Origin of the sequence: Streptomyces sp. NPDC090442, assembly GCF_044769405.1 — a bacterium.
Lineage (GTDB): Bacteria > Actinomycetota > Actinomycetes > Streptomycetales > Streptomycetaceae > Streptomyces.
The window spans coordinates 1-57,377 of sequence record NZ_JBIVXW010000043.1 but is presented as its reverse complement, the minus strand read 5'-3'; the positions used below and the strand labels follow the sequence as shown (position 1 = coordinate 57,377).

Below are 57,377 nucleotides of genomic sequence, written 5' to 3'. Positions count from 1 at the left end.
CGGGCGTCGAAGGTCCGCCGGTCGCCGTCGCTGAAGCGCACCCGCAGTCCGAAGCGGTCCAGGCCGACCGGGACGGCGCGGTCCCGCACCCCGCAGCTCTCGCCGCGCTCGCCGAGCAGCGAGCACAGCCCGCGCACCTGCTCGGCGTGGGCGGAGTGCAGGTGTTGGAGCAGCTCCGCCTCGTGCCCGACCAGCGGGTCGGGCGCCGCGGCGGCGAACTCGTCGGGCTCGAAGGGCTCCGCGCCCCACAGGTCGTCCACGGCGCCCTCGCCCACCTCCAGACGCAGCAGCATCCAGGCGGGTCGGCCGTACTGACCGGGGGTCGGGTCGGGGGCCAACGCCTCGCCGATGCCCAGGAGTTCGCCGACCGGGTGCCGCTCGGCGAGCAGCATCGCGGCCCGGGCGCGCTGCTCGTTGCGCACGGGGGTGAGCCAGCCGGCGACCCAGGCGCGGCCGCGGATCCGGTGGGGCACCGAGACCGGCGCCACATCCGTGATCTCCATCACGGCGGGGAGGTCGTCGTCCTGGGCGTGTGCGGCGGACCGGGCGGCGACGGAGTCCCCAGGAACCAGCAACAGCACGTCCCCTTCGGGTGTCACGGTCCGGCAGACGGGGGCCGAGAGGCCGCTGTCGTCGGGATCCTCGACTCCGGGGATGTCCAGCGACGCCATACCATGGGACTCGACGAGAGTTCGTACGCGCTCAGCCGCCGAGGGCCGCTGGGCGTCTTCCGCGGGACGCGGCTGACCCGCCCCGGTGCGATCCGCGCCGGTCAGGGGGATCCCAGGTCGAAACATGCGTTCTCCTCGCGCTAAGGTAAGCCTCGCCTAACTTACATGGAGGAACGTTCCACGTGAACCAGTCGCGTCCCAAGGTCAAGAAGTCCCGTGCGCTCGGCATCGCGCTGACGCCGAAGGCCGTCAAGTACTTCGAGGCCCGTCCCTACCCGCCCGGCGAGCACGGCCGTGGCCGCAAGCAGAGCAGTGACTACAAGGTCCGACTGCTGGAGAAGCAGCGTCTGCGCGCTCAGTACGACATCAGCGAGCGCCAGATGGTCCGTGCCTACGACCGCGCTCGGAAGGTCGAAGGCAAGACGGGCGAGGCCCTGATCGTCGAGCTTGAGCGCCGTCTGGACGCGCTCGTCCTGCGTTCGGGCCTGGCCCGGACCATCTACCAGGCCCGCCAGATGGTGGTCCACGGCCACATCTCGGTCAACGACCGCAAGGTGGACAAGCCGTCCTTCCGCGTCCGCCCCGGCGACGTCGTGATGGTCCGCGAGCGCAGCCGCGAGAAGCACCCCTTCCAGGTGGCCCGTGAGGGTGGCTACGCCCCCGACGGCGAGACCCCGCGCTACCTGCAGGTCAACCTCCAGGCGCTGGCGTTCCGCCTCGACCGGGACCCCAACCGCAAGGAGATCCCGGTGATCTGCGACGAGCAGCTCGTCGTCGAGTACTACGCCCGCTGATCACTCACAGCAGGCGCACCGCTCAGCCCGCCGGCTCCCCTCCGCTCGCGGACGGGGAGGCGGCGGGCCGGTGCACGGCCGGCGCGGTGAAGCGCAGCACGCTGCGCGGGCCGGGCAGTTCCCGCGCGGGCCGCAGGATGCGCGCCACCGCCGCGTCCAGGTCCAGCCGTCCGCCGGCCCGCAGGCAGCGCTCGTAGCGCTCCGCCCCCAGCCGGTCCCGGGCCTGCCGCTCGCACAGCGCGTGCGGCTGGTTGAAGTGGCGGGAGCCGAACAAGGGCAGCCCCACCGACGGCCAGATCCGTCCCGCGGCGCCCTGGAGCACCGCCGCCTCCTCCACATCGCCCTCGCCCAGCGTCACCAGGGCCAGCAGCTCGATCGCCAACACCGCGCCCAGCAGGTCGTGGAAGGAATGGTCGATCGCCAGCGCCTCCTCCAGCAGGGCCCGGGCCCGCCCGCCCTCCCCGCGCGACCACGCCGCGAACCCCAGCACGAACAGCGCGTACGCCAGCGTCCAGCGCTCCCCGTGGTCCCCGCAGATCTCCCGCACGTCCTCGCAGAGCCGCACCGCGTCGTCCAGCTCGCCGCGGAACGCCACCGCCATCGCCAGCTCCACCTGCCCCATCAGCACATTGCTGTTGAGCTCGCCGATCTCGCGGTAGCTGCGCAGCGCCCCGCGCAGCAGCGTCTCCGCACGCGGCAGGTCGTCGCAGACCAACGCCAGGCAGCCGGTGCGGTGCAGCGCGTACGCGGCGGCCGTGGGGTTGCCGGTCCGGTCGGCCTCCTCGCGGCACTCCTGGAGCATCCCCAACGCCCCCACCGTGTCGCCCTGGAGCACCGCCACGTAGCCGGCCACGCACAGCGCCTTCAGTCGGGCTTCGTCGTGGCCGCCGTCCAGTTCCAGCGCGCGGTCGAGCCAGTGCCGGCCCTCGGCCAGGTGCCCGCAGCCGACCCAGTAGAACCACAGGGTGCCGGCCAGGTACTGACCGAGGTGGGTCTCCTGGGCGCTCTCCAGGCTGTGCTCCAACGCGACGCGCAGATTGGGCAGTTCGGCGTCGATCCGGGCGGCGATCTCGGCCTGCCGGGGGCTGAACCAGTCCAGCTCGCACCAGGTCGCGAGCCCGAGGTACCAGTCGCGGTGCCGGCGCCGCAGCCGCTCACCGTCCCCGGTCGCCGCCAACCAGCCCGCCCCGTAGGCCCGTACGGTGTCCAGCATCCGGTAGCGGACCCCGGCCGCGGTCTCCTCCCGCACGAGGAGCGACTGAGTGACCAACTCCTCGACGACATCGAGGAGTTCCTCCACCGGCAGCTCCGGGCCCGAGCCGACGTACTCGGCCGCCTCCAGGTCGAACTGCCCGGCGAAGACCGACAGCCGGGTCCACAACAGCCGCTCCTGCGGGGTGCACAGCTCGTGGCTCCAACCGATCGCGGTGCGCAGCGTCCGGTGTCGCTCGGGGGCCCCGCGGACGGTGCCGGTCAGTAGCCGGAAGCGGTCGTCGAGCCGGTCCAGCACCTGCTCCAGGGAGAGCGCGCGGAGCCGGCCGGCGGCCAGTTCCAGGGCCAACGGGATGCCGTCCAGGCGGCGGCAGAGCTCGGCGACGGCCGGTTCGATGCCGGCGCCGAGGGCGAAACCGGGGAGCACGGCGGCGGCGCGGTCGGCGAACAGGGCGGCGGCGTCGGCGTCGGCCATCGGGGCCACCGGCAGCGCCTGTTCGCCGGGTAGGCCCAACGGGCGGCGGCCGGCGGCCAGTACCCGCAGTCCGGGCGCGCGTCGCAGCAACTCGGCGGCGAGCTCGGCGCAGTCGTCGATCAGATGCTCGTAGCCGTCGAGGATCAGCAGGAGTTCGCGGTCGGCGACGTGGTCGGCGAGCGCGGTGCGCACCGGGCGGCCGGAGTGGTCGGCCAGTGCCAACGCCTCGGCGACCGCGTGGTCCAGCAGGTGCGCTTCGCGCAGCGCGGACAGCTCGACCAGCCACACCCCGTCGCAGAAGCGATCCTGCAAGATCGCTCCGCCGTGGCGGGCCAGCCGGGACTTCCCCACGCCACCGAGGCCGACGAGGGTGACCAGGCGGGCGGCGGTCAGCCGCCGGTCGAGGGCGGCGAGTTCGTCCGCCCGACCGACGAAGCGATTCAGCTCGGCGGGCAGATTGCCGCGGACCCGCGCCCGCGTGGGGGAGCGGCGGGATGGAGCACCGAAGCGCGTGAGGCGTCGCATGGCCAACGGAGCGTACTCGGGGTGATACGGAACGTACAATCACCCCTTCCGGTACCCCGGTTCGGACCGGGAGCGCGGTACGGGCGGACAGTCGCGGCGCGATAAGGTCAAGGTTGCCGTTCGAGCAGACGAATCCAGACCAGTCGGAGAGTGGTGCCAGCGTGTCCGGTGGAGAGGTGGCCGGGATCCTCGTGGCCGTCTTCTGGGCGATCCTCGTGTCGTTCCTCGCCCTCGTGCTGGTGAGGCTCGCGGGGACCCTCAAGGCGACCACCAAGATGGTGACCGAGGTGTCCGAGCAGGCCGTTCCGCTGCTCGCCGACGCGTCCGCGACCGTCCGCTCCGCGCACACCCAGCTCGCCCGCGTCGACGCCATCGCCGCCGACGTCCAAGAGGTCACCGCCAACGCCTCGGCGCTCTCCTCGACCGTCTCCTCCGCCTTCGGCGGACCGCTGGTCAAGGTCGCCGCGTTCGGCTACGGCGTGCGGCGCGCGATCGGCAAGAAGGGCCAGCCCGAGCCGGACCGCACCGTCGTCGTCGGCCGCAGCCTGCCCGGCGCCCGCCGCGGCGGGCGCCGTTCCCGTCGCTCCAAGGACTGATCACCGCGATGTTCCGCCGCGCATTCTGGTTCACCACCGGCGCCGCCGCCGGGGTGTGGGCCACCAACAAGGTCCACCGAAAGCTGCGCAAGTTGCAGCCCGACAGCCTCGCCGCGCAGGCCGCGGACAAGGCCGTCGAGACCGGACACCGGCTGCGCCAATTTGCATTGGACGTGCGGGCCGGAATGGCGGACCGTGAAGAGCAACTGCACGACGCCCTCGGGCTGGCCGAGCCCGCCGAGGTGCGCGAGCTGCCCGCACCGCGCCGCGCGGTGCTGGACACGTCGTACCGAACCACGAGAACCCCCGGACTGACCGGACCGACCGGAAAAGAGGACCACTGATGGAGTCGGCTGAAATCCGCCGCCGCTGGCTGCGCTTCTTCGAGGAGCGCGGGCACACCGTCGTGCCGTCGGCGTCGCTCATCGCGGACGACCCGACGCTGTTGCTGGTCCCCGCGGGCATGGTCCCCTTCAAGCCGTACTTCCTCGGCGAGGTCAAGGCCCCCTTCAAGACCGCCACCAGCGTGCAGAAGTGCGTGCGCACGCCGGACATCGAAGAGGTCGGCAAGACCACCCGGCACGGCACGTTCTTCCAGATGTGCGGCAACTTCTCCTTCGGCGACTACTTCAAGGAAGGCGCCATCAAGTACGCCTGGGAGTTGCTGACGACTCCCGTGGCGGAGGGCGGCTACGGCCTGGAGCCGGAAAAGCTCTGGATCACCGTCTACTTGGAGGACGACGAGGCCGAGCGCATCTGGCACGAGGTCGTCGGCGTGCCCAAGGAGCGCATCCAGCGCCTGGGCAAGAAAGAGAACTACTGGTCCATGGGCGTCCCGGGCCCCTGCGGCCCGTGCTCGGAGATCAACTACGACCGCGGCCCCGAGTTCGGCGTCGAGGGCGGCCCGGCCGTCAACGACGAGCGCTACGTGGAGATCTGGAACCTGGTCTTCATGCAGTACGAGCGCGGCGCGGGCCTCGGCAAGGAGGACTTCGAGATCCTCGGCGAGCTGCCGTCGAAGAACATCGACACCGGCCTCGGCCTGGAACGCCTGGCGATGATCCTCCAGGGCGTCCGCAACATGTACGAGACCGACACCCTGCGGGTCGTGATCGACAAGGCCGGCGAGCTCACCGGCGTCCGCTACGGCACCGGCGCCGACTCCGACGTCTCGCTGCGCGTGGTCGCCGACCACATGCGCACCTCCACCCTGCTCATCGGCGACGGCGTCACCCCCGGCAACGAGGGCCGCGGCTACGTCCTGCGCCGCATCATGCGCCGCGCCATCCGCAACATGCGGCTGCTGGGCGCCACCGGCCAGGTCGTCGCCGAGCTACTCGACGTCGTCATCAGGACGATGGGCCAGCAGTACCCGGAGCTGCTGACGGACCGCAAGCGGATCGAGACGGTCGCCCTCGCCGAGGAGGCCGCCTTCCTCAAGACGCTCAAGGCCGGCACCAACATCCTCGACGGCGCCGTCACCGAGACCAAGGCCGCGGGCAGCACGGTGCTCCCCGGCGACAAGGCGTTCCTGCTCCACGACACCTGGGGCTTCCCGATCGACCTCACCCTCGAAATGGCCGCCGAGCAGGGCCTGTCGGTGGACGAGGACGGCTTCCGCCGGCTGATGAAGGAGCAGCGGGAGCGCGCCAAGGCCGACGCCCAGGCCAAGAAGCACGGCCACGCCGACATGTCGGCGTACCGCGAGATCGCCGACAAGTCCGGCTCCTCGGTCTTCACCGGCTACACCGACACCGAGGGCGAGTCCACCGTGGCCGGCCTGGTGGTCAACGGCGTCTCCGCCCCCGCCGCCCACGAGGGCGACGAGGTCGAGGTCGTGCTGGACCGCACGCCGTTCTACGCCGAGGGCGGCGGCCAACTCGCCGACACCGGCCGGATCAGGCTGGACAACGGCGCCGTCGTCGAGGTGCGCGACGTCCAGCAGCCGGTCCCCGGCGTCATCGTCCACAAGGGCGTGGTGCAGGTCGGCGAGGTGGTGCTCGGCGCCGCCGCGTACACCAGCATCGACATCAAGCGCCGCCGGGCCATCGCCCGCGCGCACAGCGCCACCCACCTCACCCACCAGGCGCTGCGCGACGCCCTGGGCCCGACCGCCGCGCAGGCCGGTTCGGAGAACTCCCCGGGCCGCTTCCGCTTCGACTTCGGCTCGCCGACCGCGGTGCCCGGCTCGGTCCTCACCGACGTCGAGCAGAAGATCAACGACGTGCTCTCCCGCGAACTCGACGTGCACGCCGAGGTCATGAGCATGGACGAGGCCAAGAAGCAGGGCGCCATCGCCGAGTTCGGCGAGAAGTACGGCGAGCGGGTCCGCGTGGTCACCATCGGCGACTTCTCCAAGGAGCTGTGCGGCGGCACGCACGTCCACAACACCGCCCAACTGGGCCTGGTGAAGCTGCTCGGCGAGTCCTCCATCGGCTCCGGCGTGCGCCGCGTCGAGGCCCTGGTCGGCGTGGACGCCTACAACTTCCTGGCCCGCGAGCACACCGTCGTCTCGCAGCTCACCGAGCTGGTCAAGGGGCGCCCGGAGGAGCTGCCGGAGAAGATCTCCGGTGTCCTGGCCAAGCTGAAGGACGCCGAGAAGGAGATCGAGAAGTTCCGCGCGGAGAAGGTGCTGCAGGCCGCGGCCGGGCTGGCCGAGGGCGCCAGGGACGTCCGCGGGGTGGCCCTGGTCGCCGCCCAGGTCCAGGACGGCACCTCCGCCGACGACCTGCGCAAGCTGGTCCTCGACGTGCGCGGCCGGATCCAGGGTGACCGCGCCGTCGTGGTGGCCCTGTTCACCGTCGCGGGCGGCCGCCCGCTGACCGTCATCGCCACCAACGAGGCCGCCCGCGAGCGCGGCATCAAGGCCGGCGACCTGGTCCGCACGGCCGCCAAGACGCTCGGCGGTGGTGGCGGCGGCAAGCCGGACGTCGCCCAGGGCGGTGGCCAGAACGCCGCCGCGGTGCCCGAGGCGATCGGTGCCGTCGAGCACCTCGTGGCCGAGGCGGCCTGACGGTCGTGAGTGAGATGCGACGCGGTCGCCGCATCGCCGTGGATGTCGGGGACGCCCGGATCGGGGTCGCCTCGTGCGACCCCGACGGGGTCCTCGCCACCCCCGTCGAGACCGTGCCGGGCCGGGACGTCCCGGCCGCGCACCGGCGGCTGAAGGCGATCGTCGAGGAGTACGAACCGCTGGAGGTCGTGGTCGGCCTGCCCCGTTCCCTCAGCGGGGGAGAGGGGCCCGCCGCGGCCAAGGTCCGGGCGTTCGCCCAGGAGTTGGCGCGGAACATCGCCCCCGTAGGGGTCCGGCTGGTGGACGAGCGGATGTCCACGGTCACCGCGACCCACGGGTTGCGGGCCTCCGGCGTCCGCAGCAAGAAGGGTCGCTCGGTGGTCGACCAGGCCGCCGCGGTGGTCATCCTCCAGAGCGCATTGGAGACCGAACGCACATCCGGGCGGGCGCCCGGGGAGCCCGTCGAAGTGGTCATCTGATCGCGGTACGGTAACGTTCCGCGGGTTGTGGCGGCGGTTCGAACGGCCGCGCGTGCAAAGCAGAGGCGGATCGGTTCCGCAGGCGCTGCCCGGACGGCACGCCCCGCCTCTCGTCTCTAGGGGATCGATGACCGAGTATGGCCGGGGCTACGGCTCCGAACCGTGGCACCCCGACGACCCGCTCTACGGAGACCGGGGCCCGTACGGAAGCCAGGAGCAGCAGCCCCAGTGGGCCGGGCAGCAGCCCGCCGGGTATCCCCAGGAGCAGTACCCCCAGCACGCCCAGCACCAGCAGTACCCGCAGCAGCAGTACCCGGCGGGGCACGGCGGTTGGGACGGCGCGCAGCCGCAGGCCGGCGGGCCGGCGTACGACCCCTACGGGCAGCACCCGCAGCCCGACCCGTACCTCCACCCCGACCAGGGCTACCCGCCCCCGCACCACACCGGTCAGCGCTACCCGGGCCAGGAGCTCTACGGCGCCCCGGACGGCTACGGGATCCAGGAGACCCAGCAACTGCCGGCCCAACAGGCCGCCCCGCAGCACGCGATGCCGGGGGCGCCCGATCCGCACCAGCAGTACGAGCAGGTGCCGCCGCAGGGGCCGGGCGGTCATCCGGAGGGGCCCGGCCCGCAACACCCGCAGGCCGGGCCCCCGTACGAGGACCCGGCGGCCGCCGGGGACGACTGGCGGGCGGTGCCGGACGCCGAGGAGCCGGAGCGCGGCCGCGCACCGGAACGCGACCATCCGTTCTTCGCCGACGCCCCGGGCGACGAGGACGCCGGCCGTGACGCCGAGGACGACCGGCGGTCCGGCCGCGAGCGCCGGGGCCGGAAGAACAAGCCGAACAAGCGCCGCAGCGGCACCGCCTGCCTGGTCGTGGTCCTGGCCCTGACCGGCGTCGTCGGTGGCGTGGGCTACTTCGGCTACGACTTCATCAAGCGCCACTTCATCTCCTCGCCCGACTACGAGGGCGAGGGCAGCGGCGACATCCAGGTGACCATCCCGGACGGCGTCCCGCTCTCCGAGATGGGCACGATCCTCGCCCGCGACGGTGTGATCAAGAGCGCCGGCGCGTTCACCGAGGCGGCCAACGACAACAACCAGTCGCGGAGCCTCCAGCCCGGCACGTACACCCTGCGCAAGCAGATGTCGGCCGCGGCCGCCATCCAGCTCATGCTGGACCCCAAGAGCCGCAACGGCCTGACGGTTCGGGAGGGGCTGCGGGCCGACGGGGTCTACGAACTGATCGACCAGAAGCTCAAGTTGAAGGCGGGCACCACCAAGGAAGTCGCCAAGACCCAGAGCAAGAACCTCGGACTGCCGTCCTGGGCCGACGACTCCCCGAAGATCAAGGACCCGCTGGAGGGCTTCCTCTACCCGTCGACCTACAGCGTCGGCGAGCACGCCAAGCCCGAGGACGTGCTCCGGGAGATGGTCTCGCGGGCCACCCAGGAATACCAGAAGTACGATCTCGAAACGAACGCCAAGAAATTCCACCTGGATTCCCCGCTCCAACTCCTCACCGTCGCGAGCCTCACCCAGGCCGAGGGCATGACGCACGACGACTTCCGGAAGATGGCCGCGGTCGTCTACAACCGACTGGCTCCGACCAACACGGCCACGAACCAGAAGCTGGAATTCGACTCGACGTTCAACTACCTCAAGAAGCAGAGCAAGATCGACATCAGCATCAAGGAGATCCGGAGCTACAACGACCCCTACAACACCTACTTCTACAAGGGGTTGCCGCCCGGACCGATCGGCAACCCCGGTGCGGAGGCGTTGCAGGCGACGATCAATCCGGACGACTCCGAGAAGTGGCTCTACTTCATCTCGTTGGACGGCAAGAAGACGGACTTCACCACGAATCTCACCGAATTCAACAAGCTCTACCGGCAATTCCAGCAGCAACAGGCACAGAAGAAGAACGGAAACTGAAGGCCAGGCCGTGTCCCACAGGTCCGACAACAAGAAGGCGGCGGTCCTCGGATCGCCCATCGCGCACTCCCTCTCGCCGGTCCTGCACCGCGCCGCCTATGACGAACTCGGGCTCACCGGCTGGGAGTACGGCCGCCACGAGGTCGACGAGGCCGCGCTCCCCGGCTTTCTGGAGCAGCTCGGCCCCGAGTGGGCCGGCCTCTCGCTGACCATGCCGCTCAAGCGCGCGGTGATCCCGTTGCTGGACGAGATCAGCCCCACCGCCGCCTCGGTCGAGGCGGTCAACACCGTCGTGTTCACCCCCGACGGGCGCCGCCGCGGCGACAACACCGACATCCCCGGCCTGCTCGCCGCGCTGCGCGAGCGCGGCGTCGAACGGGTCGAGCGCGCCGCCGTCCTGGGCGCCGGCGCCACCGCCTCCTCGGCGCTGGCCGCGCTCGCCCGGATCTGCACCGGTGAGGTCACCGCGTACGTGCGCAGCGCGGCCCGGGCCGACGAGATGCGCGGCTGGGGCGAACGGCTCGGCGTCGCGGTCCGCACCGCCCCCTGGGACGACGCCGCCGCGGCCTTCGAGGCGCCGCTGGTCATCGCCACCACCCCGGCCGGCAGCACCGATCCGCTCGCCGCCGCCGTCCCCGACCGGCCCGGCACCCTCTTCGACGTGCTCTACGAGCCCTGGCCGACCGCCCTGGCCGCCGCTTGGGCCGACCGCGGCGGTGCCGTCGTCGGCGGCCTGGACCTGCTGGTCCACCAGGCCGTCCTCCAGGTCGAGCAGATGACCGGCCGGGCGCCGGCGCCGCTGGCCGCGATGCGCCGGGCCGGCGAGGCGGCGCTGGCGGCCCGCTGACGGGTCCCGGGCGGTCCGCACCCTGGACGGGGCGCCGCCCGGCCACCGCGACGTGGGAGGATCGGAGCAGACACGCGGATGCGCGAACGATGAGCAGGACTGAGGAGCACCGTTGAGCAGGTTGCGCTGGCTGACGGCGGGGGAGTCGCACGGCCCCGCACTGGTGGCGACGCTGGAGGGCCTTCCCGCCGGCGTGCCGATCACCACGGAGATGGTGGCGGACGCCCTGGCCCGCCGCCGGCTCGGCTATGGCCGTGGTGCCCGGATGAAGTTCGAGCGCGACGAGGTCACCTTCCTCGGCGGCGTGCGGCACGGCCGGTCGCTGGGCTCCCCGGTGGCGATCATGGTCGGCAACACCGAGTGGCCCAAGTGGGAGCAGGTGATGGCGGCCGACCCGGTGGACGAGGCCGAACTCGCCGAGCTGGCCCGCAACGCCCCGCTGACCCGCCCCCGCCCCGGCCACGCCGACCTCGCCGGCATGCAGAAGTACGGCTTCGACGAGGCCCGTCCGATCCTGGAGCGCGCCTCCGCCCGCGAGACCGCCGCCCGGGTCGCCCTCGGCACCGTCGCCCGCTCCTTCCTCAAGGAGACCGCCGGCATCGAGATCGTCTCGCACGTGGTCGAACTGGCCGCCGCCAAGGCTCCCTACGGTGTCCTGCCCACCCCCGCCGACGTCGAGAAGCTGGACGCCGACCCGGTGCGCTGCCTGGACGCCGACGCGTCGAAGGCGATGGTCGCCGAGATCGACCAGGCCCACAAGGACGGCGACACCCTCGGCGGCGTCGTCGAGGTGCTGGCCTACGGCGTCCCGGTCGGCCTCGGCTCGCACGTCCACTGGGACCGCCGGTTGGACGCCCGGCTGGCCGCCGCCCTGATGGGCATCCAGGCCATCAAGGGCGTCGAGGTCGGCGACGGCTTCGACCTGGCGCGGGTGCCCGGCTCGAAGGCGCACGACGAGATCGTCGCCACGGACGAGGGCATCAGGCGCTCCTCCGGTCGCGCCGGCGGCACCGAGGGCGGCCTGAGCACCGGTGAACTCCTGCGCGTGCGGGCGGCGATGAAGCCGATCGCCACCGTGCCGCGGGCCCTGGCGACCATCGACGTCACCACCGGCGAGGCCACCAAGGCGCACCACCAGCGCTCCGACGTCTGCGCGGTCCCGGCCGCCGGCATCGTCGCCGAGGCGATGGTGGCGCTGGTGCTGGCCGACGCGGTGCTGGAGAAGTTCGGCGGCGACAGCGTCCCGGAGACCCGGCGCAACGTCCGCGGCTTCCTCGACAACCTGGCGATCAAGTGACCGCGCCCGTCGCCGTGTTGGTCGGTCCGCCCGGCGCCGGCAAGTCCACCGTGGGCGAACTGCTGGCCGACCGGCTGGGCGTTGGCTACCGCGACACCGACGCCGACATCGTCGCCACCGCCGGCAAGCCGATCTCCGAGATCTTCATCGAGGACGGTGAGCCGCACTTCCGCGCTCTGGAGCGGGAGGCGGTGCGTGCCGCCCTGGAGACCCACACGGGGGTGCTCTCGCTCGGCGGCGGCGCGATCATGGACGGGGAGACCCGGAAGCTGCTGACCGGCCTGCCGGTGGTCTTCCTGGACGTCGAACTCGCCGACGCCGTCAAGCGGGTGGGCCTGGACGCCCCCCGCCCGCTGCTCGCGGTCAACCCGCGCAAGCAGTGGCGCGAGCTGATGGAGCGGCGCCGCCCGCTCTACACCGAGGTCGCGCGCGCCGTGATCGCCACGGGGGAGCGGACCCCCGAGGACGTCGCCGCCGCGATCGTGGACGCTTTGGAGCTACGGCCGGCCGCGGACGCCGCGCGACCCGCCGGCAGGGAGGAACAGGCATGACGGAGCACGCCACCCGCATCCACGTCGGCGGGACCGCCGACACCGACCCCTACGAGGTCCTCGTCGGGCGGCAGTTGCTGGGCGAACTCCCCGGCCTGATCGGCACCCAGGCCAAGCGCGTCGCCGTGCTGCACCCGGAGGCGCTGGCCGCCACCGGCGAGGCGCTGCGCGAGGACCTGGCGGCCCAGGGCTACGAGGCGATCGCGGTCCAGCTCCCGAACGCCGAGGAGTCCAAGACCGTCGAGGTCGCCGCCTACTGCTGGAAGGCGCTGGGGCAGACCGGCTTCACCCGCACCGACGTGATCGTCGGCGTGGGCGGCGGCGCCACCACCGACCTGGCCGGCTTCGTCGCCGCCACCTGGCTGCGCGGGGTGCGCTGGGTCGCCGTCCCGACCACGGTGTTGGGCATGGTGGACGCCGCGGTCGGCGGCAAGACCGGCATCAACACCGCCGAGGGCAAGAACCTCGTCGGCGCCTTCCACCCGCCGGCCGGGGTGCTCTGCGACCTGGCCGCGCTCGACTCCCTCCCGGTCCACGACTACGTCTCCGGGCTGGCCGAGGTCATCAAGGCCGGCTTCATCGCCGACCCGGCGATCCTCGACCTGATCGAGGCGGACCCCGAGGGCGCCAAGCGCCCCGACGGGCCGCACACCGCCGAGCTGATCGAGCGGGCGATCCGGGTCAAGGCCGAGGTGGTCTCCGCCGACCTCAAGGAGTCCGGCCTGCGGGAGATCCTCAACTACGGCCACACCCTCGGGCACGCCATCGAGAAGAACGAGCGCTACAACTGGCGGCACGGCGCCGCGGTCTCCGTCGGCATGGTCTTCGCCGCCGAACTCGGCCGGATCGCCGGCCGGTTGGACGACGCCACCGCCGACCGGCACCGCGCCGTCCTGGCCTCCGTCGGACTGCCGCTGACCTACCGCGGCGACCAGTGGCCCAAGCTGCTGGAGACGATGAAGGTCGACAAGAAGTCCCGCGGCGACCGGCTCCGCTTCATCGTCCTGGACGGCCTGGCCAAGCCGACCGTCCTGGAGAGCCCGGACCCGGCGATGCTGCTCGCCGCGCACGCGGAGATCGCCCAGTGACCCGCCGGGTGCTGGTCCTCAACGGCCCCAACCTCGGCCGGCTGGGCTCCCGCGAGCCCGACGTCTACGGCGCCACCTCCTACGCCGGGCTGGTCGCCGAGTGCGCCCGGCTCGGCAAGGAGCTGGGCTTCGAGGTCGAGGTGCGGGAGACCAACGACGAGGGCGAGCTGGTCCGTTGGCTGCACGAGGCCGCCGACGGCGCGCTCCCGGTCGTCATCAACCCCGGTGCGTTCACGCACTACTCGTACGCGATGCGGGACGCGGCGGCGCAGCGCACCGCCCCGCTGATCGAGGTGCACATCTCCAACCCGTACGCCCGCGAGGAGTTCCGCCACACCTCGGTCATCGCGGCCGTGGCCAGCGGCACCGTCGCCGGTTTCGGCATCGGCTCGTACCGGCTGGCGCTGCGCGCCCTCGCCGAGGAACTGGACGGCTGACCGCCGCCCCGTTCGGACATCCGCGCCCTCGCCCGTTCATTCGACGGACCCCGGGGGTAGGAAGACCTCCCGGCAGCAGCCGGGGGAGTACGGTTCACCGCAGCACCACCGGCGGGGCGCCAACGACCCGTGCCCGCCCCGCAGTTGTCGCTGGCGCACCGGGCCACGAGCCCGGTGCGCCGCCCCGCACCACGTCGACCGCACGAGACGGAGAGCCACCGGATGCAGTACGCAGTGGGGGCTCCGCTGCCACCGCCCCGCGGCCCGCTTCACACCACCGGCGCCGGCATGACCATGAACTGGACGCCCCACCCCGGCCCACTCCACCCGCCGGGCACCCCGCACGCCCCCGCGGTCCCACCGCCCCCGCCAGCCCCACCGGCACCCGCCGCCCCCGGCCAGGGCTGGCCCGCCCCCGCACCGCACCAGGCCCCGCACAGCGGGGACGTCACCGGCCACGTCCCGTTGCCCCCCGGCGCCCCCGTCCCGCTCCCCAGCCCGCCGCCCGGCAGCGCCGCCCCCGACGCCTCGCAGACCGCCGTCGCGGTGCTGCTGATCGGCCCGGCCGGCGCCGGCAAGACCAGCGTCGCCCGCCACTGGGCCGACACCCGACGGGTGCCGACCGCGCACATCAGCCTCGACGACGTCCGCGAGTGGGTCCGCTCCGGCTTCGCCGACCCGCAGTCCGGCTGGAACGACAACTCCGAGGCCCAGTACCGCCTCGCCCGCCGCACCTGCGGATTCGCCGCCCGCAACTTCCTCGCCAACGGCATCTCCTGCATCCTCGACGACGCCGTCTTCCCGGACCGCCCGGTCGTCGGCCTCGGCGGTTGGAAGCGCCACGTGGGCCCGGGACTGCTGCCGATAGTCCTGCTCCCGGGCCTGGAGGTCGTCCTGGAGCGCAACGCCCGGCGCTCCGGCAACCGCCGCCTCTCCGACGAGGAGGTGGCCCGCATCCACGGCCGGATGGCCGGCTGGTACGGCTCCGGCCTGCCGATCATCGACAACTCCCAGCACGACGTCGCCACCACCGTGCGCGCCCTCGACGAGGTCGTCGCCGGCAGCATCGCCAGCCCGCCGAGCTGGTAACCGCGCCCTTCCCCCGGGCGGCGCTCTCGAACGGCCGCCCCGGGACAGCGGTCGTACGCTGGCGATATGTCCGAGTTGTACGCGGTCCGACGCGCGCGGCTGCGCGACCGCTGCGCAGCAACCGGAAGCACCGCCGCACTGATCTCGCGCCCCGCCAACGTCCGCTACCTCACCGGCTGCACCCCGCCCGGAGCGGCCCTGCTGCTCGGCCCCGGTGACGATGTCCTGCTCTGCGGCCGCCCGTTGACCGGTGACCCCACCGAGGGACGGCCCGCCGACGACGTCCGGACCTCGGTGCTGCCCGCCCGCGGCGGCGACCCCGTCGTGGCCGCCGCCGGCCTCGCGACCAAGGAGGGCGCCAGGACCCTCGCGGTGGAGGAGCACCACCTCACCGTCACCCGCCACCGGGCACTCGCCCACGTCGCCCCCGGCCTGCGCCTCACCGACCTGGCCTGCGCCGTCGAGGCGCAGCGGCTGGTCAAGGACGACGACGAGATCGCCTGCCTGCGGATCGCCGCCGAGATCAGCGACCAGGCGCTGGGCGAACTCCTGGAGTCGATCCTGGTCGGCCGCACCGAACGGCACCTCGCGCTGGAGCTGGAGCGCCGCCTGGTCGACCACGGCGCGGACGGCCCGGCCTTCCCGACCTCCGTCGCCACCGGCCCGAACTCCGGCCGCGCCGGGCACCTGCCCTCCGACCGCCGCGTCGAGGAGGGCGACTTCCTCACCGTCAACCTGGGCGCCAACTACCGCGGCTACCGCTGCGAGATCGGTCGGACCTTCGTCATCGGCACCACCCCGGCGGACTGGCAGATCGACCTCTACGACCTGGTCTTCGCGGCCCAGAAGGCCGGCCGGGAGGCGCTGGCACCGGGCGTGGAGTGCCACGAAGTGGACCGGGTGGCCCGTCAGATCCTGGAGACCGCGGGCCACGGCGACGGCCTCGGACCGTGGACCGGGCACGGTGTCGGACTGGAAATCGACGAGGACCCTCAGTTGTCACCCGGAGCCATGGGTAAACTGGACGCTTGCGTGCCGGTCACCGTCGAGCCAGGGGTCCACATCCCGGGCCGTGGGGGTGTCCGGATCGACGACACCCTCGTCGTCCGCCCCGAGGCGGACGGCGGACCCGAGCTACTCACGATCACGACCAAGGAGCTGCTCGCCCTCTGAGCCACCGGGCTCGTTGCGGGCGGTTCCGCGGTACCCACCACCTGTCCAGGAGATTCCGCAACCGTGGCTTCCACGAACGACCTCAAGAACGGCATGGTGCTCAAGCTCGAAGGCGGCCAGCTCTGGTCCGTCGTCGAGTTCCAGCACGTCAAGCCCGGTAAGGGCCCGGCCTTCGTCCGCACCAAGCTCAAGCACGTGCTCTCCGGCAAGGTGGTGGACAAGACCTTCAACGCCGGCACCAAGGTCGAGACGGCGACCGTCGACAAGCGCGGCATGCAGTTCTCGTACATGGACGGCGACTACTTCGTCTTCATGGACATGGACACCTACGACCAGCTCCACATCGACCGTCAGACCGTCGGTGACGCCGCCAACTTCCTGCTGGAGGGCTTCGAGGCGGTCGTCGCGCAGAACGAGGGCCAGGTCCTCTACGTCGAGCTGCCGGCCGCGGTCGAGCTCGTCATCAAGGAGACCGAGCCGGGCGTCCAGGGTGACCGCTCCACCGGCGGCACCAAGCCCGCGACCCTGGAGACCGACTACGAGATCCAGGTGCCGCTCTTCATCACCACCGGTGAGAAGATCAAGGTCGACACCCGTACCGGCGACTACCTCGGCCGGGTGAACAGCTAACCGTGGCTGCCCGCACCAAGGCCCGTAAGCGCGCCTTCCAGATCCTCTTCGAGGCCGACCAGCGCGGTGCCGACGTGCAGTCCGTGCTCGCGGACTGGATGCGCCACGCCCGGACCGACCCGCGTCAGCCGCCCGTGCACGAGTACACCCTGGAGCTGGTCGAGGGGTACGCGGAGCGCGTCGCCCGCATCGACGAGTTGATCTCCACCTACTCCGTCGACTGGGACCTGGACCGGATGCCGGCGGCCGACCGCTCGATCCTCCGGCTCGGCGCCTACGAGCTGCTGTGGGTGGACGGTACGCCGGACGCGGTGGCGATCGACGAGGCCGTGCAGTTGGCCAAGGAGTTCTCCACGGACGATTCCCCGGCCTTCGTCAACGGCCTGCTGGCCCGCTTCAAGGAGCTGAAGCCGGGGCTGCGCCGCGAGGACGCACGCTGAGCCGGTCCGGCCGGCCGGTGACCGGCTGACCGGACCCCAGGCACGACGAGGGGCCCGGGAGCGATTCTCATCGCTCCCGGGCCCCTCGTCCGTCTGTTCCCGTCGCCGGCCCTCTCGGGGGTCTCCAGGGGCCCCAACGACGACCGCCGCCCCGGGCGGCGGCCCGGAGCGGCGGTACGTTTCTGCGTAGAAAGCGCGGGCCCTGGCGCCCGTCAGATCTCCTCGTGCTGCACGGCCCGACGGGCGTCCGCGTCCAGCACGCCCCAGCTGATGAGCTGCTCGGTGAGCACCGAGGGCGACTGGTCGTAGATCACCGCGAGGGTGCGCAGGTCGTCCTGGCGGATCGAGAGGACCTTGCCGTTGTAGTCACCGCGCTGGCTCTGGATGGTGGCGGCGTAACGCTGGAGCGGGCCGGCCTTCTCCTGCGGGACATGGGCCAGGCGCTCCAGGTCCAGCACCAGCTTCGGCGGCGGCTCGGCGGCGCCGCCCGGCGTCGTGCCCGGCAGCAGTTCCTGCACCGGCACGCCGTAGAAGTCAGCCAGCTCGGCGAGGCGCTGTACGGTCACGGCACGGTCGCCGCGCTCGTAAGACCCCACCACCACGGCCTTCCAGCGGCCCTGGGACTTCTCCTCGACGCCATGGAGAGAGAGGCCCTGCTGGGTACGGATGGCGCGGAGCTTGGCCCCGAGCTGTTTAGCGTATTCGCTGGACATAAAGCTCCCCAGACGGCTGTATCGACATGCGGCTCCGCCGCGTGGCTGGTAACTCACTGTGAGGTTACGCAGCGTAATCTGACTTCGTCAAGCCGAATGGGCCAGACCCTCACCCGTCAGGGGGGTGTACGGGTTCCAAAGCGCCTCCTGATAGCCTTAGGGCCGTAATTTCGACGTCCTTTAAAGTCCGTCCCGTGAGGCGGAGAAGGAGGTCCGTTTCGTATGGACGCACGCAGTTCCGACGCGAGAACCCAATCGCCCGCGCGCCCGGTGCTCGAAGGCCCGGACATCGCGCGGATGCTCACCCGTATCGCCCACGAAATCGTCGAGCGCGCCAAGGGCGCGGACGACGTGGTGCTCCTGGGAATCCCCACCCGCGGCGTCTTCCTCGCCCGGCGGCTGGCCGCCAAGCTGGAAGAGGTCACCGGCCGCGCCATTCCGGTCGGCTCGCTCGACATCACGATGTACCGCGACGACCTGCGGCTGGGCCCCGCCCGCACGCTGGGTCGCACGGAGATCCCCGGTGACGGCATCGAGGGCCGGCTGGTCCTCCTCGTCGACGACGTGCTCTTCTCCGGGCGCACCATCCGGGCCGCCCTGGACGCCCTCGGCGACATCGGGCGCCCGCGCGCCGTGCAGCTCGCCGTCCTGGTCGACCGCGGCCACCGCGAGCTGCCCATCCGCGCCGACTACGTGGGCAAGAACCTCCCCACCTCGCTGCGGGAAGCGGTCAAGGTCCAGCTCACCGAGGAGGACGGCCGCGACGCCGTGCTGCTCGGCCTGCGCTCCACCACGCCCCGCCCCGGCGACGCCGAGTCCGCGGAAGCCGAGCGAGAAGCTCCGGCCGGCGGGCGCTGACGCCGCACGCGTACGGACCCGGTGACCCCGGGCCGACAGTCATGCCCGCTCGACGGACATTCCCGTACACCTCCCTCACCCCCGGAGAAACCGGATGAAGCGTCACCTCATCTCGGCCGCCGATCTCACGCGGGACGACGCCGTGCTGATCCTCGACACCGCCGAGGAAATGGCCCGGGTCGCCGACCGGCCGATCAAGAAACTGCCCGCCCTCCGCGGACGCACCGTCTGCAACCTCTTCTTCGAGGACTCGACCCGGACCCGGATCTCGTTCGAGGCCGCCGAGAAGCGGCTCTCCGCGGACGTCATCAACTTCGCCGCCAAGGGCTCCAGCGTCTCCAAGGGCGAGTCCCTCAAGGACACCGCCCAGACGCTGGAGGCGATGGGCGTCGACGCCGTCGTCATCCGGCACGGCGCCTCCGGCGCCCCCTACCGGCTGGCCACCTCCGGCTGGATCGACGCCCCCGTCATCAACGCCGGCGACGGCACCCACCAGCACCCCACCCAGGCCCTGCTGGACGCCTTCACCATGCGGCGCCGGCTGGTCGGCCCGGACGCCGGGCTCGGCCGGGACCTCGACGGCAGGCGCATCACCATCGTCGGCGACGTGCTGCACAGCCGGGTGGCCCGCTCCAACGTGGACCTGCTGCACACCCTCGGCGCCGAGGTCACCCTCGTCGCGCCGCCCACCCTCGTACCGGTCGGCGTCGAGACCTGGCCGTGCGAGGTCTCCTACGACCTCGACGCCGTGCTGCCCAAGTCGGACGCGGTGATGATGCTGCGGGTCCAGCGGGAGCGGATGAACGCGGCCTTCTTCCCGACCGAGCGGGAGTACTCGCGCCGCTACGGCCTGGACGGCGACCGGATGGCGCGGATGCCCGAGCACGCCCTCGTGATGCACCCCGGCCCGATGGTCCGCGGCATGGAGATCACCGCCGAGGTCGCCGACTCCGACCGCTGCACGGTCATCGAGCAGGTCGCCAACGGCGTCTCGATCCGCATGGCCGTGCTCTACCTGCTGCTCGGCGGCAACGAGCCCGCCCGCCCGTCGCCCACCACCACCCTTGGATCGAGGCGCTCCGCGCCCACCTCCGAATCCCGTACCGAGGAGAAGTAAGACCATGAGCAAGATCCTGATCCGCGGTGCGAAGGTGCTCGGCGGTGCGCCCCGGGACGTGTTGATCGACGGCGAGACCATCGAGGCCATCGGCACCGGGCTGTCCGCCGAGGGCGCCGACGTGATCGAGGCCGACGGGAAGATCCTGCTGCCCGGCCTGGTGGACCTGCACACCCACCTGCGCGAGCCGGGCCGCGAGGACTCCGAGACGGTGCTGACCGGCACCCGGGCCGCGGCCAGCGGCGGCTTCACCGCAGTGTTCGCCATGGCCAACACCTTCCCGGTCGCCGACACCGCCGGCGTCGTCGAGCAGGTCTACCGGCTCGGCAAGGACCACGGCTACTGCGACGTGCAGCCCATCGGCGCCGTCACCGTCGGCCTGGAGGGCAGGAAGCTGGCGGAACTCGGCGCGATGCACGAGTCGGCGGCCGGCGTCACGGTCTTCTCCGACGACGGCAAGTGCGTCGACGACGCGGTGATCATGCGGCGGGCCCTGGAGTACGTGAAGGCGTTCGGCGGCGTCGTCGCCCAGCACGCCCAGGAGCCGCGGCTGACCGAGGGCGCCCAGATGAACGAGGGTGTCGTCTCGGCCGAGTTGGGGCTGGGCGGCTGGCCGGCCGTCGCCGAGGAGTCGATCATCGCCCGGGACGTGCTGCTCGCCGAGCACGTCGGCTCCCGGGTGCACATCTGCCACCTGTCGACCGCCGGCAGCGTCGAGATCGTCCGGTGGGCCAAGTCCCGCGGCATCGACGTGACCGCCGAGGTCACCCCGCACCACCTGCTGCTCACCGACGAGTTGGTGCGCAGCTACAACCCGGTCTACAAGGTCAACCCGCCGCTGCGCACCGAGCGCGACGTCATGGCGCTGCGCGAGGCCCTCGCCGACGGCACGATCGACATCGTCGCCACCGACCACGCCCCGCACCCGCACGAGGACAAGGACTGCGAGTGGGCCGCGGCCGCGATGGGCATGGTGGGCCTGGAGACCGCGCTGTCGGTCGTCCAGCACACCATGGTCGAGACCGGGCTGCTGGACTGGGCCGGCGTCGCCGACCGGATGTCCGCCACCCCGGCGCGGATCGGGTCGCTGCCCGGCCAGGGACGCCCCATCGCCGCCGGTGAGCCCGCCAACCTCACCCTGCTCGATTCCGCTTACCGTGGAGAGGTGGACCCCGCGGGCTTCGCCTCCCGCAGCCGCAACACCCCCTACGAGGGCCGTGAGCTGCCGGGACGCGTCACCCACACCTTCCTGCGGGGCCGCGCAACGGTCGTCGACGGGAAGCTCGCGTGACTCCTCAACTCATCCCCCTGGCCGCGGCGCAGCACTCCGCCCCGGTCACCGACTGGTCCGGGCGCATCGCCTGGGTCGTCGGCCTCCTGGTCTTCGTCGTCTTCGTCTACTGGCTGATGCGCCAGGGCTGGAAGTGGCGCGGCACCCTCCAGGGCGACCTGCCGGAGCTGCCGTCCGCCCCCGCCGACGCGGGCGAGGCCCACCTCACCCTCAGCGGCCGCTACCACGGCTCGACCACCGCCGGGCAGTGGCTCGACCGGATCGTCGCCCACGGCCTGGGCACCCGCAGCCGCGTCGAACTGACCCTGACCGACCGGGGCCTGGTCGTCGAACGGCCCGGCGCCACGGACTTCTTCGTCCCGGCCGCCGCGCTGCGCGGCGCCCGCCTCGACAAGGGCATCGCCGGCAAGGTCCTCCCGGAGGGCGGCCTGCTGGTCGTCACCTGGGAGCACGGCGACAAGCAGATCGACTCCGGATTCCGCTCCGACCGGGCCGAGGAGCACCCGGCCTGGGTCGCGGCCCTGGACCGGCTCAGCAGCGAGCACACCACCGAGCACACCGAAACGGAAGGCGCACGATGACGACCTCCACCAAGGGGACCGCCAAGATCCCCGCCGTACTCGTCCTGGAGGACGGCCGCACCTTCCGCGGCCGCGCCTACGGGGCCGTGGGGGAGACCTTCGGCGAGGCGGTGTTCTCCACCGGCATGACCGGCTACCAGGAGACGCTGACCGACCCCTCCTACCACCGCCAGGTGGTCGTCATGACCGCCCCGCACGTCGGCAACACCGGCGTGAACGACGAGGACCCCGAGTCCCGGCGGATCTGGGTCTCCGGATACGTCGTCCGCGACCCCGCCCGGATCCCGTCCAACTGGCGCTCCCGCCGCTCCCTCGACGAGGAGCTGCGCCGCCAGGGCGTCGTCGGCATCAGCGGCATCGACACCCGGGCGCTCACCCGTCACCTGCGCGAGCGCGGGGCGATGCGGGTCGGGATCTTCTCCGGCAACGCGCTGCCCGACGAGGGCACCATGCTCGCCGAGGTCCGTCAGCAGCCCGAGATGCAGGGCGCCGACCTCTCCGCGCAGGTCGCCACCGAGGAGGCGTACGTCGTCCCGGCCCTCGGTGCCAAGAAGTTCACCGTCGCCGCGATCGACCTCGGCATCAAGGGCATGACCCCGCACCGGATGGCCGAGCGCGGCATCGAGGTGCACGTCCTGCCGGCCACCGCCACCGCCGAGGACGTCTACGCGGTCAACCCCGACGGCGTGTTCTTCTCCAACGGGCCGGGCGACCCGGCCACCGCCGACCACGCGGTCTCGGTGATGCGCGAGGTGCTCTCCCGGAAGACCCCGCTGTTCGGCATCTGCTTCGGCAACCAGATCCTGGGCCGGGCGCTGGGCTTCGGCACGTACAAGCTCAAGTACGGGCACCGCGGCATCAACCAGCCGGTGCAGGACCGTACGACCGGCAAGGTCGAGATCACCGCGCACAACCACGGGTTCGCCGTGGATGCGCCGCTCGACAAGGTCTCCGACACCCCCTTCGGCCGCGCCGAGGTCACCCACGTCTGCCTCAACGACAACGTGGTGGAGGGGCTCCAGCTCCTGGACCAGCCGGCCTTCAGCGTGCAGTACCACCCCGAGGCGGCCGCCGGCCCGCACGACGCCGCGTACCTCTTCGACCGCTTCACGTCTTTGATGAACACCGTCCTGATGGAGGGCCAGCGTGCCTAAGCGCACCGATATCCAGTCCGTCCTGGTCATCGGCTCCGGCCCGATCGTCATCGGTCAGGCCGCCGAGTTCGACTACTCCGGCACCCAGGCTTGCCGGGTCCTCAAGTCCGAGGGCCTGCGCGTCATCCTGGTCAACTCCAACCCGGCCACGATCATGACCGACCCGGAGATCGCCGACGCCACCTACGTCGAGCCGATCACCCCGGAGTTCGTCGAGAAGATCATCGCCAAGGAGCGCCCCGACACCCTGCTGCCGACCCTCGGCGGCCAGACGGCGCTCAACACCGCCATCTCGCTGCACGAGGCCGGCACCCTCGACAAGTACGGCGTCGAGCTGATCGGCGCCAACGTCGAGGCGATCAACAAGGGCGAGGACCGCGACCTGTTCAAGGAGGTCGTCAAGGCGGTCAACGCCAAGATCGGCCACGGCGAGTCCGCCCGCTCGGTGATCTGCCACTCCATGGACGACGTCCTCAAGGGCGTGGAGGAGCTCGGCGGTTACCCGGTCGTGGTCCGCCCGTCCTTCACCATGGGCGGCGCCGGCTCCGGCTTCGCCCACGACGAGGAGGAGCTGCGCCGGATCGCCGGCCAGGGCCTGACGCTCTCGCCGACCACCGAGGTGCTCCTGGAGGAGTCCATCCTCGGGTGGAAGGAGTACGAGCTGGAGCTGATGCGCGACAAGCACGACAACGTCGTGGTCGTCTGCTCCATCGAGAACTTCGACCCGATGGGCGTGCACACCGGCGACTCGATCACCGTCGCGCCGGCGATGACGCTCACCGACCGGGAGTACCAGATCCTCCGGGACATCGGCATCGCGGTGATCCGCGAGGTCGGTGTGGACACCGGCGGCTGCAACATCCAGTTCGCGGTCAACCCCGAGGACGGCCGGGTCATCGTCATCGAGATGAACCCCCGGGTCTCCCGCTCCTCCGCCCTGGCCTCCAAGGCCACCGGCTTCCCGATCGCGAAGATCGCCGCCAAGCTGGCCGTCGGCTACACCCTGGACGAGATCCCGAACGACATCACCCGGGAGACCCCGGCGTCGTTCGAGCCGACCCTCGACTACGTCGTCGTCAAGGTGCCGCGGTTCGCCTTCGAGAAGTTCCCGGCCGCCGACGCCACCCTCACCACCACCATGAAGTCGGTCGGCGAGGCGATGGCCATCGGCCGCAACTTCACCGAGGCGCTCAACAAGGCGCTGCGCTCGCTGGAGAAGAAGGGCAGCCAGTTCGACTTCACCGGCGAGCCCGGCGAGAAGGCGGAGCTGCTGGAGCGGGCCGAGGTCCCCACCGACGGCCGGATCAACACCGTGATGGCCGCGATCCGGGCCGGTGCCACCCCGCAGGAGGTCTTCGACGCCACCAAGATCGACCCGTGGTTCGTCGACCAGCTCTTCCTGATCAAGGAGGTCGCGGACGAGGTCGCGGCCGCCGACAAGCTGGACCCGGATGTCCTTGCGGAAGCAAAGCGCCACGGCTTCTCCGACACCCAGATCGCCGCCCTCCGCGGCCTGCGCGAGGAGGTCGTCCGCGAGGTCCGGCACGCCCTCGGCCTCCGTCCGGTCTACAAGACGGTCGACACCTGCGCCGCCGAGTTCGCCGCCCGCACCCCGTACTTCTACTCGTCCTACGACGAGGAGACCGAGGTCGCGCCGCGCGAGAAGCCCGCGGTGATCATCCTGGGCTCCGGCCCCAACCGCATCGGCCAGGGCATCGAGTTCGACTACTCCTGCGTCCACGCCAGCTTCGCGCTCAGCGACGCCGGCTACGAGACCGTGATGGTCAACTGCAACCCGGAGACCGTCTCCACCGACTACGACACCTCCGACCGGCTCTACTTCGAGCCGCTCACCCTGGAGGACGTGCTGGAGATCGTGCACGCCGAGCAGGCGGCCGGGCCGGTCGCCGGCGTCATCGTCCAGCTCGGCGGCCAGACCCCGCTCGGCCTGGCGCAGGCGCTCAAGGACAACGGCGTGCCGATCGTGGGCACGTCGCCCGAGGCGATCGACCTCGCCGAGGAGCGCGGCGCGTTCGGCCGGGTGCTGACCGAGGCCGGGCTGCCGGCCCCCAAGTACGGCACCGCCTTCTCCTTCGACGAGGCCAAGACGATCGCCGCCGAGATCGGCTACCCGGTCATGGTCCGCCCGTCCTACGTCCTCGGCGGCCGCGGCATGGAGATCGTCTACGACGAGCCCTCGCTGGCCGAGTACCTCCAGCGGCACGCCGGTCTGATCGACCAGCACCCGGTGCTGATCGACCGGTTCCTCGACGACGCCATCGAGATCGACGTCGACGCCCTCTACGACGGCCACGAGCTCTACCTCGGCGGCGTCATGGAGCACATCGAGGAGGCCGGCATCCACTCCGGCGACTCCGCCTGCGCGCTGCCTCCGATCACCCTCGGTGGCTTCGACATCAAGCGGCTGCGGGCCTCAACGGAGGCCATCGCCAAGGGGGTTGGCGTCCGCGGCCTGATCAACATCCAGTTCGCGATGGCCGGCGACATCCTCTACGTCCTGGAGGCCAACCCGCGCGCCTCGCGGACCGTGCCGTTCACCTCGAAGGCCACCGCGGTGCCGCTGGCCAAGGCCGCCGCCCGGATCTCGCTGGGCGCCACCATCGCCGAGCTGCGCGCCGAGGGCATGCTGCCCCGGACCGGGGACGGCGGCACGCTGCCGCTGGACGCCCCGATCTCCGTCAAGGAGGCGGTCCTGCCCTGGTCGCGCTTCCGGGACCGCTCCGGCCGCGGCGTGGACACCATCCTCGGTCCGGAGATGCGCTCCACCGGCGAGGTCATGGGCATCGACTCGGTCTTCGGCACGGCCTACGCCAAGTCGCAGTCCGGCGCCTACGGCGCGCTGCCCACCAAGGGCCGGGCATTCGTCTCCGTCGCCAACCGCGACAAGCGCACGATGATCTTCCCCGCCCGCGAGCTGGTCGCCCACGGCTTCGAGCTGCTGGCCACCTCCGGCACCGCCGAGGTGCTGCGCCGCAACGGCATCAAGACCACCGTGGTGCGCAAGCACTCCGAGGGCGAGGGTCCGGCCGGCGAGAAGACCATCGTCCAGCTCATCCACGACGGCGAGGTCGACCTGATCGTCAACACCCCCTACGGGACCGGCGGTCGGCTCGACGGCTACGACATCCGCACCGCCTCCGTGGCGCGCGGCATCCCCTGCCTGACCACGGTCCAGGCGCTGGCCGCCGCCGTCCAGGGCATCGAGGCGATGTCCCGGGGTGACGTCGGGGTGCGCTCCCTCCAGGAGCACGCCAGGCACCTGACGGCGGCCCGCGAGGAGTGAGGCCGAAGAGGGGGACACCACAGCGGTGTCCCCCTCTTCGTGAGCCCGCCCACCCCCTCCCGTAAGGCCACCACCCCCATGTACCGCCTGTTCTTCCAGCTCTTCTTCCAGCGCATGGACCCCGAGAAGGCCCACCACCTGGCCTTCCGCTGGATCCGCCGGGCCGCGCGCGTCCCGGTGCTGCGCACCTTCGTCGCGGCCGTCCTGGCCCCCCGCCACAAGGAGCTGCGCACCGAGGCCCTGGGCCGCCGGATGCACGGCCCGTTCGGCCTGGCCGCCGGCTTCGACAAGAACGCCGTCGCCATCGACGGGATGGCCATGCTCGGCTTCGACCACGTCGAGATCGGCACGGTCACCGCCCAGCCGCAGCCCGGCAACCCCAAGAAGCGGCTCTTCCGGCTCGTCCCCGACCGCGCGCTGATCAACCGGATGGGCTTCAACAACGACGGCTCGGCGGCGGTCGCCGCCCGCCTGGCCGCCCGGAACCCGGTCTTCCGGACCACCGTCGGCGTCAACATCGGCAAGACCAAGGTCGTGCCGGAGGCCGAGGCGGTCGCCGACTACGTCACCTCCACCGAGCGCCTGGCCCGGCACGCCGACTACCTGGTCGTCAACGTCTCCTCGCCGAACACCCCGGGGCTGCGCAACCTCCAGGCCACGGACCACCTGCGCCCGCTGCTCACCGCGGTCCGCGAGGCCGCCGACCGCACGGTCACCGACCGCCGCGTGCCGCTCCTGGTCAAGATCGCCCCCGACCTGGCCGACGAGGACGTCGACGCGGTCGCCGACCTCGCCCTGGAGCTGGGCCTGGACGGCATCATCGCCACCAACACCACCATCGCCCGCGAGGGCCTGGGCCTGACCTCCGACCCGGAGCTGGTCGCCGAGACCGGCGGCCTGTCCGGCGCGCCCGTCAAGGAGCGCTCCCTGGAGGTCCTGCGCCGCCTGTACGCCCGGGTCGGCGACCGGATCACCCTGATCGGCGTCGGCGGCGTCGAGACCGCCGAGGACGCCTGGCAGCGCATCCTCGCCGGCGCCACCCTCGTCCAGGGCTACAGCGCCTTCATCTACCAGGGCCCGTTCTGGTGCCGCGCGATCCACCAGGGGCTGGCCGCGCGGCTGCGCACCAGCCCGTACGCCACCCTCGCCGACGCGGTCGGCGCCGACCACAAGCAGGTGACCCGGTGAGTCTGGACCCCTTCGGCGCCCGTCTCCGCCGCGCCATGGACGAGCGCGGCCCGCTCTGCGTCGGCATCGACCCGCACGCGTCGCTGCTGGCCGACTGGGGCCTGAACGACGACGTGGCGGGCCTGGCCCGGTTCACCCGGACCGTCGTCGAGGCGCTCGGCGAGCAGGTCGCGGTCTTCAAGCCGCAGTCGGCCTTCTTCGAGCGGTTCGGCTCGCGCGGCATCGCGGTCCTGGAGACCGCCGTCGAGGAGGCCCGGGACCGTGGTGCACTGATCCTGATGGACGCCAAGCGCGGCGACATCGGTTCCACCATGGGCGCCTACGCCGAGGCGTTCCTGCGCCCGGACTCCCCGCTGTTCTCGGACGCGCTCACGCTCTCCCCGTACCTCGGCTACGGCTCGCTGGGGCCGGCCGTGGACCTGGCGCGACAGAGCGGCGCCGGGCTCTTCGTGCTGGGCCTGACCTCCAACCCGGAGGGCGCGGAGGTCCAGCGGGCGGTCCGCGAGGACGGCCGCACGGTCGCCGCCACGATGCTCGGCCACCTCGCCACCGAGAACGCCGGGGCGGAGCCGCTGGGCTCCTTCGGCGCGGTCGTCGGCGCCACGCTCGGCGATCTCTCCGCGTTCGACCTGGCGATCAACGGCCCGCTGCTGGCCCCCGGCATCGGTGCGCAGGGCGCCACCCCCGCGGACCTGCCCACGGTCTTCGGCGGGACGGTCCGCAACGTGGTCCCGAGCGTCAGCCGGGGGGTGCTCAAGCACGGCCCGGACACCGGCGCACTGCGCGCGGCGGCGGCCCGGTTCGCCGACGAAGTGCGCGCGGCGGTTGCATAACGAGGTCAGTTAGTCCCGAAATGTCCTGGTCAGCAGAGTCTGACCAGGACTTTTCGTCTGTTCTCGCTGACTGGAGCGCCATCGGCCGCTAGTCTCCGTCGAGAGCACTGCACGTAAGCGCGTTGCTCGTTGCTCCGTTGTGACGGGGCGACTAGGTTCCACACCGGTCCGTATCCGACAGTTCGACATCCGAGGTGACGTAGGCGTGGCTCTTCCGCCCCTTACCCCTGAACAGCGCGCTGCCGCGCTCGAAAAGGCCGCCGCGGCTCGCCGGGAGCGCGCCGAGGTCAAGAATCGGCTCAAGCACTCCGGAGCCTCCCTCCACGAGGTCATCCAGCAGGGCCAGAAGAACGATGTCATCGGCAAGATGAAGGTCTCCGCCCTCCTGGAGTCCCTGCCCGGCGTCGGCAAGGTCCGCGCGAAGCAGATCATGGAGCGGCTCGGCATCTCCGAGAGCCGCCGCGTCCGCGGTCTGGGCTCGAACCAGATCGCATCGCTGGAGCGCGAGTTCGGTAGCACTGGTTCCTGAGTTTCTCGGCACTGCCGGGTAGCTGGAATAATCGCTGCATGAGTTCAGCAGTCTCCCGGGGGTCCGCCCCCGTACCCCCGGCCAGACAACCGCGCCTGACCGTGCTCTCCGGCCCCTCGGGGGTCGGCAAGAGCACGGTCGTCGCGCATCTGCGCAAGGTCCACCCCGAAATCTGGCTCTCGGTGTCGGCCACCACCCGCAAGCCGCGCCCGGGGGAGCGTCACGGCGTCCAGTACTTCTTCGTCGACGACGAGGAGTTCGACAAGCTGATCGCCAACGGCGAGCTGCTGGAGTGGGCCGAGTTCGCCGGCAACCGCTACGGCACCCCGCGCAAGGCGGTCCTGGACCGGTTGGAGTCCGGCGAGCCCGTCCTGCTGGAGATCGACCTCCAGGGCGCCCGCCAGGTCCGCGAGTCCATGTCCGACGCCAACCTGGTCTTCCTGGCCCCGCCGAGCTGGGAGGAGCTGGTCCGCCGGCTCACCGGGCGCGGCACGGAGGTGCCGGAGGTCATCGAGCGGCGCCTGGAGGCGGCCCGGATCGAGCTGGCGGCGGAGAAGGAGTTCGACGTCACACTCGTCAACACCTCCGTCGAGGACGTCAGCCGTGAGCTGCTAGCCTTGATGCTGCGTCGCTCTGAGGACCGGACCACCGGCGACTGACCCGGTCCCGATCCCGGCGCCACGATTTCGGCGCGGCCGCGCGCTATCACCTGCTTCATCCCCTTTCGGAAGGTAGAGAGTGTCCTCTTCCATCACCGCACCCGAGGGCATCATCAACCCGCCCATTGATGAGCTTCTTGAGGCCACGGACTCGAAGTACAGCCTCGTGATCTACGCCGCCAAGCGCGCGCGCCAGATCAACGCCTACTACTCCCAGCTCGGCGAGGGCCTGCTGGAGTACGTCGGCCCGCTGGTCGACACCCACGTCCACGAGAAGCCCCTGTCGATCGCGCTCCGCGAGATCAACGCGGGTCTGCTGACGTCGGAGGCCGTCGAGGGCCCCGTCGGCCAGTAAGCGGCACCAGGCTTTACCTCACCAAGGGCCCGGCAGGGGCGCCTCCCAGCGTGTGGCTGGGCGGACCTGCCGGGCCCTTGGCGTGCCCGGAGGGCATAGGTTGAGGGACATGCGTTCGGACCTGAGCTCGGGGAGCGGGGAAGCGATGGAGAAGCGGGAGCGGCCCAGGGTCGTCCTGGGGGTCAGCGGCGGGATCGCCGCTTACAAGGCGTGCGAGCTGCTGCGGCGGCTCACGGAGTCCGGCCACGACGTACGGGTCGTGCCGACCGCCTCGGCGCTGCACTTCGTCGGGGAGGCCACCTGGTCGGCGCTGTCCGGCAACCCGGCCACCACCGAGGTCTGGGAGTCCGTCCACGAGGTCCCGCACGTCCGCATCGGCCAGGCCGCCGATCTCGTCGTGGTCGCCCCGGCCACCGCCGACCTGCTGGCCAAGGCCGCCCACGGCCTCGCCGACGACCTGCTGACCAACACCCTGCTCACCGCCCGCTGTCCGGTGGTCTTCGCGCCCGCGATGCACACCGAGATGTGGGAGAACCCCGCCACCCAGGAGAACGTCGCCACGCTGCGCCGCCGCGGTGCGCTGGTCATCGAGCCCGCGGTGGGCCGGCTCACCGGCGTCGACACCGGCAAGGGCCGCTTCCCCGACCCGGTGGAGATCTTCGACCTGTGCCGCCAGGTGCTGGCCCGCGGCGCTCAGGGGCTGGCGCAGGACCTGGCCGGCCGGCACGTCGTGGTCAGCGCCGGCGGGACCCGGGAACCGCTGGACCCGGTGCGCTACCTGGGCAACCGCTCCTCCGGCAAGCAGGGTTACGCGCTGGCCCGTACCGCCGCGGCCCGCGGCGCCCGGGTCACCCTGGTCGCCGGCAACACCGAACTGCCCGATCCGGCGGGGGTGGACGTGGTCCGCATCGGCACCGCCCGGCAGCTCCGCGAGGCCGTGCTCAAGGCCGCGGCCGACGCCGATGCGGTCGTGATGGCCGCCGCGGTGGCCGATTTCCGGCCCGCCCACTACGCCACCGGCAAGATCAAGAAGCGGGAGGGGCAGGAGCCGGAACCCATCGCCCTGGTGCGTAATCCGGACATCCTCGCCGAGCTCTCCGCCGACCGGGCCCGCCCCGGCCAGTTGGTCGTCGGCTTCGCCGCGGAGACCGATGACGTCCTCGCCAACGGCCGCGCCAAGCTGGCCCGCAAGGGTTGCGATCTCCTGGTGGTCAACGAGGTCGGCGAGCACAAGACCTTCGGTTCGGCCGAAAACGAGGCCGTGATCCTGGCCACGGACGGCACCGAGACCCCCGTCCCGTACGGCCCGAAAGAAGCCCTCGCCGACACGGTTTGGGACCTGGTCGCGCCCCGTCTGGCGGCCCCGGGAGCCTGACCGGGACCGCCTCGCGGAATCCCCGATACCGGGTCCGGGAGGGCCTTCGCCGCCCCATCGAAATTCGGCGTGCCCTCTTGACCGGACCGATCGTCGAGGTGATCGTCACTACCGTGAGGCGTGGTGTCCCAGGTCACGGGGGTTCCATAAAACGAGACTGGGTGCCCGCGCGCCACGTTAGACCGATAAACTGGCAGCGGTCCGGCCGAGCGCAGCTCTCGGCCGTTCCGCTAAATGATCAGCCAGCAGCCGCTGCAACCCCAGGGAGCGATGTGTCCCGCCGCCTGTTCACCTCGGAGTCTGTCACCGAGGGCCACCCTGACAAGATCGCTGACCAGATCAGCGACACCATTCTCGACGCGCTCCTCAAGGAGGACCCGACCTCTCGGGTCGCCGTTGAGACGTTGATCACCACCGGCCTGGTGCACGTGGCCGGCGAGGTGACGACCAAGGCGTACGCCGACATCCCCAACCTCGTCCGGAACAAGATCCTGGAGATCGGTTACGACTCGTCCAAGAAGGGCTTCGACGGCGCCTCCTGCGGCGTCTCGGTGTCCATCGGCGCGCAGTCACCGGACATCGCCCAGGGCGTCGACACCGCCTACGAGAACCGCGTCGAGGGCGACGACGACGAGCTGGACCGGCAGGGCGCCGGTGACCAGGGCCTGATGTTCGGGTTCGCCTGCGACGAGACCCCCGAGCTCATGCCGCTCCCGATCTACCTGGCGCACCGCCTGTCGCGCCGGCTGTCGGAGGTCCGCAAGAACGGGACCATCCCCTACCTGCGTCCCGACGGCAAGACCCAGGTCACCATCGAGTACGACGGCAACAAGGCCGTCCGCCTCGACACCGTGGTGGTCTCCTCGCAGCACGCCAGCGACATCGACCTGGACTCGCTGCTGGCGCCCGACATCCGGGAGTTCGTGGTCGAGCACGTGCTGTCCCAGCTCGTCGAGGACGGCATCAAGCTGGACACCGAGGACTACCGGCTGCTGGTCAACCCGACCGGTCGCTTCGAGATCGGCGGCCCGATGGGCGACGCCGGCCTGACCGGCCGCAAGATCATCATCGACACCTACGGCGGCATGGCCCGCCACGGTGGCGGCGCCTTCTCCGGCAAGGACCCGTCCAAGGTGGACCGTTCGGCCGCGTACGCGATGCGCTGGGTCGCCAAGAACGTGGTCGCCGCCGGCCTCGCCGCGCGCTGCGAGGTCCAGGTCGCCTACGCCATCGGCAAGGCCGAGCCGGTCGGCCTCTTCGTCGAGACCTTCGGCACCAACGCCGTCGACACCGACAAGATCGAGCAGGCCATCGGCGAGGTCTTCGACCTCCGCCCGGCCGCGATCATCCGCGACCTCGACCTGCTCCGCCCGATCTACGCCCAGACCGCCGCCTACGGCCACTTCGGCCGTGAGCAGGAGGAGTTCACCTGGGAGCGCACCGACCGGGTGGACGCCCTCCGCAAGGCCGCGGGCCTGTAAGGCACCGCACCGCAAGGGAACCCTCCAGGGGCCCCGGACCGCTTCGGCGGTCCGGGGCCCCTGGCTGTTCGCCGGCGGCGCCCGTTGTCAGCGGCGTCTGCTAAGACTGGTTGCTGTGAGCAGGGAGAACGGGCGGGAGCCGGGGGAGCAGGGCGAGCAGTTGGCCCTGATCCGGGAGACCGTGCGGGAGACGAAGGCGGAGCGCGCCAAGCCGCGGACGTGGCGGGGGGCCGCGCTGGCGCCCGAGCTGCCGGTGGCGCGGGTGCTGGTGGACAAGGGGCTGGTGCACCTCGACCGGTTCTTCGACTACGCGGTGCCCGCCGCGATGGACTCCGAGGCGCGGCCCGGGGTGCGGGTGCGGGTGCGCTTCGGGGCGGGGGAGAAGGGCGGGCGGCGCGAGGGCGGCCGCCTGGTCAGCGGCTTCATCGTGGAGCGGGTGGCGGAGAGCGACTTCCGGGGGGTGCTGGCGCCGCTCGCCCAGGTGCTCTCGCCGGAGCCGGTGCTGAGCCCGGAGCTGCTGGCGCTGTGCCGGGCGGTCGCCGACCGGTACGCCGGGTCGCTGGCGGACGTGGTGCAGCTTGCGGTGCCGCCGCGCCGGGCGCGCGTCGAGGCCAAGCCGTCGCCGGCGCCGTTGCCGCCGAACGCCCCTCCGGAGCCCGGGAGTTGGGAGCGTTACGGGGCCGGTCCCGGGTTCCTGGCCGCGCTGGTGCGGGGGGACGCGCCGCGGGCGGTGTGGACGGCGTTGCCGGGGCCGAGCTGGCCGGAGGAGCTGGCGCGGGCGGTGGCCGCGGCGCTCGCCGGGGGGCGCGGGGCGCTGGTGGTGGTGCCCGACGGGCGGGCCGCGGCGCGGGTGGACGCGGCGCTGGGCGCGTTGATCGGCGCCGACCGGCATGTGGTGCTGACGGCGGAGTGCGGGCCCGAGGAGCGTTACCGGCGCTGGCTGGCGGTCAGCCGGGGCGCGGTGCGGGCGGTGATCGGCACGCGGGCGGCGATGTTCGCGCCCGTCGCCGGGCTGGGGCTGGTCGCCCTGTGGGACGACGGGGACGCCAGCCACAGCGATCCGCACGCCCCGCAGCCGCACGCCCGGGAGGTGTTGATCCAGCGCACGGCCAGCGAGCGGGCCGGGTTCCTGCTCGGCGGGCTGAGCTGCACGGTCGAGGCGGCGCAGTTGGTGGAGACCGGCTGGGCGCGGCCGTTGACCGCCGGTCGCGAGCGGGTCCGGGCCGCCGCCCCCCTGGTGCGTACGGTCGGGGACGGCGACGAGGCGCGGGACGCCGCGGCGCGCGCCGCCCGGCTGCCGTCGATGGCGTGGCAGATCGTGCGGGACGGGCTCGCGCGCGGCCCGGTGCTGGTGCAGGTGCCGCGGCGGGGCTACGCGCCCCGGCTGGCGTGTGAGCGGTGTCGGACGCCGGCCCGTTGCCGGGCGTGCGCCGGCCCGTTGGAGGCGCGCGAGGCCGGCGAGTTGGCCTGCGCCTGGTGTGGTCGCGAGGAGTCGGCCTGGCAGTGTGCGGAATGCGGCGGGTCCCGGCTGCGGGCGCAGATCGTCGGGGCGCGGCGTACCGCGGAGGAGCTGGGCCGGGCGTTCCCGGCGGTTCCGGTGCGCACGTCGGGGCGGGACCACGTCCTGACGACGGTGCCCGGCACGCCCGCACTGGTGGTCAGCACGCCCGGGGCCGAGCCGGTCGCGGACGGCGCGGGGTACGCCGCCGCGCTGCTGCTGGACGGCTGGGCGCTGCTCGGGCGGCCGGATCTGCGGGCCGGCGAGGAGGCGTTGCGCCGCTGGCTGGGCGCGGCCGCGCTGGTCCGTGGGCAGGAGGCGGGCGGCACGGTCGCGGTGATCGCGGAGCCGACCCTGCGTCCGGTGCAGGCGCTGGTGCGCTGGGATCCGGTCGGCCATGCGGTGCGGGAGCTGGCCGAGCGGGCGGAGTTGGGCTTCCCGCCGGTGTCGCGGATGGCCTCGGTGGCGGGCCGCCCCGAGGACGTGGCCGGTCTGCTGGGCGCGGCCGAACTCCCCGCGGGGGCCGAGGTGTTGGGGCCGGTGCCGCTGCCGATACCGGACGCCGGGCGGCCCCGTCGGCCGGGCGATCCCCCACCGGGTGAGGCGTGGGAGCGCGCCCTGGTACGGGTCCGCCCCGGCCAGGGTGCCGCGCTGGCCGCGGCGTTGAAGTCCGCTCGCGCGGCCCGCCTGGTCAAGCGCGAGGGTGAGCCGGTCCGGGTCCGGATCGACCCGCCGGACCTGGGTTGAGGGGCGGGGCCGCCGGCCGCTGTCGGCGGGCGGCCCGAGCGCGGCCTGGGCCGGGGGCCTGAGGCGGCGCCGGTTCCTCAACCCTCGCCGGTGGCGCGGTGGTTGACGGCCGGTGGCCCGCGGCGTGGCCCGCGTCGACGCACCGCCCCGGGCCCGCGTCTGCCCGCATCGGCCCGTGGTCCCGGACGCTCGGGTCGTGCGCGTCGCGCGCCCCGTTCCCGGCGTCGCGTCGCGCCCGGACCCGTAGCCGCGAGCGGTCCGGCTCACGGGCGGGCCGTGCGCACCGCGCCCACCGCCCTCGTCCGCCGTGCGCGCCGTCCCGGTCTCGCTTCGCCGACCTCCCCGCTCCGGGACCGCGGTCGGCAGGCGGTCCCGGGCATCGGGGCGTCGGAAACGTGGGGGCGCAGGGGTGAGGGGTGGGGCGTAGGAGTACGAGGGGGACGGCGGGAGGTCAGCCGTTGCGGGGGCCGGGGAAGGCGCCGGGGCGGGCCTCGTCGCGGGAGACCGCGGTGGGCTGGGTGGGCATGGAGCGGGCGGCGGGGACGGAGGGGGTTCCGGACAGGCCGCCGGCCATGCTGACGGCGCGGGCGGCGGAGGCGTCGGAGGAGCGCACCGCGGGGTCGGCGCCGTCGCCGGACGGCTGGGCGGCGGCGCGCCGGGCGCCGTAACGGCGGTGCACCGCCTGCTTGGTGACGCCGAGCGCGGAGCCCACCGCGTCCCAGGAGAAGCCCAGCGAGCGGTCGAAGTCGACGGCGGCGGTGACGAGGGTCTCGACGCTGTCGCGGAGTTCCTGCGCGAGCCGCACGGTCGGGGCGGGGGCGCGTCCGTAGACGACGAAGCCCGCGGACGGGCCCGTGCGCCGCGGCCGGTAGACGTTGCCGAGCTGCGCGGTGAGCGTGCGCAGGGCGTCCACCTGCCGGCGGACACGCTCGATGTCCCGCACCAGGAGATGCAGGCTGGCACGCGCCTGGGCGTCGTGGGTTGCGTGGTCGGCCATGAGCAAGCCTCTCGAACCGGCGTGGAAAGGAAGGGTGAAGCGCGATCGGGCCGCCAAAGCGGCCCGAAATTCGGTCAATGCTGCTTGACCAACGCGCCAGGAGCGGCTCTGGTCACGGTATGGGGGCGTACGAGCTTGTGCGCGGGGCGTGGGTAAGTTCGCACGCCCCCCGGCGTTCCGGCCCATGACCTGCGCCAAGACTCTTAGACTGGTGCGTCGTTCCGCTGCGCGTGAGAGGTAGTCCGTCACCCATGAGGCTTGTCTTCGCCGGTACCCCCGAGGTCGCCGTGCCCGCCCTCGATGCCCTGATCGCCTCGGACCGGCACGAGGTGGTGGCCGTCGTGACCCGGCCCGACGCGCCGGCCGGGCGGGGCCGCCGGCTGGTGGCCAGCCCGGTCGCGGAGCGCGCGGAGGAGGCCGGTATCGAGGTGTTGAAGCCGGCGAAGCCGCGGGACGAGGAATTCCTCGCGCGGCTGCGAGAGATCGGGCCGGACTGCTGCCCGGTGGTGGCATACGGGGCGCTGTTGCCCAAGGCGGCGTTGGAGATCCCCGCGCACGGGTGGGTCAATCTGCACTTCTCGCTGCTGCCGGCGTGGCGGGGGGCGGCGCCGGTGCAGCACGCGGTGCTGGCCGGCGACGAGATCACCGGTGCCGCCACCTTCCAGATCGAGCAGGGGCTGGACTCCGGCCCGGTGTACGGGGTGATCACCGAGGAGATCCGGTCGGCGGACACCAGCGGCGATCTGCTGACTCGGCTCGCGTTCGCCGGCTCCGGGCTGCTGGTGGCCACGATGGACGGCATCGAGGACGGCACCCTCAAGGCGGTGCCGCAGCCGGCGGAGGGGGTCACCCTGGCCCCGAAGATCGAGGTGGAGGACGCCCGGATCGAGTGGAGCGCGCCGGCGCTGCGGGTGGACCGCGTGATCCGGGGCTGCGCGCCGGCGCCCGGTGCCTGGACGGTCTTCCGCGGGGAGCGGCTGAAGGTGATGTCGGGCGTCCCGGCCCCCGGTTACGAGGGTCCGGAGCTCGCCCCGGGCGAGCTGGCCGTCACGAAGAAGGCGGTCCACGTGGGCACCGGCAGCCACCCCGTCGAGCTGGTGTGGGTGCAGCCGCAGGGCAAGAAGCCGATGAAGGGCGCGGACTGGGCGCGCGGGGTGCGGATCGCGGCCGGCGAGCGGCTGGGCGGCTGACCGCTTCGGCGGTGCGGGCCCGGGGACGTCCCCGCGCGCTGCCGGTCGGGGGCCCGCGTAGGCTGGGGCGGACCGCCGTCCCGTAATACCGGAGCACCTTTTCGTGAGTCAGCAGCCGCCCCGCCGCCACGGCACCCGTAAGCCCTACCGCCGCCCGAAGAAGGACCCGGTCCGGATCCTCGCGTTCGAGGCCCTGCGGGCGGTGGACGAGCGGGACGCGTACGCCAACCTCGTCCTGCCGCCGCTGCTGCGCAAGGCGCGCGAGGGCGGGGAGTTCGACGCCCGGGACGCGGCGCTGGCAACCGAGTTGGTGTACGGGACGCTGCGCCGCCAGGGCACCTACGACGCGATCCTGGACCGTTGCGTGGACCGGCCGCTGCGCGAGGTGGACCCGCCGGTGCTGGACGTGCTGACGCTGGGCGCACACCAGCTGCTCGGCACGCGCATTCCGACGCACGCCGCGGTGAGCGCCACCGTGGAGCTGGCCCGGGTGGTGTTGGGCGACGGCCGGGCGAAGTTCGTCAACGCGGTGCTGCGCAAGGTCGCGGCGGACGATCTGGACGGCTGGCTGGAGCGGGTGGCGCCGGAGTACGACGACGATCCCGAAGAGCACCTGGGGATCGTGCACGCGCACCCGCGCTGGGTCGTCTCCGCCCTGTGGGACGCGCTCGGCGGTGGCCGGGCGGGCATCGAGGACCTGCTGGCGGCGGACAACGAGCGTCCCGAGGTGACGCTGGTGGCGCGGCCCGGACGGTCCACCGCGGAGGAGCTGTTGGCCGCCGCGGGCGAGGAGGGCGCGGTACCGGGCCGGTGGTCGCCGTACGCGGTCCGGCTCGCCGAGGGCGGGGAGCCGGGCGCACTGGACGCGGTGCGCGAGGGGCGCGCCGGAGTGCAGGACGAGGGCAGCCAGTTGGTGGCGCTGGCGCTGGCCAACGCCCCGTTGGACGGCCCGGACCGGGCCTGGCTGGACGGCTGCGCGGGGCCGGGCGGCAAGGCGGCGCTGCTGGGCGCGCTGGCGGCGCAGCGGGGCGCGGCGCTGCTGGCGTCCGAGAAGCAGCCGCACCGGGCGCGGTTGGTGGCCCGGGCGCTGGACGGCAACCCCGGTCCGTACGCGGTGATCGCCGCCGACGGCACCCGCCCGGCATGGCGGCCCGGGGCCTTCGACCGGGTGTTGGTGGACGTGCCGTGCACCGGGCTGGGCGCGCTGCGCCGGCGGCCCGAGGCGCGCTGGCGGCGCCGCCCCGAGGACCTGGACGGATTCGCGCCGCTGCAGCGGGAGTTGCTGCGGCAGGCGCTGGCGGCGGTGCGGGTCGGCGGGGTGGTCGGCTACGCGACCTGCTCGCCGCATCCGGCGGAGACCCGGGCGGTGGTGGAGGACGTCCTCAAGGGGCGCGGCGGCGCGGCGGCCGAGGCCGAGTGGGTCGACGCCCGGCCGCTGATGCCCGGGGTCCCGGAGCTCGGCGACGGCCCGGACGTGCAGTTGTGGCCGCATCTGCACGGCACCGACGCGATGTATCTGGCGCTGCTGCGGCGGACCGGCTGACGGGGCCGTCGCGGGGGCGGCCGGTTCCGGCGGAGACGAGGGGCACACCCCCGGGGAGCCGGCCCGGACGAGGAGATATCTTGATGTCGAGCAATGTTGATATCTTGATGTCGAGCAATTTTGCAGACGTGGATGGAGCGGACCCGGTGACTGACTCGACCATCATTTACACCCACACTGACGAGGCCCCGGCCCTGGCGACGTACTCGTTCCTGCCGGTGGCGGAGGCGTACGCGGCGACGGCCGGGGTGACGCTGGAGACTCGCGACATCTCGCTGTCCGGCCGGATCATCGCCGTGTTCCCCGAGTACCTCAAGGAGGAGCAGCGGATCCCCGACGCCCTCGCCGAACTCGGTGAGCTGGCCAAGACGCCCGGCGCCAACATCATCAAGCTGCCGAACATCTCGGCCTCCATCCCGCAGCTCAAGGCGGCCGTCGCCGAGCTCCAGGAGCAGGGCTACGCGCTCCCGGACTACCCGGACGACCCGAAGACCGACGAGGAGCGCGAGATCCGCGCCCGCTACGACAAGGTCAAGGGCAGCGCCGTCAACCCCGTGCTGCGCGAGGGCAATTCGGACCGCCGCGCCCCCGCGTCGGTCAAGAACTACGCCAAGGCGCACCCGCACCGCATGGGCGCCTGGACCTCCGAGTCCAAGACCAACGTCGCGACCATGGGCGCCGACGACTTCCGCTCCACCGAGAAGTCCGCGGTGGTCGCCGCGGACGGCGCGCTCCGCATCGAGCTGGCCGGCGACGACGGCACCACCACCGTGCTGCGCGAGTCGGTACCGGTCCTGGCCGGCGAGGTCGTGGACGCCTCCGTGATGCGGGTCGGTCCGCTGCGCGAGTTCCTGGCCGCGCAGGTCGCCAAGGCCAAGGCCGAGGGCGTGCTGTTCTCCGTGCACCTCAAGGCCACGATGATGAAGGTCTCCGACCCGATCGTCTTCGGTCACGTCGTGCGCGCCTTCTTCCCCAAGACCTTCGCCCAGTACGGCGAGGCGCTGGCCGCCGCGGGCCTCACCCCGAACGACGGCCTCGGCGGCATCTACAAGGGCCTGGACGCGCTGCCCAACGGTGCCGAGATCAAGGCGTCGTTCGACGCCGAGCTGGCCGAGGGCCCGGAGCTGGCGATGGTCGACTCCGACCGCGGCATCACCAACCTGCACGTGCCCAGCGACGTCATCGTGGACGCCTCGATGCCGGCCATGATCCGCACCTCCGGCCACATGTGGGGCCCGGACGGCGAGGAGGCCGACACCCTCGCGGTCCTGCCGGACAGCAGCTACGCCGGTGTCTACCAGGCCGTCATCGAGGACTGCCGCGCCCACGGCGCCTTCGACCCGGCCACCATGGGCTCGGTGCCCAACGTCGGGCTGATGGCGCAGAAGGCCGAGGAGTACGGCAGCCACGACAAGACCTTCGAGGTCCCGACCACCGGCACGGTGCGGGTCGTCGACGGCGCGGGCAACGTCGTCCTGGAGCAGACCGTGGGCGCCGGCGACATCTTCCGGATGTGCCAGACCAAGGACGCCCCGATCAAGGACTGGGTCAAGCTGGCCGTCACCCGCGCCCGCGCCACCGGCGACCCGGCGGTGTTCTGGCTCGACGAGACCCGCGCGCACGACGCCCAGTTGATCGCGAAGGTCAAGGCGTACCTGCCGGAGCACGACACCGACGGCCTGGAGATCAAGATCCTGGCCCCGGTCGAGGCGACCACGTTCTCCCTGGAGCGGATCCGCCGCGGCGAGAACACCATCTCGGTCACCGGCAACGTGCTGCGCGACTACCTGACCGACCTGTTCCCGATCCTGGAGCTGGGCACCAGCGCCAAGATGCTCTCGGTCGTGCCGCTGATGAACGGTGGCGGCCTGTTCGAGACCGGCGCCGGCGGCTCCGCCCCGAAGCACGTCCAGCAGCTGGTCAAGGAGAACTACCTCCGCTGGGACAGCCTGGGCGAGTTCCTGGCCCTCGCGGTCAGCTTCGAGCACCTCGCGACGACCACCGGCAACGCCCGCGCCAAGGTCCTCGCCGACACCCTGGACCGCGCGACCGGCTCGTTCCTCAACGAGAACAAGTCGCCGAGCCGTCGCCTGGGCGGTATCGACAACCGCGGCAGCCACTTCTACCTGGCCACCTACTGGGCCCAGGAGTTGGCCAAGCAGACCGACGACGCGCAGCTCGCCGAGGCGTTCGGGCCGCTGGCCAAGACGCTGACCGAGCAGGAGCGGACCATCGTCGACGAGCTGATCGCGGTGCAGGGCTCCCCGGTCGAGATCGGCGGCTACTACCGCCCCGACGCCGCCAAGGCGTCCGCGGTGATGCGTCCGTCGAAGACGCTGAACCAGGCGCTGGCGGCCCTGAAGGGCTGACCCACCGCCGTCAGGCACCACCTCGTCCGCCCCGGCCGGGCCGCGCGTCCGGCCGGGGCGGCCCGGTGCCGGGGGCTCGTGCCGGGGTGACGGGAGTCTCCCGGCCCGGCGCGGACCGTGCCTGGGCGGACCGCCATACTGGGGGCATGGCCTTGATCAACCCCAGCATCCTGTCCGCCGACTTCGCCCGCCTCGCTGAGGAGGCGAAGGCCGTCGAGGGCGCCGACTGGCTCCATGTCGACGTGATGGACAACCACTTCGTCCCCAACCTCACGCTCGGCGTGCCGATCGTCGAGGCGCTGAGCAAGGCGACGGAGACCCCCCTCGATCTGCACCTGATGATCGAGGACCCGGACCGCTGGGCGCCGCAGTACGTGGAGGCCGGGGCCGGTTCGGTCACCTTCCACGCGGAGGCGGCCGGGGCGCCGGTGCGGCTGGCACGGGAGATCCGGGCCAAGGGCGCGCGGGCGTCGATGGCGCTGAAGCCGGCCACCCCGATCGAGCCGTTCGAGGACCTGCTGCCCGAGCTGGACATGCTGTTGATCATGACCGTCGAGCCGGGCTTCGGCGGCCAGGCGTTCCTGGACATCATGCTGCCGAAGATCCGCCGCACCCGAGAGCTGATCTCCCGGCACGGCCTCCAGGTGTGGCTCCAGGTGGACGGCGGGGTCTCGGCGGAGACCATCGAGCGCTGCGCGGAGGCCGGCGCCGACGTGTTCGTCGCGGGCTCCGCGGTGTACGGGGCGGACGACCCGGCCAAGGCCGTCCGCGACCTGCGGGAGAAGGCCGAGGCGGCGACGGCCGCGAGCTGGGGCTGCGCCCACTGACCGAGTCGTCGGCGAAGCCCGCGGGCCCGGTTCCGGGCCGTACGGCGCGGTGTGCGGCGGGGGTTGACCTGCCGGCCACCGAGCGTTCATGCCCGCCGTGCCGGTCATGGTCCCCGTACACCTCGGGTTTCTGAAAGGATGAGCAAAGACTCGATCAGATGCGCAAAAGGGGAGATTTTCGTGGTAGCCAGCCGCCCACAGTCCGGAATGGGCCCTGCCGAGCTGGTGCAGGCCGCGGCCATGGCCCGCCGCTTCTACCTTGAGGGCAAGTCCAAGATCCAGATCGCGGAGGAGTTCGGCGTCAGCCGCTTCAAGGTCGCCCGCGTTCTGGAGACGGCCCTGGAGCGCGATCTCGTGCGGATCGAGATCCGGGTGCCCTCCGAGCTCGACGCGGAGCGCTCCGATGCCCTGCGTGCCCGTTACGGCCTGCGGCACGCGGTCGTGGTCGAATCGCCGGCCGACGCCACGGAGGACGCCGCCGACCCCGAGAACCTCGGTGAGGTGGCCGCCGACCTGCTCGGCGAACTCGTCACCGAGGGCGATGTGTTGGGCCTCGCCTGGGGCCGTTCGACGATCCACATGGCGGCCGCGCTGCACCAGCTCCCGCCGTGCACCGTCGTCCAGTTGACCGGGGTCTACGACGCCGGGACCGCCGACCGCGGCTCGGTCGAGGCGGTCCGTCGCGCCGCCGACGTCTCCGGCGGCGAGGCGCACCCGATCTACGCGCCGATGCTGCTGCCGGACTCGGCGACCGCCGCCGCGCTGCGCGGCCAGACCGGCATCGCCCGCGCCTTCGACTACTTCGACAAGGTCACCGTCGCCTGCGTCTCCATCGGCTCCTGGGAGCCGGGCGTCTCGACCGTCTACGACATGCTGTCCGAGGACGAGCGGGAGCACTACGCCTCGCTGGGCGCGGCCGCCGAGATGTCCGCGCACCTCTTCGACGGCGAGGGCCGGCGCATCGGCCGCGACCTGGGCGAGCGCTGCATCACCGTCGAGGCGGACCGGCTGCGCCGGATCCCCGAGGTGGTGGCGATCGCCGGCGGCCGGCGCAAGGCCGCGGCCATCGGCGCGGTGCTCCGCTCCGGCCTGGTGACGAGCCTGGTCACGGACACCGCGGCCGCCGACCACTTGCTGCTGGAGACCGGCCCCGGCCCGCGCCCCGCGCTGGACCGGGCGGACCCCGACGGGCGCTGAGCGGGCCCGCACCACCACCGGCGAGCAGCCCGCGCGCGGCTGTGACAGCATCGGCGCATGCTGATCCAATCCGCCCCGCGCCGGGCCGCCGCCGTGCTCGGCGCGCTGTTCGCCGCCCTGCTCCTCGTCCTCACCGGCTGCTCCACCGGCGGTGCCGGCAAAGGGAGTTCGGCCGGCGCGCACCACCCGGCCGCGACCGCCACGGCCGACGGCCGGTCGCCCGGCGGCACCGCCGTACCGCCCTGGGCGAAGGGCCACCCGACCGTCCCGGCGAAGAGCCTGCCCGCCGAGGCGCAGCACACCCTGAAGCTGATCGACGCCGGCGGCCCGTTCCCGTACCCGAAGGACGGCACCGTCTTCGGCAACTACGAGAAGCAGCTGCCCAAGGAACCGCGCGGCTACTACCACGAGTACACGGTCGACACCCCCGGCGCCCGCAACCGCGGCGCCCGGCGCCTGATCACCGGCAAGCAGCACGAGTTCTTCTACACCGACGACCACTACAAGTCCTTCAAGGCGGTGCTCCGGTGACCCCCGAGGTACCCCCGGCACTGGTCGCGGTGCTCGACGGGCGGACGCCGGCGGGGGTGCTGCCGTGGCCGGCGGACCGGCCGGTGGCGGACGCCCTGGCCGCGGCCCGGGACGCGGGCTGGCACGCGGCCGCGCTCGACCTCAACGGGGTCGGCGACAAGGCCGCCTTCATGGACCGGTGCGCCGCCGCGCTGGACTTCCCCGCCTACTTCGGCGCCAACTGGGACGCGCTGGCAGACTGCCTGACCGATCTGTCCTGGTGCCCGCCCGCGCGCGGCCGGCTGCTGGTCGTCACCGGGTGGCAGGAGTACGCGGCCGCCGCCCCGGAGGACTGGGGCGTGGTCGAGGGGGTGTTGGCGGACGCCGTCGGGTACTGGCGGGACACCGACACCGGGCTCGCGGTCCTTATGGCCGGCGGGCGCGGCCGGCGGGGCGCGTAGCCGCCGGAACCGGGCCGCCCGGGACGCCGTTCCGCGACGTTACGGATGCGTCGGGAGAGGCGGCGTCCCGGTGGCCGGACGGCGGGTTGGCGGATCGCACACACGCCCCGCGGACCCGTAGGACTATCGCATGAGTCCTGGTCAGGGCCCGTATCCTGGCGGTATGCGATTCCTCAATCCGAAGAACGGCGCCCTCGAAGAGAGTTCTTCGGTGCCCTACGACCTGACCTACGACGACGTGTTCATGGTGCCCGGCCGCTCGGCGGTGGGCTCCCGCCAGGCCGTGGACCTCGCCTCGCGCGACGGCTCCGGCACGACCATCCCGCTGGTCGTCGCCAACATGACGGCGATCGCCGGTCGCCGCATGGCCGAGACCGTGGCCCGTCGCGGCGGTCTGGTCGTCATCCCCCAGGACATCCCGATCGACGTCGTCACCGAGGTCATCACCTGGGTCAAGCAGCGCCACCTCGTGCTGGACACGCCGATCGTGCTGTCCCCGGTCTCGACCGTGGCGGACGCGCTGTCGCTGCTGCCCAAGCGGGCGCACGGCGCGGGCATCGTCGTCGAGGGCGGCCGGCCGGTCGGCGTCGTCACCGAGCACGACCTGGCCGGGGTGGACCGCTTCACCCAGGTCTCCGAGGTCATGTCCAAGGACCTGCTGGTCCTGGACGCCGACATCGAGCCCCGCGAGGCGTTCAACCGCCTCGACGCGGCCAACCGCAAGCTGGCCCCCGCGGTCGACGCGGACGGCATGCTGGTCGGCATCCTGACCCGCAAGGGCGCGCTGCGCGCCACCCTCTACACCCCCGCCACCGACGCCGACGGCAAGCTGCGGATCGCCGCCGCCGTGGGCATCAACGGCGACGTGGCCGGCAAGGCCAAGGCGCTGCTGGACGCCGGCGTGGACACCCTCGTGGTGGACACCGCGCACGGTCACCAGGAGTCGATGATCAGCGCGATCAAGGCGGTCCGGGCGCTGGACCCGCAGGTCCCGATCGTCGCGGGCAACATCGTCGCCGCCTCGGGCGTGCGCGACCTCATCGAGGCCGGCGCGGACATCATCAAGGTCGGCGTCGGCCCGGGCGCCATGTGCACCACCCGCATGATGACGGGCGTGGGCCGGCCGCAGTTCTCCGCGGTCCTGGAGTGCGCCGCCGAGGCCAAGAAGTACGGCAAGCACGTCTGGGCCGACGGTGGCGTCCGGCACCCCCGCGACGTGGCCATGGCGCTGGCCGCGGGCGCGTCCAACGTCATGATCGGCTCGTGGTTCGCCGGCACGCTGGAGTCGCCCGGCGACCTGCAGCACACCGCCGACGGCCAGCCGTACAAGGAGAGCTTCGGCATGGCCTCGGCGCGTGCGGTGCGCAACCGCACCAGCGAGGAGTCGGCCTACGACCGTGCCCGCAAGGCGCTGTTCGAGGAGGGCATCTCCACCTCCCGGATGTTCGTCGACCCGGCCCGGCCCGGCGTCGAGGACCTGATCGACTCGATCATCGCCGGCGTCCGCAGCTCCTGCACCTACGCCGGCGCGGCCTCCGTCGAGGAGTTCGCCGAGAAGGCCGTGGTCGGCGTGCAGAGCGCCGCCGGCTACGCCGAGGGCAAGCCGCTGCACAACAGCTGGAGCTGACCCGCCGGCCCGTCGAGGGCCGACGCAACCGCCGCTCACCGGCCCCGCACCGACCTGGTGCGGGGCCGGTCGCGTTCTGCGGCGACGGGCGTGATTGACTGCGGTGGTGCGCAACGATCCGCCGCCCTTCGTCGCCGCGCGCAACGTTCCACCGCGGTTGCGCAAGGAACCTGCATTACGGCAGGTCAACGAGGGGCCGTAAGGTCATGCGCTGTACGTGGAGTGGCGGAGACCGCCTGCTCGGCGGTCTCCTGCTACAGGGTGGTTCGTCCTGCCTGTGTGACCGCTGCGGTCCTGCTCACCGGAATGTGCCGGAATGTGCGAGTCTGACCGGCAGCGACGAAGGAGCCCCCAGTGTTGGAGAACGGCGCCGCCCCGCCCTCAGGGGGCCCCTCGCCCCGGCCGCCGGCCGGAGGGCTCGGCACTCGTCTGATGCGCCGCAAGCCGGTCGAGCGACTCGTCGCCGAGGGCGGCCAGGGCGACGGGGGCACCCTCCGCCGCTCGATGGGCGTCTGGCAGCTCACGATGATCAGCATCGGCGCCACGCTCGGCACCGGCATCTTCGTGGTGCTCGGCGAGGCTGTCCCGGACGCCGGCCCCGCGGTCGTGCTCTCCTTCGTCATCGCCGGCATCACCGCGCTGTTCTCCGCGCTCTCCTACGCCGAACTCGCCGGCACCATCCCGGTCTCCGGCTCGTCCTACTCCTACGCCTACGCCACCCTCGGCGAGCTGATCGCCTGGGTCTGCGGCTGGTGCCTGATCCTGGAGTACGGCGTCTCGGTCGCGGCGGTCGCGGTCGGCTGGGGCCAGTACCTCAACGAGTTCCTCGGCGGGACGGTGGGCTTCACCATCCCCGCCGCGCTCTCCGCGCCCCCGGGCCAGGGCGGTTACTTCAACCTGCCGGCGCTGCTGGTGGTGTTGCTGGCGATGGTGTTCCTGCTGGGCGGTGCCAAGGAGAGCGCCCGGGCCAACACCATCATGGTGGTCGTCAAGATCATCACGCTGCTGCTCTTCTGCGCCGTCGCGATCCAGGGCGTGAAGTCCGGCAACTACGCCAACTTCATGCCGATGGGCATGGCGGGCGTCAGCGCCGCCGGCGCCACCCTGTTCTTCTCCTACATCGGCTTCGACGCCGCCTCCACGGCCGGCGAGGAGGCCCGGAACCCGCAGCGCGACCTGCCGCGCGCCATCATGCTCTCGCTGGTGATCGTCACCGCCCTGTACTGCCTGGTCGCGGCCATCGCGGTCGGCGCCCTGCCCTGGCAGGAGTTCAAGGGCTCGGAGGCCGCGCTCGCCGGGATCCTCAAGACGGTCACCGGGCAGGGCTACTGGTCGGTGATGCTGGCCTTCGGCGCCGTCGTCGCCATCGCCAGCGTCGTGCTGACCGTGCTCTACGGCCAGACCCGGATCCTCTTCGCGATGTCCCGCGACCGGCTGGTGCCCACGGTGTTCTCCAAGATTCACCCCAAGAGCGGCGTGCCCCGGGTGAACACCGTGATCGTCTCGCTGTTCTGCGGCGTGCTCGCCGCCGCGGTGCCGCTCGGCCAGCTCGCGGACGCCACCAGCATCGGCACGCTCTTCGCGTTCGCGCTGGTCAACGTGGCCGTGATCGTGCTGCGTCGGACCCGGCCGGACATGCCGCGGGCGTTTCGCACCCCGCTGTCGCCGCTCTTCCCGGCGATCGGTTTCCTGCTCTGCCTCTACATGATGGGCAGCCTCGGCCCGGTGACCTGGGTGGTCTTCGGAGTCTGGATGGTGGTCGGCCTTGTGATCTACTTCGGATACGGCATGCGCCGTTCCCGATTGGCCACCGCAGAGAAGTGATCCACCCGCAGTGCGACTGAACGATCTCGACGAACGCATCGTCCACGCCCTCGCCGAGGACGCCCGCCGCAGTTACGCGGACATCGGCCAGGAGGTCGGGCTGTCCGCCCCGGCGGTCAAACGGCGGGTGGACCGGCTACGGGCGGACGGCGCGATCACCGGCTTCACGGTGCGCGTCGACCCGGCCGCCCTCGGCTGGGAGACCGAGGGGTTCATCGAGATCTTCTGCCGCCGCAACACCTCGCCCGAGGCGATCCACCGCGGCCTGTCGCGCTATCCGGAAGTGGCGTCCGCCTCCACCGTCACCGGTGAGGCGGACGCCCTGGTGCAGGTCTTCGCCTCCGACATGCGGCACTTCGAGCGGGTCCTGGAACGGATCGCCGGCGAGCCCTTCGTCGAACGCACCAAGTCGGTGCTGGTCCTCTCCCCGTTGCTGCGCCGGTACGGGGCGGGGGCGCCGGGCTAGGGCGGCAAGTCCCGCCTGTCGGGCGGCGCTTCCCCGGCTAGGCCGCATCCGCCGCCGGGCCCAATCCCGTCGGCAGCCGGGGCGGAGTGCCGTGGGTCCAGGCGATGCGCAGGGCGGCGGCGGTGATCCGCCAGCCGTCCGGGGTGCGGACCAGTTCGGTGACGGCGTGGCCACCGGAGACGAACAGCGCCTCGGAGCCGTCCGCCAGGACGTGGGTGCTCAGTTGGGGTGCGCGGGCGGTGGCCCGGTCGCCGTCGACGTCGATGACGGCGGCGCCGCCCAGGTGCATCGTCCGGGCGAAGAGCGCCATCCCCTCCCGGATCCGGGTCACCACGGCGTCCCGGCCGCGGACCGTGCCGATCGGCATCTCGGCCGTGACGTCCTCGGCGTAGTAGGCGCGGCCCCACGCCTCGTCGAACACCCCCTCGTCGAGGGAGCGCTGATGGCGGGCCAGCAGGTCGGCGATCTCGGCGCGGTCGAGGAGCAGTGGGAGCCGCCGGTCGTCGGGGCGTAGGGCGGCGGTCTGGTTCGTGGTCATGCGGGGATCCTGCTACCTCAAGCGGACTTGAGGTCAAGGGTGGGGGTGCGGGGCGTTCCGCCGCGGGGTGGGGGAGTGGTGTCGAGAGGTCCAACGTCCTTGCCGGGGCGTGGAGTTCGGGTCCGGTGTGGCCGTCCGGTGGGTCGGCGCGGACGTCACGCTCCGCCGTGACCGCCTCGGTGCGGCGGAATGTCGCCGGCCGGTGGCGGTGCTGACGTGATCACGGGCCGGGGCGCTACGGCCGCCAGCAGCCGATCTCGAAGGCAAGGAAAACCGGCGCGGGCGGCTGGCCGGCCCCCTCGACACCGCGCTGGCCGAACTGGGGCTGCGCCGCCGGGTGGTCGCCACCGTCCCGACCCTGGCGGCCATGCTGATGATGGTGCGGGACAGTGACGCGGTGGGCATGGCCCCGGAGCGGATCGCGGCGCCGATGATCCGCGGTCTCGGCCTGCGCGCCCTGCCCGTCCCGCTGGACCTCCCGCCGATGCCGATGGCGATGGCCTGGCGCCCGCGACAGGAGGCCGATCCGGGCCACCGCTGGCTGCGCGCGGTGGTGCGCGGGACGGTCGCCGCCACGGTGGCCTGAGTCACCCGCCGGCGCCGCGTCCGACCGGCGCGAAGGGTTCGTGCAACGAATCGCCGCGCCGACCCTTGAACGCGCAACGAATCGTCCCGCTTCGCGCAACGCTGGTGCCTTGTCGTGGATCACCGCCGGCCCGTACCGTCATTGCGTCCCGCCCGCACCGCCACCGCCGAGGGGTCCCATGTCGCCGCTGCACACCGCCCTGCTCCAGAGTTCGGGACGGCCCGGCGACGTCGCCCACAACCTCGCGGTGCTCGCCGACGCGGCGCGCGAGGCGGCCGCGACCGGCGCCCGGCTGCTGGTCTGCCCCGAGCTCTTCCTCACCGGCTACGCCATCGGCGCCGACCTGCACCGCCTGGCCGAGCCGGCCGACGGCGTCAGCGCCCGGGCCGTCGCCGGGATCGCCGCCGAACACGGCATCGCGGTGCTCTACGGCTACCCGGAGCGCGCCCCCGAGGAGCACGGCGTGGTGCACAACTCCGTCCAGCTGATCGGCCCCGACGGCAGCCGGCTCGCCAACTACCGCAAGACCCATCTCTTCGGCTGCTTCGAGCGGGAGTGGTTCACCCCCGGCGAAGCGCCGGTCGTCCAGGCGGAGTTGGACGGGGTCCGGATCGGCCTGCTGATCTGCTACGACGTGGAGTTCCCGGAGAACGTCCGGGCGCACGCGCTGGCTGGCACCGATCTGCTGCTGGTGCCCACCGCGCAGATGCACCCCTTCCAGATCGTGCCGGAGCAGATGATCCCGGTGCGCGCCTTCGAGAGCCAGATGTACATCGCGTACGTCAACCGGGTCGGCACGGAAGGGGAGTTCGAGTTCATCGGGCTGAGCTGCCTGGCCGGACCGGACGGCGTGGTGCGCGCCCGCGCCGGGCACGCCGAGCAACTGGTGCAGGCCGCGGTCGACCCCGCCTTCCTCAAGGCATCGCGGGAGAACAACCCCTACCTGCACGACCGGAGGCCGGAGCTCTACACCGACCTGACCTGACCGGCCCCGCGCCCGGCGGCCCCACCCGGCCCTGACGCGCCCGATCCGCCGCCGCGAACGCCCCGCCACCGTCCCGTCGTGCCCGCGCGCACCCCACCCACGCCCCCTCGCGCTCACTTCGCGCCCGAAACGCCCGCATACCGCCGTATGCATCCCCCTGCCCGCCCTGCCCGCCCTGCCCGCCCTGCCCGCCCGCAAGGAGTCCGCCCGATGACGTCCACGGTGCCCCCCGCCGTCCCGCACACCACCGCGCAGCCGCCGATCACCATGTTCGGCCCGGACTTCCCCTACGCGTACGACGACTTCCTCGCCCACCCGGCGGGCCTCGGGCAGGTCCCGGCGACCGAGCACGGCACCGAGGTGGCCATCGTCGGCGGCGGCCTCTCCGGCATCGTCACCGCGTACGAGCTGATGAAGATGGGCCTCAAGCCCGTCGTCTACGAGGCGGACCAGATAGGCGGCCGGCTGCGCACCGTCGGCTTCGACGGTTGCGACGAGCAGCTCAACTGCGAGCTGGGCGCGATGCGCTTCCCGCCGTCCTCCACCGCCCTCCAGCACTACATCGACCTGGTGGGCCTCACGACCACCCCGTTCCCCAACCCGCTGGCCGAGGCCACCCCGTCGACCGTCGTCGACCTCAAGGGCGAGTCGCACTACGCCGAGACCGTCGACGACCTGCCGGCGGTCTACCGCCAGGTCGCCGAGGCGTGGAACGCCTGCCTCGAAGAGGGCGCCGACTTCTCCGACATGAACCAGGCGATGCGCGAGCGCGACGTGCCGCGCATCCGCGAGATCTGGGCGAAGCTGGTCGAGAAGCTGGACAACCAGACCTTCTACGGCTTCCTCTGCGACTCCGAGGCGTTCACGTCCTTCCGACACCGCGAGATCTTCGGCCAGGTCGGCTTCGGCACCGGCGGCTGGGACACCGACTTCCCCAACTCCATCCTGGAGATCCTCCGCGTCGTCTACACCGAGGCCGACGACCACCACCGCGGCATCGTCGGCGGCTCCCAGCAGCTCCCGCTGCGCCTGTGGGAGCGGGAGCCGCGCAAGATCGTGCACTGGGCGCCGGGCACCTCGCTGTCGTCGCTGCACGACGGCGCGCCCCGCCCGGCCGTGACCCGGCTGCACCGCACCGCCGGCAACCGCATCACCGTCACCGACTCCTCCGGCGACATCCGCTCCTACAAGGCGGTGGTCTTCACCGCCCAGTCGTGGATGCTGCTGTCGAAGATCGACTGCGACGACGACCTGTTCCCGATCGACCACTGGACGGCGATCGAGCGCACCCACTACATGGAGTCCAGCAAGCTCTTCGTGCCCGTGGACCGGCCGTTCTGGCTGGACAAGGACGAGGAGACGGGCCGGGACGTGATGTCGATGACGCTCACCGACCGGATGACGCGGGGGACGTACCTCCTCGACAACGGCCCGGATCAGCCGGCCGTCATCTGCCTCTCCTACACCTGGTGCGACGACAGCCTGAAGTGGCTGCCGCTGTCGGCCAACGAGCGCATGGAGGTCATGCTCAAGTCGCTCGGCGAGATCTATCCCAAGGTCGACGTCCGCAAGCACATCATCGGCAACCCCGTGACCGTGTCGTGGGAGAACGAGCCGTACTTCATGGGCGCGTTCAAGGCCAACCTGCCCGGCCACTACCGCTACCAGCGGCGCCTGTTCACCCACTTCATGCAGGAGCTGCTCCCCGAGGACAAGCGCGGCATCTTCCTGGCCGGCGACGACATCTCGTGGACGGCGGGCTGGGCGGAGGGCGCCGTGCAGACCGCGCTGAACGCGGTGTGGGGCGTGATGCACCACCTCGGCGGCGGCACCGACGCGGCCAACCCGGGCCCCGGCGACGCCTACGACGAGCTCGCGCCGGTGGAGCTCCCGGAGGACTGAGCGCCTCGCGGGCGGCCGCCCTACAGCCCGGCCGCCCGGATCCGGGCGTACAGGTCGGCGGCCTGGTCGGCCAGCTCCGCGCCGTCCCGGCAGTGCTGTTGGACGTCCAACAGCACCTCCCGGGCGCCGGCTCCGGCCGCCTCGGCGAGATCGGCCAACACCTGCTCGTGGCTGCCGCGGTACGGGCGGCGGTCGGCCTCGGACAGCGGCGCGCCGGTCAGCTCCACCCCGACCCGCAGGACGACGTCCAGCTCCCCGACGTCGCGGCCGTGCCGCTCGGCGGCCTCCACCAACCGCCCCATGAGCGGGGCCAGTTGGTCGCCGGTCAGGTGGGCCGGCAGCCAGCCGTCGGCGCGCCGGGCCACCCGCTCCAGGGCCCGGCCGCCGCTCCCGGCCAGGTAGACCGGGATCGGCCGGGCCGGCTTGGGGCCGACCGAGGCCGGCCCGATCTCCGTCCAACGGCCCCGGTACGCGACCGGGTCGGGGCCCCAGACCGCCGCGCAGACGTCCAGCAACTCGTCCAACTGGGCGCCGCGGTCGGGGAAGGCGGTGACCCCCGCGGCCCGGTACTCGTCCCGCGACCAGCCGGTGCCCAGGCCCGCCAGCACCCGCCCGCCGCCGGCCGCGTCGAGCGTCGCCAGCGTCCGGGCGAGCGGGAACGGCGCGTGCAGCCCGGAGACCAACACGCTGCTGCCCAGCCGGACCCGGTCGGTGACCGCGGCGGCCAGCGCGAGGGTGACCAGGGGGTCGGCGCAGTGGCGGTAGAAGTCGGGCCAGGGCAGGCCCGGCACGCCGTAGAGCCCGTCCAGCGGCTCGCGCGGGACCACCGTCCGCTCGAACACCCAGACGCTGTCGAAACCGGTCTCCTCCGCGGCGCGGGCCACGCTCCGCACATCGCGCCGCGGGTCGTACTGCGGCATCTGGGGCAGCCCCAGTCCCAGTCGCAAGGTCATGGCCGGCACCCTACGACGGGCCGCCGGGAAGGGGAGCGTGTCGGCGCGGTTCGCGGCGCGCCGCCGTCCCGTTGGCCTCTCGGGCTATCCCAGGGGCGTCAGCAGGCAGCGCCCGATCAGGCCCACGCTCGCGTCCAGGCGGTCGGCGAACTCCTCGACCAGCTCCGGGAAGCGGCGGACGCCCCACATCATCCGGGCCGCGGCCCAGGCGCCGTCGCGGGCCTTCGCCAGGCTCCAGGAACCGATGAGGTGGGTGAGCGGGTCGGCGATGTCCAGGAGGTCGGGGCCGGGCATCAGGGTCTCCCGGATGCCCTCCTCCAGGCTGGTCAGGACGGTGCCGATGCGGTCGAAGTCGCCTTCCAGGGCGGGCGGTTCGCACTCCAGCGCCCGGCAGGTGTCCACGACGGCCAGCGCGAGGTCGTGGCCGATGTGCGCGTTGATGCCGGCCAGCGCGAACTGGAGCGGACGGATCCGGGGGTGGCGGCGCAGGTGGAACAGCGGCCGCCAACAGGCCGGCGGCCGCAGACCGGTGGCGTCGGCGTCGACCGCGGTGAGGTAGCGGTGGGCGAACTGGACGTCGAGTTCGCCGGTGGCCTTCGGGTCCGCGAAGCCGCCGTCGCCCACCCGTTGGGCGACGGCCTCGGTGACGGTCAGGTAGACGCGGTTGAAGACGGCCACCCCGTCGTCGGCGGGGAGCGCGTGGTCCAGCTCCCGCATCCGTTCCAGTACGCGTGCCACGCCCGCGGTCGGTGGGGCGGCGGGCTCCGTGGCGGTGGCGGAGGTGGGGTGCGGGCCGTCACCGCCGTGCTGCTGAAGGGTCGTCATCCGGTCAGCGTGACAGCGAAATGCCCCGAAATATGCGGATGAACATGGCGAGTTGACCGGATCGGGGTAACGGGCGGCGCGCCGTCTTGAGGCCCCTTCCGCCCGACCGGCCCCGCCGTTACGGCTTCTCCGGACCGTCCGGTTCCGCCGATCCCGCCGACCGGTCGTACGCCGAGGTGCCCTCGTCCAGGAGCGGGCGCTGCTCCTTGAGGTGGGCGGGGGCCAGGGCCTTCAGGGCGTGGTAGCCGGTGAGCACCACGATGGTGCCCAGGGCGATCCCGCTGAGCTGGAAGGTGCTGGTCAGGTGCAGGCCGACGCCGCCGATGCCGATGATGATGCCCGCGGCGACCGGGACGAGGTTGAGCGGATTGCGCAGGTCCACCTTGTTGTGCACCCAGATCTGGGCGCCCAGCAGGCCGATCATGCCGTAGAGGATGACCGTGATGCCGCCCAGTACCCCGCCGGGGATCGCGGCCACCACGGCGCCGAACTTCGGGCAGAGGCCGAAGAGCAGCGCGAAGCCGGCCGCCGCCCAGTAGGCCGCGGTGGAGTAGACCCGGGTCGCCGCCATCACGCCGATGTTCTCGGAGTAGGTGGTGTTCGGCGGGCCGCCCAGCGCGGTGGAGAGTACCGAGGCCGCACCGTCCGCGGAGATCGCGGTGCCCAGCTTGTCGTCGAGCGGGTCGCCGGTCATCTCGCCGACCGCCTTGACGTGCCCGGCGTTCTCCGCCACCAGCGCGATCACGACCGGCAGCGCCACCAGGACCGCCGACCACTGGAAGCTGGGCCCGTGGAAGGACGGCAGGCCGATCCAGTCGGCCTTGCCGACCGCGGAGAAGTCCAGCCGCCAGTGGTCGGTCACCTTCCCCGCGCCGTTCACGGAGTGGATCATCCCGAAGGCCCGGTCGAAGACCCAGGAGATCGCGTAGCCGAAGACCAGCCCCAGGAAGATCGCGATCCGGGACCAGAAGCCGCGCAGGCACACCACGGCGAGCCCGGTGAACAGCATGGTCAACAGCGCCACCCACTGGTCCTGCGGCCAGTACGTGCTCGCCGTCACCGGCGCCAGGTTGAAGCCGATCAGCATCACCACGGCACCGGTCACCACCGGCGGCATCGCGGCGTGGATGATCCGCGCCCCGAACCGCTGCACGGCCAGCCCGATCAGGAACAGCACCACCCCGACCACCAGCACCGCGCCGGTGACCGTGGCGCTGGTGCCGCCCTGCGCCCGGATGACGGCCGCGACCCCGACGAAGGAGAGCGAGCAGCCGAGGTAGGACGGCACCCGCCCGCGGGTGGCCAGCAGGAAGATGACGGTCGCGACGCCCGACATCATGATCGCGAGGTTGGGGTCGAGCCCCATGAGGACGGGGGCGACGAAACTCGCCCCGAACATCGCGACGACGTGCTGCGCACCCAGGCCGATCGTGCGCGGCCACGACAGCCGCTCGTCCGGTCTGACCACGGCACCAGGGGCCGGGTTGCGCCCGTCGCCATGCACGGTCCAGCGCACGCCGAGGCCCATGACTGCTCCAGTTGTTCAGGTGTTCTTCACGGGGGGACTTCAAAAGCATTCTAAGCAGCCGCTTACGATGGCTCGGGCTCGTCGCGCCGGCCCGGCCGGCCCCGCGCGCCCCGAACACCCCGTCGTAAACCCCAGGAGCACCACCCGTGAGCGTCGAACCCCTCCAGACCGCCGGACCCGTCGACTTCGGCCAACTGGTCCCCGTCACCGTCCACTTCGACGACCTCGACGCGCTCGGCATGCTCCACAACTCCCGCTACCCGCTGCTGGCCGAGCGGGCCTGGGCCGAGTACTGGCACGGCTTCGGCTACGGATTCGACGGCGACTGGGCCGCCGCGGGCGACATGTGCAACGTCATCAAGGAGATGAAGGTCTCCTACGAGCGCCCGCTCACCCGCGCCGGCCACTACGCCGCGCACCTGTGGGTCGAGCGCCTCGGCCGCACCGGCCTGACCTACGGCTTCCGGATCTGTTCCGCCGACGGCGCCGAGACCCACGCCCACGGCCACCGCGTGCTGGTCCGCGTCGACCCGCAGACCCTGCGCCCCACCCCGTGGTCGGAACGGGCCCGCTCGATCGCCGCGGACCTGCTGCGGCCGGCCGCGGAGAGCACCGGAGCCGACGCGGCCTGAGCCGCCGCGATCAGGAGCGCTCCAGGTCGCTGCCGCGCTCGGCGGCGGCCGGGGCGCCCGCGCAGGCCGTCCGGGACGGCGTCCGCAACACCCGGGCCCCCGCCACCAGCCCGAAGGTCAACGCCGTCACCAGCGCGAACGACCCGGTCAGCGAGGTCGCCTGGGCGATGCCGCCGATCGCCGAGGGGGCGATCAACCCCGAGGTGTAGGTGATGGTGGCCACCCCCGCGATGGCCTGGCTGGGCGCCGGGCCGCTGCGCGCGGCCGCCGCGAACGCCAGCGGGACCACCACCGCGATCCCCAGTCCCACCAGACCGAAGCCGGCCATCGCCTGGACCGGCCGGCCCGCGGTGACGATCAGCAGCCCGCCGGCGGTGGCCAGCACCCCGCCGACCCGGACCGTGCGGACCGGGCCGAAACGGGCCACCATCCGGTCCCCGGCCAGCCGGGCGACCGCCATCGTGCAGGAGAACGCCGTGGTGCACGCGGCCGCCAGCCCCGCGTCGGTACCCAGCCGGTCGTGGAGGTAGACCGCCGACCAGTCCAGCGAGGCGCCCTCGGCGAACACCGCGCAGAACCCGATGGCGCCGATGATCACCGCCGACCGCGGCGGGAGCGCGAAGCGCGGCGGCGGATGCTCCTCGGGCGCGCTGCGCAGATCCAGTACGCCCCCGCAGACGAGCGCGCCGAGCAGGGTCAACACCAGGGCGGCGCCGGCGAGATGGAGCCGGGCGTCGGTGCCGATGTGCGCGGCGACGGTGCCGGCCGCCGAGCCGAGCAGCGCGCCCACGCTCCACATCCCGTGCAGCCCCGACATGATCGGCCGGCCCAGCCGGTCCTCGGTCTCCACGCCCAGCGCGTTCATCGCCACGTCCGCCATGCCCGAGGCGGCGCCGTAGACCAGCAGCGCGCCGCAGAGCACGAACAGGTCGGGGGAGAGGGCGGGCAGGGCCAGGGCGAGCGTCCACAGCGCGAGCAGCGCGCGCAGGGCGGTGCGGGCGCCGAGGCGGTGACTGATCCGGCCGGCCAGCGGCATCGCCAGCGACGCGCCGATCGCGGGGAAGGCCAGGGCCAGGCCGAGTTGGCCGGGCGGGATCTGGGTGTGGTCCTGGATCCAGGGGATGCGGGTGGCGAAGTTGCCGGTGACCGAGCCGTGCACGAGGAAGACCGCGGCTATCGCCCAGCGGGCGCGGCGCAGTTGGCGGTCGGGGCATCGGGGATGGGGGGCACGCGAAATGGCGTCCGGAACGCCGTTGCCAGCCATGGCCGGCAAATTAGCAGGGACCCTGCCCCTTAATAAGGGCGACGGTTGCCGGCTTTCCCGCCGGTCCGCTGCGCGGGGCGCGCCGAGTTGTCCGCTGCCCGTCCGCTGCGCGGGGCCGATCCGCTGCGCGGTGCTGTCGGGGTGCGGTGACGGGCCTGCGGGGTGGGGGTGCCAGACTGCTTCGCTTTACGTCTGGCACCCCCACCCCTCCGGC

General features: G+C 72.5%; 52 protein-coding genes (1 of these 52 running past the window's edge). 43 read left to right on the top strand and 9 right to left on the bottom strand.

Annotation, left to right across the window (positions count from 1 at the left end; translation table 11 throughout):
* Positions 1–671, bottom strand: partial view of a DUF2470 domain-containing protein gene (locus ACIQU6_RS27555; RefSeq protein WP_403484365.1) — the 5' portion only. Its footprint begins 82 nt before the window's first position; 671 of the gene's 753 nt are visible here — the first part of the coding sequence; it begins with the start codon at positions 669–671; its stop codon lies beyond the left edge, outside the window.
* 182 nt (positions 672–853) lie between these two features.
* Here ACIQU6_RS27555 and rpsD point away from each other — a divergent pair, with 182 nt between their 5' ends.
* Complete coding sequence (gene rpsD, locus ACIQU6_RS27550) at positions 854–1,465, top strand: 30S ribosomal protein S4 (RefSeq protein ID WP_403484364.1); 612 nt, start codon at positions 854–856, stop codon at positions 1,463–1,465.
* A gap of 22 nt (positions 1,466–1,487) precedes the next feature.
* Here the strand turns inward: rpsD and ACIQU6_RS27545 are convergent, their stop codons facing one another.
* Complete coding sequence (locus ACIQU6_RS27545; RefSeq protein WP_403484363.1) at positions 1,488–3,677, bottom strand: ATP-binding protein; 2,190 nt, start codon at positions 3,675–3,677, stop codon at positions 1,488–1,490.
* Positions 3,678–3,853: 176 nt separating this feature from the next.
* Between ACIQU6_RS27545 and ACIQU6_RS27540 the strand changes: the two genes are divergently transcribed.
* From ACIQU6_RS27540 to nusB, 14 genes are all read left to right on the top strand, one after another.
* Positions 3,854–4,273 (top strand): DUF948 domain-containing protein, encoded by a 420-nt coding sequence (locus tag ACIQU6_RS27540; protein WP_274919315.1) that lies wholly within the window; start codon positions 3,854–3,856, stop codon positions 4,271–4,273.
* A gap of 8 nt (positions 4,274–4,281) precedes the next feature.
* The gene (locus ACIQU6_RS27535) at positions 4,282–4,617 is read left to right on the top strand and encodes a DUF6167 family protein (RefSeq protein WP_274917042.1); all 336 of its coding nucleotides are present in this window, start codon (positions 4,282–4,284) and stop codon (positions 4,615–4,617) included.
* The gene (alaS, locus tag ACIQU6_RS27530; RefSeq protein WP_403484362.1) at positions 4,617–7,286 is read left to right on the top strand and encodes an alanine--tRNA ligase; all 2,670 of its coding nucleotides are present in this window, start codon (positions 4,617–4,619) and stop codon (positions 7,284–7,286) included. Before ACIQU6_RS27535 ends, alaS begins: the two co-directional genes overlap by 1 nt.
* 14 nt (positions 7,287–7,300) lie before the next feature.
* The gene (ruvX, locus tag ACIQU6_RS27525) at positions 7,301–7,765 is read left to right on the top strand and encodes a Holliday junction resolvase RuvX (protein WP_403484384.1); all 465 of its coding nucleotides are present in this window, start codon (positions 7,301–7,303) and stop codon (positions 7,763–7,765) included.
* Positions 7,766–7,892: 127 nt separating this feature from the next.
* On the top strand, positions 7,893–9,704 hold the full coding sequence (gene mltG / locus ACIQU6_RS27520; protein WP_403484361.1) for an endolytic transglycosylase MltG: 1,812 nt from the start codon (positions 7,893–7,895) through the stop codon (positions 9,702–9,704).
* Between the two features lie 10 nt (positions 9,705–9,714).
* Positions 9,715–10,551, top strand: a complete 837-nt coding sequence (locus ACIQU6_RS27515) for a shikimate dehydrogenase (RefSeq protein WP_403484360.1) — start codon at positions 9,715–9,717, stop codon at positions 10,549–10,551.
* Positions 10,552–10,663: 112 nt separating this feature from the next.
* Positions 10,664–11,848, top strand: a complete 1,185-nt coding sequence (gene aroC / locus ACIQU6_RS27510; protein ID WP_403484359.1) for a chorismate synthase — start codon at positions 10,664–10,666, stop codon at positions 11,846–11,848.
* The gene (locus ACIQU6_RS27505; protein ID WP_403484358.1) at positions 11,845–12,399 is read left to right on the top strand and encodes a shikimate kinase; all 555 of its coding nucleotides are present in this window, start codon (positions 11,845–11,847) and stop codon (positions 12,397–12,399) included. The genes aroC and ACIQU6_RS27505 overlap by 4 nt, the downstream gene beginning before the upstream one ends.
* The gene (aroB, locus tag ACIQU6_RS27500; RefSeq protein ID WP_403484357.1) at positions 12,396–13,487 is read left to right on the top strand and encodes a 3-dehydroquinate synthase; all 1,092 of its coding nucleotides are present in this window, start codon (positions 12,396–12,398) and stop codon (positions 13,485–13,487) included. Before ACIQU6_RS27505 ends, aroB begins: the two co-directional genes overlap by 4 nt.
* A complete protein-coding gene (gene aroQ, locus ACIQU6_RS27495) occupies positions 13,484–13,924 on the top strand; it encodes a type II 3-dehydroquinate dehydratase (protein ID WP_376565096.1) in 441 nt (146 codons plus the stop codon). Before aroB ends, aroQ begins: the two co-directional genes overlap by 4 nt.
* A gap of 222 nt (positions 13,925–14,146) precedes the next feature.
* Entirely contained in the window at positions 14,147–15,013 is an 867-nt protein-coding gene (locus tag ACIQU6_RS27490; RefSeq protein ID WP_403484356.1) for a Pro-rich N-terminal domain-containing protein, read from the top strand.
* A gap of 66 nt (positions 15,014–15,079) precedes the next feature.
* A complete protein-coding gene (locus ACIQU6_RS27485) occupies positions 15,080–16,186 on the top strand; it encodes an aminopeptidase P family protein (protein ID WP_403484355.1) in 1,107 nt (368 codons plus the stop codon).
* Positions 16,187–16,249: 63 nt separating this feature from the next.
* Entirely contained in the window at positions 16,250–16,816 is a 567-nt protein-coding gene (gene efp / locus ACIQU6_RS27480; RefSeq protein WP_403484354.1) for an elongation factor P, read from the top strand.
* 2 nt (positions 16,817–16,818) lie between these two features.
* Entirely contained in the window at positions 16,819–17,256 is a 438-nt protein-coding gene (gene nusB / locus ACIQU6_RS27475) for a transcription antitermination factor NusB (RefSeq protein WP_403484353.1), read from the top strand.
* 212 nt (positions 17,257–17,468) lie between these two features.
* On the opposite strand, the gene bldD is transcribed toward nusB, so the two are convergent.
* The gene (gene bldD / locus ACIQU6_RS27470; RefSeq protein ID WP_018539834.1) at positions 17,469–17,969 is read right to left on the bottom strand and encodes a transcriptional regulator BldD; all 501 of its coding nucleotides are present in this window, start codon (positions 17,967–17,969) and stop codon (positions 17,469–17,471) included.
* 222 nt (positions 17,970–18,191) lie between these two features.
* Here bldD and pyrR point away from each other — a divergent pair, with 222 nt between their 5' ends.
* The 14 genes from pyrR (at position 18,192) to ACIQU6_RS27400 (ending at position 34,939) form a co-directional block, all read left to right on the top strand.
* Positions 18,192–18,827 carry a bifunctional pyr operon transcriptional regulator/uracil phosphoribosyltransferase PyrR gene (gene pyrR / locus ACIQU6_RS27465; protein ID WP_403484352.1) on the top strand — a complete coding sequence of 212 codons (636 nt, stop codon included), beginning with the start codon at positions 18,192–18,194 and terminating at the stop codon, positions 18,825–18,827.
* 94 nt (positions 18,828–18,921) lie between these two features.
* On the top strand, positions 18,922–19,944 hold the full coding sequence (locus ACIQU6_RS27460; RefSeq protein ID WP_403484351.1) for an aspartate carbamoyltransferase catalytic subunit: 1,023 nt from the start codon (positions 18,922–18,924) through the stop codon (positions 19,942–19,944).
* A 4-nt stretch (positions 19,945–19,948) separates the two neighbouring features.
* Positions 19,949–21,235 carry a dihydroorotase gene (locus tag ACIQU6_RS27455; protein WP_403484350.1) on the top strand — a complete coding sequence of 429 codons (1,287 nt, stop codon included), beginning with the start codon at positions 19,949–19,951 and terminating at the stop codon, positions 21,233–21,235.
* Positions 21,232–21,816 (top strand): hypothetical protein, encoded by a 585-nt coding sequence (locus tag ACIQU6_RS27450; protein WP_403484349.1) that lies wholly within the window; start codon positions 21,232–21,234, stop codon positions 21,814–21,816. The genes ACIQU6_RS27455 and ACIQU6_RS27450 overlap by 4 nt, the downstream gene beginning before the upstream one ends.
* The gene (gene carA, locus ACIQU6_RS27445) at positions 21,813–22,970 is read left to right on the top strand and encodes a glutamine-hydrolyzing carbamoyl-phosphate synthase small subunit (RefSeq protein WP_403484348.1); all 1,158 of its coding nucleotides are present in this window, start codon (positions 21,813–21,815) and stop codon (positions 22,968–22,970) included. Before ACIQU6_RS27450 ends, carA begins: the two co-directional genes overlap by 4 nt.
* Positions 22,963–26,274: a carbamoyl-phosphate synthase large subunit gene (gene carB, locus ACIQU6_RS27440; RefSeq protein ID WP_403484347.1), complete on the top strand. Its 3,312-nt coding sequence runs from the start codon at positions 22,963–22,965 to the stop codon at positions 26,272–26,274. The genes carA and carB overlap by 8 nt, the downstream gene beginning before the upstream one ends.
* A 78-nt stretch (positions 26,275–26,352) precedes the next feature.
* The gene (locus ACIQU6_RS27435; protein ID WP_403484383.1) at positions 26,353–27,462 is read left to right on the top strand and encodes a quinone-dependent dihydroorotate dehydrogenase; all 1,110 of its coding nucleotides are present in this window, start codon (positions 26,353–26,355) and stop codon (positions 27,460–27,462) included.
* Complete coding sequence (gene pyrF / locus ACIQU6_RS27430) at positions 27,459–28,295, top strand: orotidine-5'-phosphate decarboxylase (RefSeq protein ID WP_403484346.1); 837 nt, start codon at positions 27,459–27,461, stop codon at positions 28,293–28,295. The genes ACIQU6_RS27435 and pyrF overlap by 4 nt, the downstream gene beginning before the upstream one ends.
* Positions 28,296–28,500: 205 nt before the next feature.
* Positions 28,501–28,824 carry an integration host factor gene (locus ACIQU6_RS27425; RefSeq protein WP_016572363.1) on the top strand — a complete coding sequence of 108 codons (324 nt, stop codon included), beginning with the start codon at positions 28,501–28,503 and terminating at the stop codon, positions 28,822–28,824.
* A gap of 38 nt (positions 28,825–28,862) precedes the next feature.
* On the top strand, positions 28,863–29,483 hold the full coding sequence (gmk, locus tag ACIQU6_RS27420; RefSeq protein WP_403484345.1) for a guanylate kinase: 621 nt from the start codon (positions 28,863–28,865) through the stop codon (positions 29,481–29,483).
* Between the two features lie 79 nt (positions 29,484–29,562).
* Complete coding sequence (gene rpoZ / locus ACIQU6_RS27415) at positions 29,563–29,838, top strand: DNA-directed RNA polymerase subunit omega (RefSeq protein ID WP_274917076.1); 276 nt, start codon at positions 29,563–29,565, stop codon at positions 29,836–29,838.
* Between the two features lie 109 nt (positions 29,839–29,947).
* Positions 29,948–31,213 carry a bifunctional phosphopantothenoylcysteine decarboxylase/phosphopantothenate--cysteine ligase CoaBC gene (coaBC, locus tag ACIQU6_RS27410; protein ID WP_403484344.1) on the top strand — a complete coding sequence of 422 codons (1,266 nt, stop codon included), beginning with the start codon at positions 29,948–29,950 and terminating at the stop codon, positions 31,211–31,213.
* A 272-nt stretch (positions 31,214–31,485) separates the two neighbouring features.
* On the top strand, positions 31,486–32,694 hold the full coding sequence (gene metK / locus ACIQU6_RS27405; protein ID WP_274917078.1) for a methionine adenosyltransferase: 1,209 nt from the start codon (positions 31,486–31,488) through the stop codon (positions 32,692–32,694).
* Positions 32,695–32,809: 115 nt separating this feature from the next.
* Positions 32,810–34,939: a primosomal protein N' gene (locus ACIQU6_RS27400; protein WP_403484343.1), complete on the top strand. Its 2,130-nt coding sequence runs from the start codon at positions 32,810–32,812 to the stop codon at positions 34,937–34,939.
* 451 nt (positions 34,940–35,390) lie between these two features.
* Here ACIQU6_RS27400 and ACIQU6_RS27395 read toward each other — a convergent pair whose 3' ends face one another.
* A complete protein-coding gene (locus ACIQU6_RS27395) occupies positions 35,391–35,936 on the bottom strand; it encodes a hypothetical protein (protein WP_403484342.1) in 546 nt (181 codons plus the stop codon).
* A gap of 251 nt (positions 35,937–36,187) precedes the next feature.
* On the opposite strand from ACIQU6_RS27395, the gene fmt reads away from it, so the two are divergent.
* The 10 genes from fmt (at position 36,188) to ACIQU6_RS27345 (ending at position 47,950) form a co-directional block, all read left to right on the top strand.
* A complete protein-coding gene (gene fmt, locus ACIQU6_RS27390) occupies positions 36,188–37,126 on the top strand; it encodes a methionyl-tRNA formyltransferase (protein ID WP_403484341.1) in 939 nt (312 codons plus the stop codon).
* A 103-nt stretch (positions 37,127–37,229) separates the two neighbouring features.
* Positions 37,230–38,669: an RsmB/NOP family class I SAM-dependent RNA methyltransferase gene (locus tag ACIQU6_RS27385; RefSeq protein WP_403484340.1), complete on the top strand. Its 1,440-nt coding sequence runs from the start codon at positions 37,230–37,232 to the stop codon at positions 38,667–38,669.
* Positions 38,670–38,815: 146 nt separating this feature from the next.
* Positions 38,816–41,038 (top strand): NADP-dependent isocitrate dehydrogenase, encoded by a 2,223-nt coding sequence (locus ACIQU6_RS27380; protein WP_403484339.1) that lies wholly within the window; start codon positions 38,816–38,818, stop codon positions 41,036–41,038.
* Positions 41,039–41,184: 146 nt separating this feature from the next.
* Positions 41,185–41,865 (top strand): ribulose-phosphate 3-epimerase, encoded by a 681-nt coding sequence (gene rpe / locus ACIQU6_RS27375; RefSeq protein ID WP_274917085.1) that lies wholly within the window; start codon positions 41,185–41,187, stop codon positions 41,863–41,865.
* Positions 41,866–42,072: 207 nt separating this feature from the next.
* The gene (locus tag ACIQU6_RS27370) at positions 42,073–43,062 is read left to right on the top strand and encodes a sugar-binding transcriptional regulator (RefSeq protein ID WP_274917087.1); all 990 of its coding nucleotides are present in this window, start codon (positions 42,073–42,075) and stop codon (positions 43,060–43,062) included.
* Positions 43,063–43,119: 57 nt separating this feature from the next.
* Positions 43,120–43,593, top strand: a complete 474-nt coding sequence (locus tag ACIQU6_RS27365) for a ribonuclease domain-containing protein (RefSeq protein WP_403484338.1) — start codon at positions 43,120–43,122, stop codon at positions 43,591–43,593.
* Complete coding sequence (locus ACIQU6_RS27360) at positions 43,590–44,033, top strand: barstar family protein (RefSeq protein ID WP_403484337.1); 444 nt, start codon at positions 43,590–43,592, stop codon at positions 44,031–44,033. The genes ACIQU6_RS27365 and ACIQU6_RS27360 overlap by 4 nt, the downstream gene beginning before the upstream one ends.
* Positions 44,034–44,196: 163 nt before the next feature.
* A complete protein-coding gene (locus tag ACIQU6_RS27355; protein WP_403484336.1) occupies positions 44,197–45,660 on the top strand; it encodes a GuaB1 family IMP dehydrogenase-related protein in 1,464 nt (487 codons plus the stop codon).
* A 354-nt stretch (positions 45,661–46,014) separates the two neighbouring features.
* Positions 46,015–47,484: an amino acid permease gene (locus ACIQU6_RS27350; RefSeq protein ID WP_403484335.1), complete on the top strand. Its 1,470-nt coding sequence runs from the start codon at positions 46,015–46,017 to the stop codon at positions 47,482–47,484.
* A gap of 10 nt (positions 47,485–47,494) precedes the next feature.
* A complete protein-coding gene (locus ACIQU6_RS27345; RefSeq protein WP_274917095.1) occupies positions 47,495–47,950 on the top strand; it encodes an Lrp/AsnC family transcriptional regulator in 456 nt (151 codons plus the stop codon).
* Positions 47,951–47,987: 37 nt separating this feature from the next.
* Here ACIQU6_RS27345 and ACIQU6_RS27340 read toward each other — a convergent pair whose 3' ends face one another.
* Positions 47,988–48,488, bottom strand: coding sequence for a nuclear transport factor 2 family protein (locus ACIQU6_RS27340; protein ID WP_403484334.1), 501 nt, complete (start codon positions 48,486–48,488; stop codon positions 47,988–47,990).
* 286 nt (positions 48,489–48,774) lie between these two features.
* Between ACIQU6_RS27340 and ACIQU6_RS27335 the strand changes: the two genes are divergently transcribed.
* The 3 genes from ACIQU6_RS27335 (at position 48,775) to ACIQU6_RS27325 (ending at position 51,961) form a co-directional block, all read left to right on the top strand.
* A complete protein-coding gene (locus tag ACIQU6_RS27335; RefSeq protein ID WP_403484382.1) occupies positions 48,775–49,074 on the top strand; it encodes a LysR substrate-binding domain-containing protein in 300 nt (99 codons plus the stop codon).
* Positions 49,075–49,252: 178 nt separating this feature from the next.
* A complete protein-coding gene (locus tag ACIQU6_RS27330) occupies positions 49,253–50,059 on the top strand; it encodes a carbon-nitrogen hydrolase family protein (protein ID WP_403484333.1) in 807 nt (268 codons plus the stop codon).
* A gap of 210 nt (positions 50,060–50,269) precedes the next feature.
* Complete coding sequence (locus ACIQU6_RS27325; RefSeq protein ID WP_403484332.1) at positions 50,270–51,961, top strand: flavin monoamine oxidase family protein; 1,692 nt, start codon at positions 50,270–50,272, stop codon at positions 51,959–51,961.
* 20 nt (positions 51,962–51,981) lie between these two features.
* Here the strand turns inward: ACIQU6_RS27325 and ACIQU6_RS27320 are convergent, their stop codons facing one another.
* The 3 genes from ACIQU6_RS27320 to ACIQU6_RS27310 all read right to left on the bottom strand — a co-directional run bounded on the left by ACIQU6_RS27320 (position 51,982) and on the right by ACIQU6_RS27310 (position 55,267).
* A complete protein-coding gene (locus ACIQU6_RS27320; RefSeq protein WP_403484331.1) occupies positions 51,982–52,914 on the bottom strand; it encodes a TIGR03619 family F420-dependent LLM class oxidoreductase in 933 nt (310 codons plus the stop codon).
* Between the two features lie 84 nt (positions 52,915–52,998).
* Positions 52,999–53,739 carry a DUF5995 family protein gene (locus tag ACIQU6_RS27315; protein WP_403484330.1) on the bottom strand — a complete coding sequence of 247 codons (741 nt, stop codon included), beginning with the start codon at positions 53,737–53,739 and terminating at the stop codon, positions 52,999–53,001.
* Between the two features lie 118 nt (positions 53,740–53,857).
* Entirely contained in the window at positions 53,858–55,267 is a 1,410-nt protein-coding gene (locus ACIQU6_RS27310) for a uracil-xanthine permease family protein (RefSeq protein ID WP_403484329.1), read from the bottom strand.
* 146 nt (positions 55,268–55,413) lie between these two features.
* Here ACIQU6_RS27310 and ACIQU6_RS27305 point away from each other — a divergent pair, with 146 nt between their 5' ends.
* Positions 55,414–55,899 carry an acyl-CoA thioesterase gene (locus ACIQU6_RS27305; protein ID WP_403484328.1) on the top strand — a complete coding sequence of 162 codons (486 nt, stop codon included), beginning with the start codon at positions 55,414–55,416 and terminating at the stop codon, positions 55,897–55,899.
* A gap of 10 nt (positions 55,900–55,909) precedes the next feature.
* On the opposite strand, the gene ACIQU6_RS27300 is transcribed toward ACIQU6_RS27305, so the two are convergent.
* On the bottom strand, positions 55,910–57,163 hold the full coding sequence (locus ACIQU6_RS27300) for an MFS transporter (protein WP_403484327.1): 1,254 nt from the start codon (positions 57,161–57,163) through the stop codon (positions 55,910–55,912).
* Between the last annotated feature and the right edge of the window lie 214 nt (positions 57,164–57,377).

What these genes read in the sequence shown, in the direction of transcription:
- ACIQU6_RS27455 (WP_403484350.1), top strand. Translation starts at nt 19,949, where the DNA reads ATGAGCAAGATCCTGATCCGCGGTGCGAAGGTGCTCGGCGGTGCGCCC.
- ACIQU6_RS27370 (WP_274917087.1), top strand. Translation starts at nt 42,073, where the DNA reads ATGGGCCCTGCCGAGCTGGTGCAGGCCGCGGCCATGGCCCGCCGCTTC.
- ACIQU6_RS27435 (WP_403484383.1), top strand. Translation starts at nt 26,353, where the DNA reads ATGTACCGCCTGTTCTTCCAGCTCTTCTTCCAGCGCATGGACCCCGAG.
- ACIQU6_RS27365 (WP_403484338.1), top strand. Translation starts at nt 43,120, where the DNA reads ATGCTGATCCAATCCGCCCCGCGCCGGGCCGCCGCCGTGCTCGGCGCG.
- ACIQU6_RS27320 (WP_403484331.1), bottom strand. Translation starts at nt 52,914, where the DNA reads ATGACCTTGCGACTGGGACTGGGGCTGCCCCAGATGCCGCAGTACGAC.
- gmk (WP_403484345.1), top strand. Translation starts at nt 28,863, where the DNA reads ATGAGTTCAGCAGTCTCCCGGGGGTCCGCCCCCGTACCCCCGGCCAGA.
- ruvX (WP_403484384.1), top strand. Translation starts at nt 7,301, where the DNA reads ATGCGACGCGGTCGCCGCATCGCCGTGGATGTCGGGGACGCCCGGATC.
- ACIQU6_RS27545 (WP_403484363.1), bottom strand. Translation starts at nt 3,677, where the DNA reads ATGCGACGCCTCACGCGCTTCGGTGCTCCATCCCGCCGCTCCCCCACG.
- bldD (WP_018539834.1), bottom strand. Translation starts at nt 17,969, where the DNA reads ATGTCCAGCGAATACGCTAAACAGCTCGGGGCCAAGCTCCGCGCCATC.
- fmt (WP_403484341.1), top strand. Translation starts at nt 36,188, where the DNA reads ATGAGGCTTGTCTTCGCCGGTACCCCCGAGGTCGCCGTGCCCGCCCTC.
- ACIQU6_RS27340 (WP_403484334.1), bottom strand. Translation starts at nt 48,488, where the DNA reads ATGACCACGAACCAGACCGCCGCCCTACGCCCCGACGACCGGCGGCTC.
- ACIQU6_RS27485 (WP_403484355.1), top strand. Translation starts at nt 15,080, where the DNA reads ATGTCCGAGTTGTACGCGGTCCGACGCGCGCGGCTGCGCGACCGCTGC.
- alaS (WP_403484362.1), top strand. Translation starts at nt 4,617, where the DNA reads ATGGAGTCGGCTGAAATCCGCCGCCGCTGGCTGCGCTTCTTCGAGGAG.
- coaBC (WP_403484344.1), top strand. Translation starts at nt 29,948, where the DNA reads ATGCGTTCGGACCTGAGCTCGGGGAGCGGGGAAGCGATGGAGAAGCGG.
- ACIQU6_RS27310 (WP_403484329.1), bottom strand. Translation starts at nt 55,267, where the DNA reads ATGGGCCTCGGCGTGCGCTGGACCGTGCATGGCGACGGGCGCAACCCG.
- aroB (WP_403484357.1), top strand. Translation starts at nt 12,396, where the DNA reads ATGACGGAGCACGCCACCCGCATCCACGTCGGCGGGACCGCCGACACC.
- pyrR (WP_403484352.1), top strand. Translation starts at nt 18,192, where the DNA reads ATGGACGCACGCAGTTCCGACGCGAGAACCCAATCGCCCGCGCGCCCG.
- ACIQU6_RS27460 (WP_403484351.1), top strand. Translation starts at nt 18,922, where the DNA reads ATGAAGCGTCACCTCATCTCGGCCGCCGATCTCACGCGGGACGACGCC.
- ACIQU6_RS27325 (WP_403484332.1), top strand. Translation starts at nt 50,270, where the DNA reads ATGACGTCCACGGTGCCCCCCGCCGTCCCGCACACCACCGCGCAGCCG.
- ACIQU6_RS27535 (WP_274917042.1), top strand. Translation starts at nt 4,282, where the DNA reads ATGTTCCGCCGCGCATTCTGGTTCACCACCGGCGCCGCCGCCGGGGTG.
- mltG (WP_403484361.1), top strand. Translation starts at nt 7,893, where the DNA reads ATGACCGAGTATGGCCGGGGCTACGGCTCCGAACCGTGGCACCCCGAC.
- ACIQU6_RS27300 (WP_403484327.1), bottom strand. Translation starts at nt 57,163, where the DNA reads ATGGCTGGCAACGGCGTTCCGGACGCCATTTCGCGTGCCCCCCATCCC.
- ACIQU6_RS27395 (WP_403484342.1), bottom strand. Translation starts at nt 35,936, where the DNA reads ATGGCCGACCACGCAACCCACGACGCCCAGGCGCGTGCCAGCCTGCAT.
- ACIQU6_RS27315 (WP_403484330.1), bottom strand. Translation starts at nt 53,739, where the DNA reads ATGACGACCCTTCAGCAGCACGGCGGTGACGGCCCGCACCCCACCTCC.
- ACIQU6_RS27490 (WP_403484356.1), top strand. Translation starts at nt 14,147, where the DNA reads ATGCAGTACGCAGTGGGGGCTCCGCTGCCACCGCCCCGCGGCCCGCTT.
- ACIQU6_RS27355 (WP_403484336.1), top strand. Translation starts at nt 44,197, where the DNA reads ATGCGATTCCTCAATCCGAAGAACGGCGCCCTCGAAGAGAGTTCTTCG.
- rpe (WP_274917085.1), top strand. Translation starts at nt 41,185, where the DNA reads ATGGCCTTGATCAACCCCAGCATCCTGTCCGCCGACTTCGCCCGCCTC.
- carA (WP_403484348.1), top strand. Translation starts at nt 21,813, where the DNA reads ATGACGACCTCCACCAAGGGGACCGCCAAGATCCCCGCCGTACTCGTC.
- ACIQU6_RS27330 (WP_403484333.1), top strand. Translation starts at nt 49,253, where the DNA reads ATGTCGCCGCTGCACACCGCCCTGCTCCAGAGTTCGGGACGGCCCGGC.